At 60.9% G+C, this 57671-nt stretch carries 52 protein-coding genes, 1 tRNA gene and 1 pseudogene (1 of these 54 only partly in view); 43 read left to right on the top strand and 11 right to left on the bottom strand.

What is annotated here, in order from left to right; translation table 11 throughout:
* The first annotated feature begins 194 nt into the window (after positions 1 to 194).
* A complete protein-coding gene (locus J3U06_RS00215) occupies positions 195 to 1433 on the top strand; it encodes a DUF262 domain-containing protein (RefSeq protein ID WP_267443971.1) in 1239 nt (412 codons plus the stop codon).
* Between the two features lie 390 nt (positions 1434 to 1823).
* On the opposite strand, the gene J3U06_RS00220 is transcribed toward J3U06_RS00215, so the two are convergent.
* Positions 1824 to 2009: a hypothetical protein gene (locus J3U06_RS00220; RefSeq protein WP_267443972.1), complete on the bottom strand. Its 186-nt coding sequence runs from the start codon at positions 2007 to 2009 to the stop codon at positions 1824 to 1826.
* Between the two features lie 510 nt (positions 2010 to 2519).
* Between J3U06_RS00220 and J3U06_RS00225 the strand changes: the two genes are divergently transcribed.
* The gene (locus J3U06_RS00225) at positions 2520 to 2834 is read left to right on the top strand and encodes a MobC family plasmid mobilization relaxosome protein (RefSeq protein ID WP_267443973.1); all 315 of its coding nucleotides are present in this window, start codon (positions 2520 to 2522) and stop codon (positions 2832 to 2834) included.
* A gap of 74 nt (positions 2835 to 2908) precedes the next feature.
* Here the strand turns inward: J3U06_RS00225 and J3U06_RS00230 are convergent.
* Positions 2909 to 2984, bottom strand: a tRNA-Lys gene (locus J3U06_RS00230).
* A 248-nt stretch (positions 2985 to 3232) separates the two neighbouring features.
* On the opposite strand from J3U06_RS00230, the gene J3U06_RS00235 reads away from it, so the two are divergent.
* From J3U06_RS00235 to J3U06_RS00300, 15 genes and pseudogenes are all read left to right on the top strand, one after another.
* Positions 3233 to 5350 (top strand): glycoside hydrolase family 2 protein, encoded by a 2118-nt coding sequence (locus tag J3U06_RS00235; RefSeq protein WP_267443974.1) that lies wholly within the window; start codon positions 3233 to 3235, stop codon positions 5348 to 5350.
* Between the two features lie 16 nt (positions 5351 to 5366).
* Positions 5367 to 5708, top strand: coding sequence for a hypothetical protein (locus J3U06_RS00240; RefSeq protein ID WP_267443975.1), 342 nt, complete (start codon positions 5367 to 5369; stop codon positions 5706 to 5708).
* Between the two features lie 66 nt (positions 5709 to 5774).
* Positions 5775 to 6077 (top strand): hypothetical protein, encoded by a 303-nt coding sequence (locus J3U06_RS00245; protein WP_267443976.1) that lies wholly within the window; start codon positions 5775 to 5777, stop codon positions 6075 to 6077.
* Complete coding sequence (locus J3U06_RS00250; protein ID WP_267399203.1) at positions 6074 to 6223, top strand: helix-turn-helix domain-containing protein; 150 nt, start codon at positions 6074 to 6076, stop codon at positions 6221 to 6223. Before J3U06_RS00245 ends, J3U06_RS00250 begins: the two co-directional genes overlap by 4 nt.
* 341 nt (positions 6224 to 6564) lie before the next feature.
* Positions 6565 to 7335 (top strand): hypothetical protein, encoded by a 771-nt coding sequence (locus J3U06_RS00255; protein ID WP_267443977.1) that lies wholly within the window; start codon positions 6565 to 6567, stop codon positions 7333 to 7335.
* Positions 7336 to 7471: 136 nt separating this feature from the next.
* Positions 7472 to 10486: an alpha-mannosidase gene (locus J3U06_RS00260; protein ID WP_267443978.1), complete on the top strand. Its 3015-nt coding sequence runs from the start codon at positions 7472 to 7474 to the stop codon at positions 10484 to 10486.
* Positions 10487 to 10652: 166 nt separating this feature from the next.
* A complete protein-coding gene (locus J3U06_RS00265) occupies positions 10653 to 11033 on the top strand; it encodes a hypothetical protein (RefSeq protein WP_267443979.1) in 381 nt (126 codons plus the stop codon).
* 8 nt (positions 11034 to 11041) lie between these two features.
* Positions 11042 to 11200, top strand: coding sequence for a hypothetical protein (locus J3U06_RS00270; protein WP_267443980.1), 159 nt, complete (start codon positions 11042 to 11044; stop codon positions 11198 to 11200).
* An 869-nt stretch (positions 11201 to 12069) separates the two neighbouring features.
* Positions 12070 to 12276, top strand: coding sequence for a hypothetical protein (locus J3U06_RS00275; RefSeq protein WP_267443981.1), 207 nt, complete (start codon positions 12070 to 12072; stop codon positions 12274 to 12276).
* 1 nt (position 12277) lies between these two features.
* On the top strand, positions 12278 to 12379 hold the full coding sequence (locus J3U06_RS09350) for a hypothetical protein (RefSeq protein WP_416378921.1): 102 nt from the start codon (positions 12278 to 12280) through the stop codon (positions 12377 to 12379).
* A 949-nt stretch (positions 12380 to 13328) separates the two neighbouring features.
* Positions 13329 to 13907 (top strand): GNAT family N-acetyltransferase, encoded by a 579-nt coding sequence (locus J3U06_RS00280; RefSeq protein WP_267443982.1) that lies wholly within the window; start codon positions 13329 to 13331, stop codon positions 13905 to 13907.
* Positions 13908 to 14010: 103 nt separating this feature from the next.
* Positions 14011 to 14505: a hypothetical protein gene (locus J3U06_RS00285; protein ID WP_267443983.1), complete on the top strand. Its 495-nt coding sequence runs from the start codon at positions 14011 to 14013 to the stop codon at positions 14503 to 14505.
* A 439-nt stretch (positions 14506 to 14944) separates the two neighbouring features.
* Positions 14945 to 15880 (top strand): annotated as a pseudogene (gene ftsY / locus J3U06_RS00290) (signal recognition particle-docking protein FtsY); the annotation flags it as partial.
* A gap of 190 nt (positions 15881 to 16070) precedes the next feature.
* Positions 16071 to 17336, top strand: coding sequence for an ammonium transporter (locus tag J3U06_RS00295; RefSeq protein ID WP_267431016.1), 1266 nt, complete (start codon positions 16071 to 16073; stop codon positions 17334 to 17336).
* 17 nt (positions 17337 to 17353) lie between these two features.
* Entirely contained in the window at positions 17354 to 17692 is a 339-nt protein-coding gene (locus tag J3U06_RS00300) for a P-II family nitrogen regulator (RefSeq protein WP_024626993.1), read from the top strand.
* 92 nt (positions 17693 to 17784) lie between these two features.
* On the opposite strand, the gene J3U06_RS00305 is transcribed toward J3U06_RS00300, so the two are convergent.
* Entirely contained in the window at positions 17785 to 19176 is a 1392-nt protein-coding gene (locus J3U06_RS00305; protein ID WP_416378922.1) for an MATE family efflux transporter, read from the bottom strand.
* A gap of 416 nt (positions 19177 to 19592) precedes the next feature.
* Between J3U06_RS00305 and dnaB the strand changes: the two genes are divergently transcribed.
* The 5 genes from dnaB to J3U06_RS00330 all read left to right on the top strand — a co-directional run bounded on the left by dnaB (position 19593) and on the right by J3U06_RS00330 (position 25491).
* Positions 19593 to 20933, top strand: a complete 1341-nt coding sequence (gene dnaB / locus J3U06_RS00310; RefSeq protein WP_198177608.1) for a replicative DNA helicase — start codon at positions 19593 to 19595, stop codon at positions 20931 to 20933.
* A 2-nt stretch (positions 20934 to 20935) separates the two neighbouring features.
* Positions 20936 to 22327: a Mur ligase family protein gene (locus tag J3U06_RS00315; protein WP_267443986.1), complete on the top strand. Its 1392-nt coding sequence runs from the start codon at positions 20936 to 20938 to the stop codon at positions 22325 to 22327.
* Positions 22328 to 22353: 26 nt separating this feature from the next.
* Positions 22354 to 23154 carry a type 1 glutamine amidotransferase gene (locus J3U06_RS00320; protein ID WP_267399215.1) on the top strand — a complete coding sequence of 267 codons (801 nt, stop codon included), beginning with the start codon at positions 22354 to 22356 and terminating at the stop codon, positions 23152 to 23154.
* A 202-nt stretch (positions 23155 to 23356) separates the two neighbouring features.
* Complete coding sequence (locus tag J3U06_RS00325; RefSeq protein WP_267399216.1) at positions 23357 to 23689, top strand: phasin family protein; 333 nt, start codon at positions 23357 to 23359, stop codon at positions 23687 to 23689.
* A 92-nt stretch (positions 23690 to 23781) separates the two neighbouring features.
* Complete coding sequence (locus J3U06_RS00330; RefSeq protein ID WP_267443987.1) at positions 23782 to 25491, top strand: ABC1 kinase family protein; 1710 nt, start codon at positions 23782 to 23784, stop codon at positions 25489 to 25491.
* Positions 25492 to 25541: 50 nt separating this feature from the next.
* Here the strand turns inward: J3U06_RS00330 and J3U06_RS00335 are convergent, their stop codons facing one another.
* Positions 25542 to 26345 (bottom strand): aldo/keto reductase, encoded by an 804-nt coding sequence (locus tag J3U06_RS00335; protein WP_267444432.1) that lies wholly within the window; start codon positions 26343 to 26345, stop codon positions 25542 to 25544.
* 530 nt (positions 26346 to 26875) lie between these two features.
* Between J3U06_RS00335 and J3U06_RS00340 the strand changes: the two genes are divergently transcribed.
* Positions 26876 to 27661: a glycerophosphodiester phosphodiesterase family protein gene (locus J3U06_RS00340; RefSeq protein WP_267443988.1), complete on the top strand. Its 786-nt coding sequence runs from the start codon at positions 26876 to 26878 to the stop codon at positions 27659 to 27661.
* On the opposite strand, the gene J3U06_RS00345 is transcribed toward J3U06_RS00340, so the two are convergent.
* From J3U06_RS00345 to J3U06_RS00370, 6 genes are all read right to left on the bottom strand, one after another.
* Complete coding sequence (locus J3U06_RS00345) at positions 27630 to 29606, bottom strand: ABC transporter permease (RefSeq protein ID WP_267443989.1); 1977 nt, start codon at positions 29604 to 29606, stop codon at positions 27630 to 27632. The genes J3U06_RS00340 and J3U06_RS00345 overlap by 32 nt on opposite strands.
* Positions 29607 to 30007: 401 nt before the next feature.
* Positions 30008 to 31405 carry a hypothetical protein gene (locus tag J3U06_RS00350; protein ID WP_267443990.1) on the bottom strand — a complete coding sequence of 466 codons (1398 nt, stop codon included), beginning with the start codon at positions 31403 to 31405 and terminating at the stop codon, positions 30008 to 30010.
* Positions 31406 to 31563: 158 nt separating this feature from the next.
* Positions 31564 to 32202 carry a uracil phosphoribosyltransferase gene (upp, locus tag J3U06_RS00355; RefSeq protein WP_267443991.1) on the bottom strand — a complete coding sequence of 213 codons (639 nt, stop codon included), beginning with the start codon at positions 32200 to 32202 and terminating at the stop codon, positions 31564 to 31566.
* Between the two features lie 248 nt (positions 32203 to 32450).
* Positions 32451 to 33146 carry a thymidine phosphorylase gene (locus J3U06_RS00360; protein WP_267444433.1) on the bottom strand — a complete coding sequence of 232 codons (696 nt, stop codon included), beginning with the start codon at positions 33144 to 33146 and terminating at the stop codon, positions 32451 to 32453.
* 13 nt (positions 33147 to 33159) lie between these two features.
* Complete coding sequence (locus tag J3U06_RS00365) at positions 33160 to 34239, bottom strand: NUDIX hydrolase (RefSeq protein ID WP_267443992.1); 1080 nt, start codon at positions 34237 to 34239, stop codon at positions 33160 to 33162.
* A 61-nt stretch (positions 34240 to 34300) separates the two neighbouring features.
* The gene (locus J3U06_RS00370) at positions 34301 to 36547 is read right to left on the bottom strand and encodes an RNA degradosome polyphosphate kinase (RefSeq protein WP_267431025.1); all 2247 of its coding nucleotides are present in this window, start codon (positions 36545 to 36547) and stop codon (positions 34301 to 34303) included.
* A gap of 673 nt (positions 36548 to 37220) precedes the next feature.
* Here J3U06_RS00370 and J3U06_RS00375 point away from each other — a divergent pair.
* From J3U06_RS00375 to J3U06_RS00430, 12 genes are all read left to right on the top strand, one after another.
* Positions 37221 to 38180 (top strand): hypothetical protein, encoded by a 960-nt coding sequence (locus J3U06_RS00375; protein ID WP_267431026.1) that lies wholly within the window; start codon positions 37221 to 37223, stop codon positions 38178 to 38180.
* Positions 38177 to 39265 carry a CpaF family protein gene (locus tag J3U06_RS00380; protein WP_267399225.1) on the top strand — a complete coding sequence of 363 codons (1089 nt, stop codon included), beginning with the start codon at positions 38177 to 38179 and terminating at the stop codon, positions 39263 to 39265. Before J3U06_RS00375 ends, J3U06_RS00380 begins: the two co-directional genes overlap by 4 nt.
* Before the next feature lie 12 nt (positions 39266 to 39277).
* On the top strand, positions 39278 to 39940 hold the full coding sequence (locus J3U06_RS00385) for a hypothetical protein (RefSeq protein ID WP_267399226.1): 663 nt from the start codon (positions 39278 to 39280) through the stop codon (positions 39938 to 39940).
* Positions 39931 to 40473, top strand: coding sequence for a pilus assembly protein (locus tag J3U06_RS00390; protein ID WP_267399227.1), 543 nt, complete (start codon positions 39931 to 39933; stop codon positions 40471 to 40473). Before J3U06_RS00385 ends, J3U06_RS00390 begins: the two co-directional genes overlap by 10 nt.
* Before the next feature lie 186 nt (positions 40474 to 40659).
* Positions 40660 to 41040 carry a DUF4244 domain-containing protein gene (locus tag J3U06_RS00395; protein ID WP_267399228.1) on the top strand — a complete coding sequence of 127 codons (381 nt, stop codon included), beginning with the start codon at positions 40660 to 40662 and terminating at the stop codon, positions 41038 to 41040.
* Positions 41027 to 41404 carry a TadE family type IV pilus minor pilin gene (locus J3U06_RS00400; protein WP_267399229.1) on the top strand — a complete coding sequence of 126 codons (378 nt, stop codon included), beginning with the start codon at positions 41027 to 41029 and terminating at the stop codon, positions 41402 to 41404. The genes J3U06_RS00395 and J3U06_RS00400 overlap by 14 nt, the downstream gene beginning before the upstream one ends.
* A gap of 3 nt (positions 41405 to 41407) precedes the next feature.
* On the top strand, positions 41408 to 41803 hold the full coding sequence (locus J3U06_RS00405; RefSeq protein ID WP_267431028.1) for an Rv3654c family TadE-like protein: 396 nt from the start codon (positions 41408 to 41410) through the stop codon (positions 41801 to 41803).
* A 71-nt stretch (positions 41804 to 41874) separates the two neighbouring features.
* Positions 41875 to 44730 carry a DNA polymerase III subunit gamma/tau gene (gene dnaX / locus J3U06_RS00410; protein ID WP_267443993.1) on the top strand — a complete coding sequence of 952 codons (2856 nt, stop codon included), beginning with the start codon at positions 41875 to 41877 and terminating at the stop codon, positions 44728 to 44730.
* Positions 44730 to 45332, top strand: coding sequence for a recombination mediator RecR (gene recR / locus J3U06_RS00415; RefSeq protein WP_015022549.1), 603 nt, complete (start codon positions 44730 to 44732; stop codon positions 45330 to 45332). The genes dnaX and recR overlap by 1 nt, the downstream gene beginning before the upstream one ends.
* 157 nt (positions 45333 to 45489) lie before the next feature.
* Entirely contained in the window at positions 45490 to 46296 is an 807-nt protein-coding gene (locus J3U06_RS00420) for an aspartate kinase (protein ID WP_024626971.1), read from the top strand.
* Between the two features lie 23 nt (positions 46297 to 46319).
* Positions 46320 to 46883, top strand: a complete 564-nt coding sequence (locus J3U06_RS00425; RefSeq protein ID WP_015022547.1) for an ACT domain-containing protein — start codon at positions 46320 to 46322, stop codon at positions 46881 to 46883.
* A gap of 17 nt (positions 46884 to 46900) precedes the next feature.
* Positions 46901 to 47989 (top strand): aspartate-semialdehyde dehydrogenase, encoded by a 1089-nt coding sequence (locus J3U06_RS00430; protein WP_267443994.1) that lies wholly within the window; start codon positions 46901 to 46903, stop codon positions 47987 to 47989.
* A gap of 110 nt (positions 47990 to 48099) precedes the next feature.
* Here J3U06_RS00430 and J3U06_RS00435 read toward each other — a convergent pair whose 3' ends face one another.
* A complete protein-coding gene (locus J3U06_RS00435; protein ID WP_267431031.1) occupies positions 48100 to 49140 on the bottom strand; it encodes a sugar-binding transcriptional regulator in 1041 nt (346 codons plus the stop codon).
* Between the two features lie 246 nt (positions 49141 to 49386).
* Between J3U06_RS00435 and J3U06_RS00440 the strand changes: the two genes are divergently transcribed.
* The 8 genes from J3U06_RS00440 to leuA all read left to right on the top strand — a co-directional run.
* Positions 49387 to 50376, top strand: coding sequence for a phosphotriesterase family protein (locus tag J3U06_RS00440; protein WP_045935859.1), 990 nt, complete (start codon positions 49387 to 49389; stop codon positions 50374 to 50376).
* 5 nt (positions 50377 to 50381) lie between these two features.
* Positions 50382 to 51056: a 3-dehydro-L-gulonate-6-phosphate decarboxylase gene (locus tag J3U06_RS00445; protein ID WP_267431033.1), complete on the top strand. Its 675-nt coding sequence runs from the start codon at positions 50382 to 50384 to the stop codon at positions 51054 to 51056.
* Entirely contained in the window at positions 51053 to 51922 is an 870-nt protein-coding gene (locus J3U06_RS00450) for an L-ribulose-5-phosphate 3-epimerase (RefSeq protein ID WP_267399235.1), read from the top strand. The genes J3U06_RS00445 and J3U06_RS00450 overlap by 4 nt, the downstream gene beginning before the upstream one ends.
* Before the next feature lie 212 nt (positions 51923 to 52134).
* Complete coding sequence (locus tag J3U06_RS00455; protein ID WP_267399237.1) at positions 52135 to 53091, top strand: sugar kinase; 957 nt, start codon at positions 52135 to 52137, stop codon at positions 53089 to 53091.
* Between the two features lie 132 nt (positions 53092 to 53223).
* Positions 53224 to 54585, top strand: coding sequence for an MFS transporter (locus tag J3U06_RS00460; RefSeq protein WP_267399239.1), 1362 nt, complete (start codon positions 53224 to 53226; stop codon positions 54583 to 54585).
* A 94-nt stretch (positions 54586 to 54679) separates the two neighbouring features.
* Positions 54680 to 55372, top strand: coding sequence for an L-ribulose-5-phosphate 4-epimerase (locus tag J3U06_RS00465; protein WP_267443995.1), 693 nt, complete (start codon positions 54680 to 54682; stop codon positions 55370 to 55372).
* A gap of 84 nt (positions 55373 to 55456) precedes the next feature.
* Positions 55457 to 56077, top strand: a complete 621-nt coding sequence (locus J3U06_RS00470) for a DUF5701 family protein (RefSeq protein WP_267399242.1) — start codon at positions 55457 to 55459, stop codon at positions 56075 to 56077.
* A 224-nt stretch (positions 56078 to 56301) separates the two neighbouring features.
* Positions 56302 to 57671, top strand: partial view of a 2-isopropylmalate synthase gene (leuA, locus tag J3U06_RS00475; RefSeq protein WP_267443996.1) — the 5' portion only. It continues 541 nt past the right edge of the window; the window shows 1370 of its 1911 coding nt (coding positions 1-1370); its start codon is at positions 56302 to 56304; its stop codon lies off the right edge, out of view.

Raw genomic sequence — 57671 nt, forward strand, 5'->3', positions numbered from 1 at the left:
GCTCCGTGGCGGCGGGCAGATAGGTGAGGATGAGTGGGCGTGGGTATTCCGCTCCGCCCTAATGCCGGCGGCGCAGTGGTACGACTGCTCTGGCGCGAGAGCTACAGATAGTTTAACAGTTGATAGAAAACTCTAGGTCCTAATGAAAAAAATGTGATAAACTAACATTACTACTTAGGACCTAGGAGATTGAAATGATATATGACAGACTGAACATGCAACCGACCGTGAAGACCGTGGGTGGTGTTGTGGGTGACATGCAGAATGTGAAAACGGGGGGGCTTGACATCTCGCCTGAGTACCAGCGTGATTACATCTGGTCCAACGAGTTCAAGGATCAACTAATACTGAGCATCATCCTGAACTATCCGATCGGCAACATCGTGATCAACAACCTCGACCATCCCAACAAAAGGAACGCGCGCCAGGAACTGGTGGACGGTAAACAAAGGTTGACCACGATTATGCGTTTCAAGGAGGGCAGGGATGCGGACAACTGGCTCAACGAAGAGGATACGTGGTGCAAGCTCAGCAAGAAGAATTCGGAACAGGCCAAGGAGATCATCGGGAAGATTATCGGTGATAACGACCCAGAGGGAAAAGAACGTATGAACAAGGCCACCCGCCTGGGCTACAATGACCTCCCCGAGAGCATCAGCAGGAACTTCGACAACTACAACATCTCGGTGTACACGATGCAGGCTGCCGACCCAGAGCAAATCCGGGACTACTTCAAGGTCCTGCAGAATCAGGAGAAGCTCAAGGCCGGAGAGATTATCAACGCCCTTCCTCACAGTTACGTGAGTCCCTATTTCGATCAGGCCGACGGCGATGGCTTCCTTAGAGTCCTCGGCTGTAATTACCGCCGCGGCGAGTTCGAGAAGCTGTACTACTCCATGCTCGGCCTCTGGTTTGGCAAAATGCAGATCAACACCGCCGACAAGACTGTCATCAACTTTGTCGAGAACTTAAGTGATCTCACGGACGAGCAGAGAAGCATTGTCAGAGAACTGAACGCCGGCATCAACAGAATCGCCTCCCTGAACTATGTCGTTCCGCAGCGCAGGACGAACAGGCGAACTATCAAGCTCCTGCTCGGCATCGCCCTAGAACGACCGGAGTACTTTGTCGATGACAACACCCTGCTGACGCACGTATGTCAAGTGTGCGATCTTGCAAGCAAGCTCGCAGCTTTCAACTCAAGCGATTCGGACGGGGTGCGGTTTGCCAGGTACTTCAGTGACGAGTATACGAGCGACCGCGGGGACTTCGAAAGGCGTAGGGAGCCCATGTATCGGCAGATTTTCTCCGCAGCGTCGCGCGGCACGTCGAAGGGTGACTTCCAAAAAGCCATTCGTACCATGCTCGCAATGTTCACCATGCCGTTCGACGAAGCTTATGAACGCTACACTCAGAATCAGGATACGGTATGAAACATAGGTACTGACCACACCGAAATCCTTGCATGGGCGGCGTGGTCGCGTTGCGCGAGGGATAAGGGCGTCTGGGTTCAGGCGTCCTGGAGCTGCCTGTCGGCCCGGTGAAGGTCGTGGGCGACGAGGGCGCGCAGTACTCATTGCGGTTGGACAGGTGCCGGCAGACAATCGGGTTGTTTATTGTCTCGACGTGCTGCTCTGTGAAGTTGCGTGCACCGTCGTTGCCGGCCTGTGCACTGTTGCTCACAGCCTGCCGTCCGCGGCCTCTTCTAACTTAGTGGGTTCCACTGATCCTCAGCCAAGGCAGGCGGCAACGCACAATAATGGAGAACGCCAACTTCGCCGTCCGTTGCCTCCTGAAGGACCACGAACAAACCGTCTGAACAATCAGAAAAACCCTGTCCCAATCCGGAGCCGGGCAGACTGACACAGATCGCTCCACACGCGCCGCACCCCGCCCGGTACATCCCCGTACGGCGCGGCCATGATGATATTCTGAGCGATGTTGTTGATATGCATGATAACCGCAACCGACTTGCGGCCTTCGCCGGTCTCGGCCTTGTACTTGGCCAACGCTCACCAACTTGCTCGATTGATTCATTACATACCGCCACAGCCGACGCGAACTCGGTGATTGTCTCCTCCTCGCCCCTCAACCCATCGCTCTTCAGTGACGTGGACTCTTCGACCAGCTGCTTCACCCAACCGCTCTGGGCCTTGGATAGCTTCATGGTTCTCCTCCCAGGACATTACTGTTGCACCCCGTTTTTTGCGCATATGGGGCGAATCTATAGCTGGCAGGAAACGAGGGTAACGATGAATCTCACAGAAACGATGCGCAACCGGCGACCCGGTCACAACCGGCCCGGCTTGCGACCGACCAACATGGCAGAAAAGCCATCCACCCCCCCGGTTTGAGGTTAGCAAGCATAGCAAGTATCCGGATACTTGCTGCTCGCTGGCTCCGCCGGGCAGCGACGGGAGACCCGCACCCCATATGCGCCGAAGGCGGTCAGGCACGAGCGCAACGCGTCGTTAGACAGCCCGCCCCGTGCGCAAGGAGATCACCTTCTCCCACGACGAGTGGGAGCAGTCACGGGAGCTGTACACCTGGTCAAGGGAGGACGCGGCTACGCCACCTGCATGAGGTTCGCGCGCGACATGCTCATGCATGGCAGCGTCCACATAGTGCGCGTGGCCACCGACCAGGCCGCCTTCCGCCCGGACATCGCCCGCATCGGCAACAACATCAACCAGATAGCCCACACGGCCAACGCCACCGGCGCCATCACCCCAGAGCAGGTGGCCGAACTCATGCAGGGCATGGACCGCATCCGGGCCATCCTCCTTGACCTGCACCACGACTTCACCACATCCGTCACCGAAGGTTGGCACTGATGGCCGTCTGCAAGGCAGCAATGCCAGGCGCAACAACCCATCAAGTCCCAAATATCTTGTCGGGCCAGATGGACTGGTGCCCCCCGTGGGACTCGAACCCACAACCCACGACTTAAAAGGACGCTGCTCTAACCATTGAGCCAGAGGGGCAATATAGCACAGTATACCTCATACTCGGCCGACGGCACATCGCGGCGGCCTGTCCATCGGATAGCCCTATCGGGCCGGGCCCCCGCCGTCCCCGCCCTTCCGATTGCCGGATTCGCCGTAGCCTGAAGTCCGGTCCGCTTCTTTGCTAGGGTGATGCAGGAGTACACCGCGTTGAATGACCATCACGGGACTTCGGGGGAAGGTTGAAGCCTCTGCCGACGGAGCGCAAGACAAGGAAGACAAGCACCATGCTTACACATCACCCATCCACATTCACCCCTCTTGAGGGGAGTTGGACCATGGCAGCCCTCAATCCCCAGGTGGCGCCGGAGGATCTCCGCGACCGCCTGGCCAATGGGGTCGAGGCCCGAGTGCCGGGGGAGGCGACTATTGACCTTCTCCGCGCCGGCCTGATCGGTGACCCTTATGACGGGGACAACGAACAGGCCCAGCAGTGGATCGGCGATGTTGACTGGCGGTTCACCTGCCAGTTCGACTGGCATGACGACGGATCGCAGCGTCACGACCTGGTGGCCTACGGACTGGATACGGTTGCCGCACTGGAACTCAACGGCCGACCGGTCGGCAGCACCCAGAACGCCTACCGCACCTACCGGTGGGATGTGCGCAATCTCCTCAAAGATGGCGGGAACACCCTGGTCGTCTCCTTCACCTCCCCTGTCCGCGAGGGGGAGAGGAGACAGACGATTCTGGGTTACTACCCTTATGACAGCCATCCCTTCAACCAGCTCCGGAAGGCGGCCTCGTCGTTCGGATGGGACTGGGGTATCGACGTGGCCAACGCCGGAATCTGGCAGCCCATCGGCATTGATTCTTGGTCCGGTGTCAGAATTGCCCAAGTCCGCCCGTTGGTGGGCGTCGACGACCAAGGTGGGGGTCTGCTCACCGTGGATGTGGATCTGGAACGCGCTGGTGGCCGTGGAAGGTCCGGTACCGATGAGAAGGCACGGCCTGGCACCCAGTCCGGGGGGATACCCGTGCGGGTCCATCTAGGCGGCAACAGTGCCGACGCCCAGGCCTGCTCCTGCCTCAATGCCGGAGCGGACACGGTCCGCCTGGTTCTCAGGGTACCGGATGTGCAGCTTTGGTGGCCCCGGGGCTACGGTGATCACCCCCTCTACACGGTCGATGTCATGGCAGGCCAGGAGGGGGCAAACGCCGGATCGGATGAATCCCGTCCCCAGGCCGTGTGGACAGGCCGGGTGGGTTTCCGCACGGTCAGCGTGGACACGGCGGCCGACGAGGACGGCCGCCCCTTCCGCATATCCGTCAACGGGGTACCGGTGCATGCCCACGGTTACAACTGGATTCCCGACGATGCCTTCATTACCCGGATGAACAAGGATCGCTACCAACGACGGATGGAGGACTTGGTCGAGTCCAATTCCAACATGGTCAGGATCTGGGGAGGTGGATACTACGAGTCCGACGACCTCTATGACCTGGCGGACGAGGAGGGGGTGATGGTCTGGCAGGACTTCATGTTCGCTTGCGCCGCTTACCCGGAGGACCCGGGCAACTGGTCGGAGGTTGAGGCGGAGGCCCGGGAGCAGATCGGTCGGCTCTCCCCGCACCCCAGCCTGGTCGTATGGAATGGATCCAACGAGAATTACACGGCCTATGCCGACTGGGGCGGGTTCAAGAACGCTCTGGTCGATCCCGCCGCCGTCCCCAACATGTACGGTTACGGTGAACGCCCTTGGGGCGATGGATATTATTCTGATCTTTTTCCCCGCCTCTTCGCACAACTGGACCCGACCAGGATCTATCTGCCGAGTTCCCCGATGAGTTTCACCAAGTACACCTCGCCCAACAAGGACAACGACGGGACCGTGCACATCTGGGATGTGTGGAACAGCAAGGGCTACAAGGCCTACAGGGATTACAGGCCCCGCTTCGCCGACGAGTTCGGATACCAGGCGCCTCCTGCCTGGAGCACCCTGACCCGGGTGGTGCATGACAGCCCCTTGGACCCCTTTGGCACCCAGATGCTGGTCCACCAGAAGGCCATCGACGGCAACATCAAGCTCTCCCGAGGCATGCGTTCCCATCTGACTCCGGGCGACTTCTATGACATCAGTTACGGCGGCGTGGTAAACGGCCGTCGTTCGGATGGGCCGCACTCCTGGCTGATTCCCAGTGACCGCTGGGAGGATATTGAGGACTGGCACTGGGCTTGTCAGTTGCAACAGGCACAGGCCGTCCGATTCGGGGTGGAGTACATGCGCTCGCTGGAGCAGGTGAATGCTGGCACCGCAAGCCCCTCTGGTTCGCCTCCCGCGACTTCTTCGCTCCCTCTGCCTAGCCTCTATTCAGCCCAGGGTTTCAGAGGCCTACTGGGCTGAGCACAGTTGGGCTGGCATGCCTGTCACCCCTGACCAGCTGGTTCTGGTCATGGTCAACGACACCCGTCAGGCCTGGGAGGGCCAGTGGCGGGTGGAGCGCCACCGCTTGGATGGGACTGTCTTGGCCGATCAGATCGCCCAGGTCTCCATACCGGCAGGGAGACAGGCCCAGGTGGTTCTGGAGGCATCCGTGGCTGCCTTCGGTGCCCCGCCCAGGAGATCCTCGTGGCCGGTCCCGACCGGCCGGGTTTTGCCAGGGTCATCTACAATTCGGCTGAGGTTGTGGACCAAGCTCTCCGACCGAGGCGCAGGATGTGAATATCGGCGGGACGATCAGTATGGATTGGCTTCCCAATGACAAGATTAGCTTCACCCTGGATGGCAGCTGGCTGCCCTCCACGTGGATTAAGGGCTGGTCCAAGGAGTGGCCGGATTACGAGAAGACCCTGGGGGCTGTCTCTTCCCTAGCAAGACCGGTGCGGAACCGCAGTACGTCACCTCTTCCGGCGGGTGGACCCTGGCTGTTGGCGGCAAGTCCAAGAACCCGGAGCTGACCTTCGAGTTCGTCAAGCTTCTAGGCAATAGGGAGTTTTCGTTGGAGAAGGATATCAAAGAAGCCAAGATCGCAGTCAGGTCCGACGTGGCCAAGGATCCCAAGTATCTGGCCACCAATGCCTTCAGATCACCACCAAGGCCCTGGCTTACATGCATGTCCGCACCAGCGTGAGCGAGTATCCCAAGGTCTCGGCTGAAATCCAGAGGGCTACGGAGCAGGTGGTGACCGGTGCAATGTCGGTCGACGAGGCCGCCAAGGCTTACGAGCAAGGGGTGACAGGTACCGTCGGCCAGGACAAGGTTGCCATCAGGGAATAGGACCCGGTGATCGGTCGGGCACGGCTGATCCCTTGGCCTCATCCAAGAGCACCACCCTGCCCGTCTTCGCCTACAAGGTGACCCTTTAAATTCAGGGACATCGGCTATGGGTGCGCCATCGCCGTGGTCATGCGCTTCATCGGTGCTACTTTCGGCATGGTCTATGTCAACGCTCTCAAGGACGAGAAGGGGTAACCAATGAGTGATGTAATCAGAGAACCGGTTGCAGGCCGGCGACCGGCCCGGACGGCCGGGCACAGGAGGAGGCTCAACACCCCCACCTCGCCCACCTGGCAAGGCCTGGCCGCCTGTCTGTCCTACGTAGCCATGGGGTTGTCTTTGTGGCTTTCATCCTCCCCCTCCTCTGGCTCTACTTCGCCGCCTTCGACGGGGAAGCCACCCTCCAGACCAAGATTCCCCGGCATTGGAATCTGAAGAACTTTGCGGCCATCATGACCAAGGATCAGACCTTCCTTCCCCTGTGGAACAGCTTTCTGATCTCGGCAGTGGTCACAGTAATCATCCTGGCCTGTGCACTTACCCCCCCCCCGATACCGGCCCAAGTTCAACAAGCCCTTCCTCTACACTATCCTATTCGGCACCTGCCTGCCGATCACCTGTCTGACGGCCCCGGTTTACTCCCTCTGCGTCATGCTCCACCTCTTGGACTCAAAGACGGGAACCATACTCTTCCTGGGGGCTTCCTCTTTCCCCATGACCATTTGGGTGACCAAAAACTTCATGGACTCAGTCCCGGTCTGGAGGAAGCCGCCTGGGTGGACTGGGCCAGTATGGGATGGGTCTATGGCCAGCTGGCTGCCTTTTCCTTGATTTATTCCCTACCAGTGGTGATCATGTATGTCATCGCCAACCGTTTCCTGGGGGGGGGGATACTCCCGGGCCGGAAGTGTGAAGGGATGAAAAGGCAGTTGCGCGGCGGGGGCTGGCGCTGGGACTGTGCCTTTCGTGGCGGAATCCGTCGGGGCAGGGTGTCGCCCTCGGTCGGCCAGGTAATCTCGCAAGAGGGCATGACGGGCCGTTATCCTTCCGGCCGACCGCCTAAGTGTAAAAAGTGGACAAATTCACGACCGCCAGGGGAAGTTTTGCAGTGATGGCAGAAAAGTACGCGAATTGCGGCGTCGGCGGTGGCAACTGACAAAGAAGTAAACTAAACTAACTTTTTGCATAGGCCGCAAAAGACAATGTAGATGCGGGTCTTCCGTGACCCGCCAACAAGGAGGTTGAATATTGGGATTTACGCGTGAAGAAAAGGTCATGTGGAGGCTGGACAGGCTTCTGGACCAGCACCTGCAGAACGCCCTGTACCGCCACACTTGCCCCGTTTCAATCGAATCCTGGGATGTCGCCGGCGAACCAGTCGACTTCCAGACGGCCAAGCAGGCCGAATACCGGCCTATGTCGGTCGGGGACCCGTGGGGGACGGCCTGGGACACCTGGTGGCTCCACGTGACCGGCCAGGTGCCGGCTGAGTGGGCACACGAGGCGGGCACCCGCCCCGAGCTGGTCGTCGATTTGGGCAGGATCGGGCTGGGTCCCGGCTTCCAGGCGGAAGGCCTGGTTCGCCGCCCGGACGGGACCGTGATCAAGGCCGTGGAGCCCTTCAACCAGTGGGTGCCAGTGCCCGAACCGGGCCAGCCTTGCGAGTTCTACATCGAGGCTGCGTCTAACCCACAGATCTCCAACGGTGGGTCCTTCCATCCAACCGAGCTGGGCAACGAAGGGGTGGGCAGGGAGCAGGGCATCTACCGTCTGCAGCGGCTGGAGCTGGGGCTGCTTGACCTTCAGGTCTGGAACCTGATCCAAGAACTCAAGGTCCTTGAGGGTCTCCTGCACGAGGTGGACCCCACCCGCACCCGCTACGCCAACATCCTGGATGCCATCGAAGCTGCGCTCAACAGCATCGACCCCAACGATGTGGCAGGCGGTGCAGGCCGTGCGCGCCAGTGCCTGGCGGAAGTGCTCAGTGCACCCGCCACTAAAGGTCACACCGTCTATGCCGTAGGTCACGCGCACATAGATTCCGCCTGGCTTTGGCCCCTGAGAGAGACCCCCCGCAAGGTGGCCAGGACTTTCAGCAATGCGGTCGAGTTGGCCGACGAGTACCCAGACTTCATCTTTGCCGCCTCTTCGGCCCAGCAGTATCAGTGGCTTAAGGACAGCGAGCCCAATATCTACGAGGGGGTCAGGCGCAAGATTCGCTCCGGTCAGTTCGTCCCCGTCGGGGGTATGTGGGTTGAGAGCGATGCCAACCTGCCAGGTGGCGAGTCCCTGGTCCGTCAGTTCCTCCAAGGTGGCCGCTTCTTCCAGGAGGAGTTCGGCATCACCTCGCATGTCGCCTGGCTGCCGGACAGTTTCGGCTATTCGGGTGCTTTCCCGCAGATCGCCCGCCTGGCGGGCATGGACTACTTCCTGACCCAAAAGATCTCCTGGAATGACACGGACACCTTCCCCTTCCATTCCTTCATGTGGCAAGGGATCGATGGGACGGAGATATTCACCCATTTCCCGCCGGCAGACAAGTACAACTCCGATGCTTCCCCGGCCGACGTGGCCCGCTCCGAGAAGAACTATACCGAGAAGGGGAAGGGGGCTTCCAGTCTGCTCCTCTACGGCTGGGGTGACGGCGGTGGCGGGCCCACCCGTGAGATGGTGGTGGCGACCGAGCTCCAGGAGAACCTGGAGGGCGGCCCCCGGGTTCTGATGACCTCGCCGGAGACGTTCTTCCGCCAGGCCAAGGAGGAGATGAAAGATCCCCCTCGTTGGGTGGGTGAGCTCTACCTGGAGCTCCACCGCGGCACGGCCACCTCCCAGGCGGCGACCAAGAGCGGGAACAAGCGCAGCGAGTCCCTCCTGCGACAGGCCGAATGGTGGGCCAGCCAGGCGGCCATCCTCTGCGGGGTCCCTTATCCCTATGAGGAGCTGCAGGAGATCTGGCGCAAGGTCCTCCTCTATCAGTTCCACGACATCCTTCCTGGATCGGCCATCGCCTGGGTCTATGCCGAGGTGCAGCGCTCCGACAGGAAGATTTGGGCCCAGCTGGAGGGGATCATTGACAGGTCCCTCAAGGCGCTCGTCGGCAGCGGCCCGGTCCAGCTGGAGGCCAACGCAGGGCCCCTGAGCCAGGAGGGTGTCCGTGCCGGTGCTGTGTCCGCACCCGGCAGTACCGCCGGCGGCCAGGCACGCAGGGATGGCGACGATACGGTCCTCGAAAATGACCGAGTCTCCTTCCGCATCGATCACAAGGGTCATGTGGTCTCGGCCGTTGACAGGGCTTCCGGCCGTGAGGTGATTGACCCGGCAGTCCCGGCCAACGTCCTCCGCCTCTTCATCGACGCCCCCGCCCATTGGGATGCCTGGGATATCGACAAGACCTACCAGGACATGGAATTGCCTGGTGCCCAGGTCGAGACGACTACTTTGACCGACCAGGGGACCGTGATCGTCTCCGGGGCCATCGGCCAGTCAACCTTCAGCCAGGAGCTCAGCCTGGATGATGACACGGATGCCCTGGTGATCCGTACACACGTGGACTGGAAGGAAAGCGACAGGCTGCTCAAGCTCTCCTTCCCGACCAACCTCTACACCAAGGAGTCAGCCAACGAAATCCAGTTCGGTCATCTGACCAGGCCGATCACCGAGAATACCTCTTGGGAACAGGCCAGATTCGAGGCCGCAGCCCAGCGGTGGGTTCACATTCAGGAGGGCGACTTCGGCGTCAGCTTGGCCAACTGCACTAACTATGGCCATGACATCCACCAGTTTGCCCTGCCGGATGGCAGACCGGGCACGCGCATCCAGATCTCCCTCCTGCGCGCCCCTCACTTCCCCGATCCTCGGGCCGATCTTGGGGAGCACGACTTCACAGTGGCCCTGGGTGTGGGCACCGATATCAGGCGGGCCATACGGATGGGCTACAGGCTCAATGTCCCGGTCCGCCGGGTGATGGGCGCCCACCAGGTAGATCCCTTGGTCGAAGTGGACGGGCAGGATGTGCTGATCGAGAGCGTAAAGTTGGCCGAGGACCGGTCGGGCGACTTGGTCGTCCGTCTTTATGAATCCGCCGGTGCCCGTTCCCGTGCTCGGCTGGCCGCCTGCTTTGATTGGTCCGGCGTCGATGAAGTGGGCCTCATGGAGGTTCCTTGCGATGCTGTCCAGCCGGCCATACGGTCCAAGGGCGAGGACGGGATTGATCTTGAGCTCCATCCCTTCCAGATCGTGACCCTGCGGTTCCGCAGGTCCTGAATCAAGTGAAGGTGCCGTCCGGCAGATTGCCTGACGGCACCTTTCGCAACCCGCCTGTCAGATTGCCGGCCGGTCCCACCTGGACATCCCCAGGACCGGGCCGAGTGTCAGATCGGGGTCCAGTATGCCGTTGGCAGCCCCGAGGCGGCGATGCAACATCGCTCTCATGGCTTTGCAAGGTTCCACACCTTGGCAACTGACCTCATTGGCTTCTTCGCGCGTGCCCATTTTGGCGCTCGCAGCCAGCGGAGCCTCGTTGGTGAACCCCTATCTGTTGGTCCGTCCCCTGTACGATTGGGAGACGTCGCAGTTCCTGACCGGCAGGCAGCCTTTCATTGCTGGCCACCAGCTTGTCTTCTGGGAGGCAGGGATTTCGCGCGGGGTATTGCTGTCCTTGCTCGATACCCTGCTGACCGTCCGGATCATCAGCAGAATCAGTCCTGTGAAATACTTTCGGATCGCGATTATTCTCCCAAAAACCACAGGTTTGGCGCGACGTATCGCCGCCTTCTTTTATGCCTGTTTGTGGCATTGGCGATCATGCTGATGCGGATTATGCAGGTTCGGACCATATCTGATGAGCAACTGGTCCGTTTACACACTGCGGCACTCATCCTGCCCATCGCCATGGGCAGCACTTTCGGTTTCGTGCTCCTGCTGGCCGCGATCTGCTTGGCAGGTTCCTCCCTGCTGGGCACGGTCACCAGCGGCTAGACCAGGTCTATCGCTCTTCGCAAGTTCTCATGGCTGATTGCTTGTCGGCAAGCCAACGCCCGCATGCGCAGCCTCAGCACTACGGTCATGCCGCTGGTCATAGGGGTTCCCTGCTGATGATGACCGCTTCCTTTTACTAGACCAGTGCCGAATACAGTCGTTTGCTGCGTTTCAACCTGGATGTCAGCAGCTCTGATTTCTCCATGCTCATTACGCTCTTAGGCCTTGCGCTGGTCGCACGCTGGCTGGGGTATGCGCCGGATACCTGATTTCAGCCCATGGTCGAAGCCCGGATCTATCTCTCATTTCGATTGCTGGTGCGGACCCGAATCAACGCGAGCTCAAGCCCCCTCTCGAAGGGTTCATCATGGCAACTACCGCCGTTCTGGCATCCTTCATCTCCAGCCTCCTGCCGGGAATGGCCTACGCTGTCGGATTTCGCAAGGTCTTCGGCGCTGCCAGCATGGCATACCTTGGGCATCCTCGGAATGCGGTGGGGGGTGCGAGAAGGGCATGGCAACCAACCTATTCGAGCTGTTGAGCAATCAGTGTTTGACCAGATTTGTCATGCCTCTGCTGAGCCTGGTTTATTATACGCTTCTCTATGTCAGCGCCCCCACCTTCCCTCCGGTCTGGGCCGGGAACATGCCTTTATCTATTGGGAAGATGGTCATCAGCCTGATCGGACTCCCGTGTTCGTGTATGCTGTACTGAAGTAGGCAGCTTCCCCTGTTCATCACGACCATGGACGCCTTGAGATATACATCGGTCTGTCATTTGTCACCTCGGACGATAGCTTTGTGATTCCCCTGGTAGGCGCTCTTTATTTCTGCATCTGTTTATCATCAGCACCTAGGATTGCGGCAGGTGTGGGTGAGTCAGTCGCGGCCGTCAGTCTGGTCACCTTCAACGCGCATGCCGGGCACATGCTCTTTCTGGAATGGTCGGCCCGGATGGCTGTTATCATGGCTGTCAGGTCCTACCGGATTCAGCGCGAGATGCAGCAGCGCATCAACTCTGAGATAAAGGGATCGGGCTATAACAGGTGCCCAGGTGGCAGCGGAGTTGCACGATAGCGTGGGCCATGACTTCACCGCGATTATCGCGCTGACTCAGGGATTCGCTGACTCAGTTGAGGTCAAAGAGCAGCTATGGTTTCAGGCCGCACACGCTCAATGAGCTCGACACCGTGATCGCCCATGCCCGCGCGGTTGGTCTGGCTGTCGTGTTTACTAAAACATGGCATCAGCGGCATGAACCCAGACAGGACAGCCTCTGCTTCATTGTCAGCAGGGAGGCAATCACCAACACGCTCCGGCACGCCTCAGACCCGTACCATCGTTCTCTCTCGTGACTATGAGCAGGACGGCACCCTCCGCGCATCAGAATCCACGACGATGGGCATGGGGATGAGCATGGGCAAGTCTTGGGCGATCAGAAACCGATCATTCATAATCATCAAGGAGCGGGACTCAAACAGATAAGCAAGCAATGCCGACTGGTGGGAGGGAGTTTGAGTAGTGGACCGAGCGAGAACGGGGGATGGGCGGTAGAAGCCATCCTGCCTGGTACTGGCCAAGAAGGAAGGCAACATTCATGATTGACCTGATTCTGGTCGATGACCCTGTGCTCCTTCGCAAGGGCCTGGTCGATCAAGGTTGACCCTGATCTACAGGTCGTCAGACAAGCTTCCAATGGTCAGGAGGCGGTGATTCTGCTTCGATAGATGAAAGCAGCCGATTAGCCATTGCCTCAGGTGATCCTTATGGACGTTCGTATGCCCGTGATGGATGGCATCAGCGCCACGGCAGCCATTTCGGGCACCGTGAGGATGAAAGCCAGGAGAAATGATGGCTTGCGGCATGATGACATCACCAGTGCGATGAGGTCGATGCTTGGGTCCGGGCACTAGAACTCGAATACAAAGAGGACGCTTTTTCTAGCAAACGAATGCTCACTATACTGAGTTTCCGCTATTCGTTTACGTGGATACTATCTCAGTCGAACAGGTTCCCTCTGGAATTCCTCGGTTCGGTTGCTTGCCGCCCGTATATGATGAGATGCAGCCGCTGTCCAGACCACAGTCGGACAAAGAGCGGCCAAGCGATCGGCAAGAGGGAGGCGGACCATGGGAATCCTTCTGGTGAGGATGGACCAGCCTGGGGCGGTGGATGCCGACCAGGTCTGGCAGTATCTGAAGGCTTGTCGCGCGCAGCCAGAGGATGAAGCGGCTGGGCTCGGCCCCTTGGAGAACTGCCGCAGCTTGGATGAGGTTCGTCGGTCAGGCTTGCCCGAGGTGGCTCGGCAGGCGCGTGGCGATGATCTGCCCCTGGGATTTGTGCCCGCCTTCCAGTTCGCTGCATTTGAATCCAGCGGCGAACTGGTGGGGATGATCCAGCTGAGGTTGCAGCTCACAAAGGCGCTGTTGCGCATGGGCGGCAACATCGGCTATTCGGTCCGTCCGGATCGTCGTCGGCAAGGCTATGCCGGGATGATGCTGGACGATTGTCTGCGATGGGCTGCCGCCCTGGGCATGAGCCGGGTCCTGATCACTTGCGCCGGATCGAATCTGGCCAGTCGGCGGGTCATTCTTTCGCGTGGCGGGCAACTGGAGAATGCGCTTCCCAGCAGCTCTGGTCAGCCAGTAGAAAGGTATTGGTTCGATTTGCCTGACCAAACGAGCAGCCCGATGAACACGCCAGTGTGAAAGAGACCGATAGATTCCTCGTGTCTTAGCGCGTCTGCGGGGTTCTTCTGAGAGAATGGCAGATATGGTCTGGCTGATTGTCCTGGTATGGGTGCTGGTGGTGATGGCATTCATTGTATTCGTCATGCGTTTGGCGCTGGGCGAGTCCCAGGACCGTGCCTTCTCTCAGTCTCTGAATGAGCGTGTGCGCAGGGCCGCGCGCCGTCAGCAGGAGCGAGAGAATAAGCTGCCGCGGATTGCAGGAGGGCATCTGTCTTTTGCCCCTGGCTCGGGCGAGGATGTGCCAACTGCTGAAGACCTTGCACATCCCTATCCGGTTTATGTCAACTCCTCCTCTGTGGTGGAGGTTCGAGGTACGCTGGCCTCCGATTCCACGGACGAGATAAATCTGCCCCGGCCCCCAAGCGTCGATTCTGCATCGTCGGCTAGCCCGAGACAAAAGAAGAATGCCGTGCCGTCGGTCTCTGCTGCCTCTGAGCCTCCGGCCCCCAGGAACTCCGCATCACGTTCTTCCAGCCCTGAGCCCTCGCGTCCGCAGCGGCGGGAGCCTCAGCCCATCACCTTCGACGTCATGCCTTCAGTCAAGAGCGGTTCGTAGATGGAAACGAGTCATCCGAGCGAAAAGTGACCGCTGGTGATGACTGTCCGTGTCCCTTTTCGCCTTTAGGCTGGTACCTATGACAACACAGCAGCTCCTTATTCTTATTGTGGTGCTGATCGTTCTGGTGCTGGCGGTGGTCGGCATTCTGGTGGCGGTCCGTAAGCGCCGGTCCCAGGGGGATTCCGTGCGTCCCGGCAGGGCGCAAGAGCCTGGTAATGGCCACTCTTCTTTGCCCCCGAAATCGGCGACGGCTGCGGCAGAGAGCCGAGCTGGAGGCCAACTTGGTGCCTCCCCAGCAGCTTCATCAGGTGACCAGGCTGTCCAGTCCGTCTCCTCCGCATCGCCTTCTTCTGCGGGTTCAGTCGATTCAGAGGCGTCCGCCCAGTCTTCCTCAACCGACCAGGCAGCACAGTCAGCGCAGGAGGAGCCGGTTCACCCGGAGGCCTCTGCATCCCGCATGACCAGGCTCAAGGCCAGGCTGGCCAAGAGCCCCAACCCCTTCGGAAAGGCCCTCTTTGCCATTTTGACCAAGGACCATCTGAGCGAATCCGACTGGGAAGATGTTGAAGACACCCTGCTCATGGCGGATGTGGGCGCCGAGGCCAGCGAACAGCTGGTGAAACAGTTGCGCGACGATGCCCGGATTACCGGGCAGAAGGACCCCGCAGCAGTGCGTCGTGGCCTTCGTCAGCGCTTGATCGATCTGATCGACCCCAGCATGGACCGAACTCTGGTGGCTGCCCGGCCTCAGGCCAACAGGCCGTCGGTCGTCATCATGGTGGGCGTCAACGGGACAGGCAAGACCACCACGGCGGGCAAGCTGGCCAGGCTCTTCGTCGCCGATGGCAAATCGGTGGTCATGGGTGCCGCCGACACCTTCCGCGCCGCAGCCGCTGACCAGCTGGAGACCTGGGGTGGCAGGGTGGGCGTGCCCGTGGTCCGCAGCGACCGCGACGGTGCCGACCCGGCCTCGGTGGCTTTCGAAGCCGCGGAACGGGCCAAAAATGATCAGGCAGATGTACTCATTGTGGACACAGCCGGGCGTCTACAGAACAAGGCCAATCTGATGGATCAGCTGGGTAAAATCCGGCGGGTGATCGAGAAGAACCTGCCCGTGGACGAGGTTCTGCTGGTCCTGGATGCCACCACCGGGCAGAACGGGATGATCCAGGCCCAGGTCTTCGCCCAGGCCATCGGGGTCACGGGCATCGTCCTGACCAAGCTGGACGGCTCAGCCAAGGGCGGCATCGTCGTTTCTGTCCAGAGCGAGCTGGGTGTGCCTGTCAAGCTGGTTGGGCTGGGCGAGGGACCCGATGATCTGGCCGTTTTCGATCCCGAGTCCTTTGTCGACGGCATTCTGGGAGACGAGTAGTCCGGCCGTTCGGCTGGTCATAAAGTGGTCATCCAATAGTCACTCGCAGGTAATGCGACGGTGACCTGACCGTTATCCTCTTCCTGTTTGATGAATCGGGAAGTGGAAGAGAATCTGACGTAGGCTGTCCGGAGGGAAGCCCTCTTTATTGGGGACTGCCCGCCCGGATGGGGAAAAGAGAGGTGTAGGCATGGATTCTGGAAATGCTGCCTGGATGCTGGTAGCGGCATCCATGGTTTTCCTGATGACTCCAGCGGTGGCTTTCTTCTATGGGGGTATGGTCCGAGCCAAGGCTGTGCTCAACATGATGATGATGTCCACGCTGGCCATTGCCGTGACGGGCGTTATTTGGGCCTTCTGGGGCTGGTCGATTTCCTTTGCAGGTAAGGATATTGGTGGCATCTTCGGCGACCCAGTCACCGGCTTCCTGCTCAAGGATACGGTCACGGCCAAGGATGGGGTCTTCACCTCGCTTGATTCCGCAAACGCTGCCTACCCGCACACGGTGGACATCGCCTTCCAGGCCGCCTTCGCCATGATCTGCGTGGCCCTGATCTCGGGAGCCCTGGCAGAGCGAGTCAGAATCAGCACCTGGATGATCTTCGTTGCCCTTTGGGTCACCCTGGATTACGCGCCCATGGCCCACATGGTCTGGAATCACGGACTGTTGGCTGCCGATGGACCCATCTCCAACGCCATCGGGGCCCAGGCGCACGACTTTGCGGGCGGTACGGTCATCCACATCAATGCGGCAATAGCAGCCTTGGTCATTGTGCTCATCATCGGCAGGCGTATCGGCTTCCCCAAGGAGTCCATACGCCCCCACAACGTGCCTATGGTCATGCTGGGCGCCTTCCTGCTCTGGTTTGGATGGTTCGGTTTCAATGCCGGATCCGCCTTCGCCGCCAATGGCACGGCTGGATATGCCTGGGTCTCCACGACCATGGCCGCCAGCGCTGCCACCCTAGGCTGGCTCTTTACTGAACGGATCCGTACCGGGCATTACACCGCCATGGGTGCTGCATCCGGCATGGTTGCCGGCCTGGTGGCCATCACTCCAGCGGCCGACGTGGTTTCCCCGCTCTGGGCCATGGTCATCGGCCTCCTGGCTGGTTTCGTCTGCTGCCTGGCCTGCGGGCTCAAGTTCCGTTTCGCCTATGACGACTCCTTGGATGTGGTAGGCATCCACGGTGTGGGTGGTTTATTGGGCACGCTGCTGATAGGCTTCTTTGGTACCGGCACGGGCTTCCTGGCCGGCGGCAATTTCCGGCAGCTGCTGGTTCAGTTCCTGGTGGCGCTGATTGCGATCATCTACGCAGCTGTAGTAACCGGTGTGATCGCCTTTGCACTGGAGAAGACCATTGGTTGGCGAGTCAGCAAGGATCAGGAGGTCATCGGCGTCGATCAGAGCGATCAGGGTGAGAGCGCCTACGACTTCGGGTCCATTCTGAACTGATCAGAAAGGAAGGCAGCATGAAACTCATTACCGCCATCGTTCAGCCCGGGCGGCTGGATCAGATTAAGCAGGCCCTCAACGAGGTCGGCGTGCACGGCATGACCGTCTCGTCAGCCCAGGGCTATGGTCGGCAGGGCGGCCATAAGGAGGTCTACCGGGGCAGTACTGTCAAGGTGGACCTGGTTCCCAAGGTGCGCCTGGAGGTGCTGACCGAGGATCGCCGTGTTGACGAGCTGGTCGACACCATCGTCCAGGCTGCCGCCACCAACACCGTGGGCGACGGCAAGGTCTGGGTGCAGACCCTGGACTCGGTGGTCAGGGTCCGTACCGGGGAGACCGGCGTCGACGCCATCTGAGGCCGTCACCTACTGACCAGTTTCGGCAGGATCCCGTCGCTGTGACCGATTTCATGGTCCGGCAGTCGGGGTCCTGCTTTTTCTATGTCTTTTCAGGCTTGGCTGGCTTGGTCGATTGTTCCCATCCAGACATCGGTGCGCGTTCTCAGGCCATTGCAGATGGCTCTGACGCCGATGAAGAGGACATTGAGCACGGCCCAGAGCATGGCTATCCGCCAGGTGGGTGTCCAGTTCACGGCCAGAGCAGTCATGCCCAGCAGGCCGATCACGTAGATCACAGCCGTCAGGGAGCAGGTGGCCGCCAGGTAGCGATAGTCCCCAGCCCCGACCAGGATCCCGTCCAGTGCCCACATCCATCCGGCGACGGGCATGAAGACCCCCTGGACGATCATGCCCACGGTGATCAGCGATCTGATGGCCGGCGTTGGGCTGAATAGGGGAGCGGCGAAGAGGCCCAAGGCAATCATGACCAGTCCGACCAGCACTCCCATGGCCATGCCGGCCTTGGCTGACAGATCAGTCATGACCCTTGCCCGTGATCGCTGTCCGGCGCCCAGCTCGGTGGCTACCAGTGATTGACCGGCGATGCCCACGGCATCCAGCATGTTCAGTCCGAAGTTCCAGGCCGAATTGACCCCCTGGTAGGCGGCCAGCACCTGCTCGCCCAGGTGAGCCGCAGCCACCACGGTCATAAAGAGGCAGACCCGCAGGGCCAGGGTCCGCAGGAAGAGTGGGAAGCCGTCGCCCATGCTGGCCGCCATGCCTGAGAGCCGGGGCCGCAGTTGGGCGCCTTCACGACGGGCCCAAACCAGGGCGGGAATGGTCAGGAAGAGCCCCATGGCCCACTCGGCGATCAGGGTGGCCAGGCCCGAGCCCAGAATGTCCATGTGCAGGCCGAAGACCAGAAGGATCTCCAGGGCGGTGTTGAGTATGGCGCCCGACACGGCGGCCACCAGGGTGATCTTTACCTGCTGCAACCCGCGGAAGATGCCGTTGGCCGCGTAGACCAGGAGCATGGCCGGGAGGCCGAAGACCAGAGCGTTCAGATAGGTCTGCGCTGCCTGCAGGACCGGCCCGCGGGCTCCCATCAGGCTGCAGATGGGCCGACTCAAAGCCAGGAGAACGGCACAGACGACCAGGCCGATGACGAAGGCCAGCCACATGCCGTCCACACCGGCCTGCATCCCCTCCCTGCGGCGGCCGGCGCCCATGAGTCGGGCCACCTGGGAGGTGGTTCCGTAGGCCAGGAAGATGCACAGGCCCACGGTGGTCAGCACCACGGTGGATCCGACGGAGAGTCCGGCCAGGGCCGAGTCGCTGATGTGGCCCACGATGGCGGTGTCGATCATGACGAAGAGCGGGGAGGCGATCAGTTGGCCGAAGGTGGGTATGGCCAGTCCAGCGATGGTCCGGTAGGTCGCCCGCCGTTCTTCCGGCGTGATTGGTCCGGTCTTGGTTTCGGTGATGTTCCTCTGGCTACGCATGGACGTCATGCTAATGCTCTGGACTGAAGACACAACCCCTGGAAGTCAGTCCGTGGACGCCTTGCCGGTAGATGCCGTATCACCAAATAGACCCGAGTGCAAGCTGGATTGATGATGTGGAAGACTGTCCCCAAGTTTTACACAGAGTTATACCCATGAGGTGGATAAGTTGCGCACATGTCCTCTAGGACACGCCTTGAATGTGGATAACTTATTTTTCTATGCACATGCAGAGGCGACTCTGTGCTGCACCGGAGAGCTCGGTACTTCCTGGTGAATGCCTTGGGTGAAATCCTCCTCTGAGGGCTGTTAAGGACGGTCTTCTTCGTAGAATCGTGGCTATGGCTTCCGACGACTACACCGACTACACCCATCCCGAACAGCATCCCACCGATCATGCCCAGACCGGCCGTGACATGCTCTTCGACCGGGTGCCCCCGCATGACGACGATGCGGAGATGGCCGTCTTGGGCGGCATGCTCATGAGCAAGGATGCCATCGGCGAGGTCAGCCAGATGATTGACATATCCGACTTCTACCAGCCCAAGCACCAGACCATCTACGAGGCCATCGTCACCCTCTTTTCGGCCTCCCAGCCGGTGGATGCGGTCCTGGTGGCCAACGAGCTGCTCAAGTCCGGCGACTTGGAGAAGGTGGGGGGCACTGACTATCTGCACTCCTTGGTGGCCTCGGTCCCGACAGCCGCCAACGCCACCTACTATGCGGAAATTGTCCACCAGCGGGCCATTTTGCGCAATGTGATCGCGGCCGGCACCAAGATCGCCCAACTGGGCTACTCTGCTGAGGGCTCCCAGGCCGAGGACATCGTCAACCTGGCTCAGGCCGAAGTCTACGAGATGAGCGTGGGCAGGGTCCGACAGGATTACGAGGCCATCGGTCCGGTCGTCCATGACACCCTGGACCAGTTGGACAAACTGCAGAACGGCGACATGGAGCGGGGCGTGCCCACCGGCTTCAAGAGCATCGACGACGTGACCCAGGGCCTGCAGCCCGGGCAGATGATCGTGGTGGCCGGCCGCCCCGCCATGGGCAAGTCCACCCTGGGCATCGACTTCGCCCGCGCTGCGGCCCTCCACAACAACATGACCACGGTGGTCTTCTCCCTGGAGATGAGCAAGACCGAGCTGGCCCAGCGCATCATCTCGGCCGAGACCGACATCCCCCTGGTGGCCCTGCGTCGGGCGGACGACATCACCCCCGAACGCTGGAACACCCTGAACACCTTCTGGAGCAGACTCCAGGATGCCCCGCTCTTCCTGGATGATTCGCCCAACATGAGCCTGATGGAGATCCGCGCCAAGTGCCGTCGGCTCAAGCAGACCAACGACCTGAAACTGGTGGTCATCGACTACCTGCAGCTGATGACCTCGGGCAAGCGGGTCGAGTCCCGCCAGCAGGAGGTCTCCGACTTCTCGCGCGCCCTGAAGCTGCTGGCCAAGGAGCTGGAGGTGCCGGTGGTGGCGCTGAGCCAGCTCAACCGCGGCCCTGAGATGCGCAACGACAAAAAGCCCATGCTCTCCGACCTGCGCGAGTCGGGATCCATCGAGCAGGATGCCGATGTGGTCTTTCTGGTCCACCGGCCGGACTTCTACGACAAGGAGGACCGCCCGGGGGAGGCCGATATCATCCTGGCCAAGCACCGCAACGGCCCCACTGACACCTTCAAGCTGGCCTTCCTGGGCGAGAAGTCCAAGTTCAAGGACATGCCCCAGGACTACCAGCAGGGAGGGGTCTGATCATGCGTTCAACGGCTTCCAAGACGCAGCCTGCCGATCAGCCGGGTCGTTCTTCCCGACGCTGGCGTTCGCTCCTGGCCCTTCTGGTTGGCAAGGCTGTGCGCCTCGTTTCGCGTCTGTCCCATCACGGCGGTTCGGCGCTGCCTGGCAAGGTGGTCGAGCGGATTGACCCGGGCTTCCTGGCCAGGACCTTGTCGGAGCTGCCCCGTGGTGTGGTCCTGGTCTCGGGGACCAACGGCAAGACCACCACCACCAGGATGGTGGCCTCCATGCTGGAATCCCTGGGTCTCAAAGTCTTCACCAACCCGACCGGGTCCAACTTCACCCGCGGCGTGGTCTCGGCCTTGGTTTCTGCACTGGGGCTGTCCGGCCGGCTGCATGCTGATATTGCCGTTCTGGAGCTGGACGAAGCCTATGCGGTTCACTTTGTGCGACAGGTCAAGCCCCGCTACGCCCTCCTGCTCAATGTCATGCGTGATCAGCTGGACCGGTTTGGGGAAATCGATACTACTGCCCGGCTGCTGGGTCAGGTGGCTCAGGCCACCACGGGCACGGTGGTCCTCAACCGTGAGGATCCGCGCATCGCTAGGTTGGCCGCTCAGACACCGGCCCAGACCGGCGTGGCCTACTTCGGTCTGTCAGACGATCTGCTGACCTATTTCCCCACTGATGACGACATGCATGCCTCGGATCGGGAGTCTGACGGTGCCGGTGCGGACAATGTTTCCCGTTCGTTCCGTCCCGGCCATCGGTTGCCGGCCGAGGCGACCCTGGAGCGAGTCATGGAACACAGGGCCGCCTTCCGCCTGGATGGTCGGCTTCTGGAGACCGATTTGCGTCTGGAGGGCGTCTACAACTTCTACAATGCGGCCGCTGCTCTGGCGTTGGTGAGGGTCGTGCTGGAAGACATGGAGCCTGATGATGCAGCGCTCATGGATGCCCTGTCCAAGGTGACGCCCGCCTTCGGGCGTGGAGAGGTCATCACCTACCAGGGCGCGCCGGTCGAGCTGGTCCTGGTCAAAAATCCCATGGGCTTCCGTCTGGCCCTGTCCTCCTTCAACCCTGTCGGTCAGGACACCATGATCGGCATCCGTGACGAGTATGCGGACGGGCGTGACATGAGCTGGCTCTGGGATGTGGACTTCACCTCGCTCAGAGATACCGGCGTGGCCATGGTTTCCGGCACCCGGGCCTATGACATGGCCCTGCGCCTGGCCTATGACCAAGTGCCCACTGAGGCAATCGAGACCGACTTGGATCGGGCGCTGACAGCCTTCCTCAAGGCGCACCCAGGGCGTCCTAAGCGGATCTACTGCACTTACACGTCTATGCTCCGGCTTCGGTCCGCCCTCGGCAGGATCACGAGTGTGGACGATGCCGGGGTGGGCGCATGAGCGAGAGAATCAAAAGGAGCGCAGGAATGCCGCAGACACAGGATAAGGCCGAGGCTGCGGGAAACCGTCCGCCGCTGCGGATTCTTTCCCTCTACCACCGTGATATGAACATCTATGGGGATTCAGGGAACATACTCAGCGTGATCCGCAGGGCTGAGCTGTACGGGTTCCGTCCCTTGGTCCGATATTACGATCCCGGCGATGCGTGGCCGGAGGGAATCGATATGATTCTGGGCGGCGGAGGCCAGGACCATGGCCAGGAACGGATTATCGACGACCTGCATAAGCGGAGCAGGCTGCTGCGTGATCTGGCCGACCAGGATGTGCCCATGCTGATGATCTGCGGGCTCTATCAGCTTTTCGGCCACTATTTTGAGACCTCCGAGCATGAGCGTCTGGAGGGGGTCGGCATCCTTGACGCGCACACCGTTGCCCAGCCCGATCGGATGATCGGCAACCTGGTGGAGCAGGCACAGGACTTCGGCAGGGTGGTCGGCTACGAGAATCACTCGGGTCTGACCTATCTGGGGAAGGGGACCCAGCCCCTGGGCACGGTGGCCGAAGACGGCCGCGGCAACAATGGCAAGGACCACACCGAGGGAGCCCGATGGAAGAAGATCATCGGCACCTACATGCATGGGTCATTGCTGCCTAAGAACCCGGCCATCACGGACTTCCTTATCAAGGGAGCAGCAGAAAGACGGTATGGTAAGGGTACCCTCGCCCAGATGCAGGCGGCCATGGACCAGAAGAGCCGGAGCGAGCTGGAGCGTCTGGACTCTTTGGCAGATCAGGCCAGCCGCATCGCTGCGTCAAGGCCCCGATGAGAGGAAGCCTGTTCCGGCGAGCTCTTGATCGAGGGATGGCAGTCAGCGCCAGTGAAAGGGCCCGGACCGTCCGTCTTGTCATAGTGTCGAGCCGGATCGGTCAAGGATATTCGTCTAGACTGTAGAAAGAGACGGCCGTTCGTCTCTCAGCGGTCAACAGGGCCCGGTACATCGAGGGCTTATGAATACTTGGAGGCATATCATGTCGGATTTGCATATAGGTGATGGATTGCACAAGGTGCTTCTGGCTGGCATCGGAGCGCTGGCCACAGGGGTGGAGAAGAGCCAGGAGGTCGTCGACAGCCTGGTCAAGAAGGGCGAGCTGACGGTCGAGCAGGGGAGGATTCTCAATACCGAGCTCAAACGCAACAGGCAGAACCGTCCTGCTCCGGCTCCAGCCGCTGGCGCGCCCAGGCCAGCAACTCATGTTGCCCCCTTCCGTCCTGACCAGGAGCCGCAGGCGCCAATTCCGGATCGCCGGCCCGGGTCCATCCCCATCACCTCCAATGATCCCATCGCGGGCCAGCAGGGCTGAAGGCAGCCAATCGCTGTCGGCGTCGGTCATCTGCACCGGGAGGTCCCGTGCCGGTCGGCCATGTGGGCAAAGGATGCGGGTGAGCAGTGAGCATGGATGCCATGAATGGACATGATGCCCAGGTGCAGACCATTGGCCTCTTCGGGGTTGGAACGGGAGCGCACCAAGGGGCGGCAGGAAGGATCCGGCACAGGCGTGGCAGGGTCCGCCGATTGGCGGAGATGATTCGCATCGCCAACCGGTTCGACATCATCCACGGTCTGACCCCGGTCACCATGCGTCGCATGTTCGAGGCGCTTGGGCCCACTTTCGTCAAGGTGGGCCAGATTCTCTCCATGCGTTCTGAGATCCTGCCGGAGGCCTTCTGTCGTGAGCTTTCCAAGTTGCGCGCTGATGCGGATCCCATTCCCTATTCTGTGGTGACCAGCACCCTTGCCGCCGAGTATGGCCGTCCACTCGACCAGATCTTCTCCTCGATAGACTCTGTTCCTCTTGGCTCGGCCTCTCTTGCGCAGGTGCATCGGGCGCGCCTGGTGAGCGGGGAGGACGTGGCCGTCAAGGTCCAGCGCCCGGGAATTCAAGAGACCATGGCCCAGGACATCGACATTCTGCGTAGCATGGTCAGGTGGGCCTCGCGGTTCGTCCGCAGCAGCCAGGTGGTGGACCTGCGCGGGGTGGTCGAAGAGCTCTGGGAGACCTTCCAGTCCGAGGTCGACTTCCAGCAGGAGGCTGCGAATCTGGCGGAGTTCAAGGATTTCTGCAACTCCTATGCCTATATCGACTGTCCGAAGCCCTATCCCGGGCTCTGCACCAGGCATGTGGTGGTGATGGAGTACATCGACGGGATATCCCTTTCACGGCCCGCGCAACTGGTAGCCCAGGGCTATGACCTGAGGGAGATCGGCACCAAGCTTGTCGACAACTATGCCAGCCAGATCATGGACCGGGGCTTCTTTCACGCTGATCCGCACCCTGGCAACATCATCATCCGCGATGGCTGTATTGTGCTTATCGACTTGGGGATGGTCGGCCGCCTGGACAAGGTGACCAAAGCGGCCTTGAAGGACATGATTTTCGCAGTAGGGCGCGAGGATTCACCGGCCCTGGCCCAGGGCCTGCTCCGCTTCGCCGGCACCGGAGAGGCCAGGGCCGAGGACTACCCCTATCTGCTGGCCGATCTGGATGCTGTCGTCCAGCGGTTCGGCAAGCTGGACCTGGCCGATCTTGATATCGCCGAATACGTCAATGCCGTCATGAAGCTGGCCGCCCGGCATGGCATCAAGGTGCCAGGGTCGGTCACCATGGTGGCGCGGTGCCTGGTCACCCTTGAAGGACTCCTGGATGAGTTCCTGCCCGAGGCCAATATCGTGCAGATCATAGCCGACCATGTCGCCTGCAGCCAGGGCGCAGGGTCAAGGCTCAAGGAAGAGACCCGGAAGCTGGGCGCCCAGGGCGATCTGGCCCTGCACGGCCTTCTGGGTGCCTTGGCCGAGTCTCAGACTGCAGCCAGGATGCTGACCCGGGGCCAGCTTCGGGCCAACGTGCAGCTGGTGGGGTCCGAGGAGCCCCTGCAGCAGCTGTCCGACATGGTCAACAGACTGACCATGGCCCTCATTGTCGTCGGCCTCTATGTGGGCTCTTCAATCGTCTACTTCGCCCGCATCAAACCAGTGGTCTTCGGCATTCCGGTGGTCAGTATGCTGGGATACGTGGTGGCTTTCATCCTTTCGGTCTGGATAGTCCTGGACATCCTGATCAAGCATCGGGCCCTCAATCGTCGGCGACACAACGGTGAAGCCTAGACTGAGAGCCCGCCCATCCTGCACAGATACAGATACTGTCTGATGCTGAATCAGTTGGCGAAGTCCTCCACGGTCTCGGGGGATTCGTGGTTCATGAAGGCGGATTTGCCGGTATCCATGGCCTGCAGCCGGTCCATCTCCTGGTCGCTGAGCCGGAAGTCCCAGATGTCAAGGTTCTCGCGCATGCGCTCGCGGTGGGTGGTCTTAGGAATAACGATGACCCCGTCCTGAACCAGGAAGCGCAGGGCCACCTGGGCCGCGGTCCGGCCGTGTGCCTGCCCGATCTCGGTGAGGGTCGGGTTGGTGAACATACCCTGGCGTCCCTCGGCGAAGGGTCCCCAGGATTCGATCCGGGTGCCGTACTTGTCCATGTAGGCACGTTCCTGGGGGCGTTGGTGGAAGACATGGGTCTCCAGCTGGTTGACAGCCGGGACGATTCTGTTGAACTTGACCAGGTCCACATAGCGGTCGGCATAGAAGTTCGAGACGCCGATGGCCCGCAGGAGACCTTGGTCATAGAGGTCCTCAAGGGCATGCCAGGCTGCGTAGTAGTCGTTGAAGGGCTGGTGGAGGAGGACCAGGTCCAGGTGGTCCGTGCCCAGCTTCTTCATGGACTCCTCGACCGAGACCTTGGTCTTGTCGTATCCGTAGTTGGTGATCCAGACCTTGGTGGTCAGAAAGACCTGGTCGCGGTCGAGGCCGCTCTGGGCCAGGGCATCTCCAACGGCCTGCTCGTTTCCATAGGCCTGGGCCGTGTCGATGGCCCGATACCCTGCCTCCAAGGCATCCATGACGGAACGCCGGCACTCGTCGTGGTCGGCGATCTGGTAGACACCGAAGCCCTCCATGGGCATGAGGACACCGTTGTTGAGCGTGACGGTCGGGATTGATATGGATTGAGTCTCGTGCAAGGTCAGGCCTCTTCTCTGATACCGGTGGGGCGGAGCGGATGATGGAACCGCTTTGCCCTTTTAGTCCACCATATGCCTGTGAAGCCACTCGAAGTCAAATTGACGACCCCGGTTTTACATTCCGGTGATGCTAGCGTGGATGGTGACATACCTGACGGCGGGAGGCGATGATGAGGTCCAAGGGACATTCGATTGGCAAGGTCGCCCTGGGTTTGAGTCTCGGGGCGCTGGGGGCATGGTGCTGGGCCCTGGCACCGGGGCTTTCGGTGGTCGCGGGCAGGAGACGGCCGACGAGCCTCTCCTGCCGTCCATATGCCCATAGGGGATTGCACGATGCCGGGTCTGGTATGGATTCGGACGAGCCCGGCCCAGCGCGGACGGCGTATCTGAACCGGGTCCATGAGTGTCTGCAGGTCGAATCAGCAAGATCGGCTGGCAGGCATGCATCGTCGGGGAGGCCGGAGGAGGTCGCCATGGCAGTGGCTCCGGAGAACTCCTTGTCTGCCTTCGAGGCCGCATGTGAAACCGGCTATGGCATCGAGTTGGACGTCCACCTCAGCCGCGACGGCCAGGTGGTGGTCATCCATGACGGGGACCTAAAACGGGTGGCGGGTGTCAATTGTGCCGTGGCGGACCTGACCTATGCGCAATTGCGGCAGATTCCCCTCTACCCTAGGGAAAACGCGACGGATGGCCCCGATGACAGGGGCCCGATGCATGCCGATCATGTCGGAGGTCGAGGCGGGCAGACAGTAGATGGGGAGGTAGGGAATCCTGAAGCCCCGCACGTACCCCTTCTGTCCGAAGTGCTTGCGCTGGTGGATGGCCGGGCGCCCCTGATCGTCGAGATCAAGATGGATGGCGGATTGGACAGGGAGCTTATGAGCAAGACTGATGCCCTCCTTTCCGCTTATCGCGGGGACTATGTCATCGAATCCTTCAATGTCCTGGCGCTTGCCTGGTATCGGGCCCACCGGCCCGAGGTGGTCCGAGGGCAGTTGGTGGCTCCATACCACGGTCGGGTGGACTCCTTCGATTCGGCCCTGCGGTGGATTGCCGGCTCCCTCCTCTTCAATTGGCTGGGCCGGCCGGACTTCGTGGCCTGCGAGTGGCATGGCGGCCACTCTGTGCCCATGCGCCTCTACCGATTCCTTGGCGGGGTCCCAATCGCCTGGACTATCCGTTCCGAACAGGCCCAGGAGACCGCCGACCCGGATTTCGACGGCATCATCTTCGAGTCCTATCTGCCCAGGAACTGAACCAGCCGTAGAGACCGGAGACCAGGGCGGCCAGGACCATCGCGCACAGAGCCATGATGAGGAAGTAATCGTATGGCAGAGGCACCATGTCCATGTCGACCTGCTTCGACAAGGCCCTGAAGATGATTGCCAGCACACCCACCATGGCCAGGGCCGAAAGAAGGGTGGCCGAAAGGGTGTCAATCACCGATTCCCAGGCGGAGGCGCGGACCAATGTTCCGCGTAAAACACCAGCGGCATGCATCCTGCGATTTTCCTGACGGCGCTCGCTGACGGCGATGGCGCAGGATTGGACCAGGAAGATGGATGTGAGGATGACGGCTCCACCCACCATCTTGGGCAGGGCCCGTTGCACCTCCTGGGACCTGCCTATGTCATACCTGATGTGCTCTTTCCTGGTGCGCGCCTTGATGTCCTTATGATCCCATGAACCGTTGAGCCGACTGGCCAGGTCGTCCGTCTGGACTCCCGGGGCGGCCTTGACCAGGGTGGTCAGCCCCCTGGGGTCGGGTGCCAGATCAATCAGGCCGGTATCCGTACTCAGGTATTGCTCCGTCTGCCCTGTGGGGGTCATGTCAACTACGGCGGTGATGGTTACTGTGTGGCGTCGGTTGTTCTTGTCGACCAGGTCCAGCTTGTGCCCCAAGGGGTCCTGCTTGTTGTGGTACAAGGACCAATTCGGGGTGACGGCAATCCTGCCCGGACCCAGGTCGTCAGCGGATCCCTTGACGAAGTTGGGGCTGAGTTTGTCGGTGGCATTGCCAGCCTTGTTGATGTGCATGGTCGTGATGGCGGGAAGGTTGTCCGTTGTCTCCTCATCATCGGCCGCGCTGGTTCTGTCTTCTTCCACCCTCCAGACATCCTTGCTGTAGGTGACGGCGGATTCGATGTCCGATGAAGACTGAAGTCGCCGGTCCAGGTCCCCTGTCCGTTCGCTTCCTGCACTGATCACGACATCGGCCGCGACCGGCTTGTATCGGTCGATGGCTGAGTTGGCCCAGCTCGTTCTGGCCATGCTCAGCATGCCGGTCATGATGACCAGCATCAGGATGACGGGCAGGGCTATTGCAGTGGAGCTGCGGCTTTCCTTGTACGCTCTTTGCCTGGCCAGGAGACCGGAACCGTGGGAGATGAGCTGAAAGGGAATGCCTATCAGATTGTTGCAGGCAGACACCAGGACGGGGGCCAGAGCGCCGACGGCGACAAGCATGCAGCCGGTGGCAGCCAGAATCTGACTCTCCACATCCATGCTGTGGAAGTTGTGGAAGACCAGGACCAGGCCGCCGACCAGGCCTGCCAGGGCGGTCACCAGGCGCAAGGGACCGATTGGCTTGGCTCCCGCCCGGTGCTCCGAGGCCTGCATGGCCTCGATGGGAGATATGGATGTGATCCTCCTGGCGGCGAACCAGGCCCCTATCAGGCAGGCCAGAAGGATGCCGCCGAAGGAGATGAGGGCCCCCTCGGGATGGGGCCGGGCAGTCATGCTCAGCTGTTCGAGACCCGAGTTGATGAGGGACTTGGCGAAGAAGGGAACCAGGGAGCAGCCTGCCGCGCTGCCGATCAGGTCGGCCAGGCCCAAAGGAATGATGAACTCCAGCAGACAGATCAGTCGCACCAGCCTGGGAGAGGCTCCGGAAAGACGCATCATGGCATACTCGCGCCGGCGACGTTCAATCAGGAATCCTACGGAGGTGATGACCAGGAAGATCGAGATGAACCCACAGACACAAGCGGCCATGATGGACAGCTGTTTGGCAGCTTCCTGTGCGCTCTGTGCCATTGTGCGGTCGAAGACGCTCAGGGTCTGCATGTCCGGCATCCCGTCGCCCATCCGCGCGGCCAAGGCGACCTGGACCCAGGCGCTGGTCAGCGCAGATGAGGCAATGACCGCCAGGACCATGACCGTGTAAGAGGCTCGATGCTCATGGAGGAGGGATGAGACCAAAGAAAGCAGATCAGGCCTCCTGACGGTTCCGGTTCTGGTTCCGGCATTTGGGTATGGTGCCCTGCTCGTCCTCGTCGTCTGCATAGTCGGAGTCCCTCCATCCGATTCCCATGAGTCCGTCTCATCGGGGGTATCCCGATTGTTCGGATACCACCATTCGAGCACAGGAAGGACTGCCCCTCAGGGTGTTTTCGGGGTCGAATCAGTGATGAATCAGGGTGCCTGATTACATCGGGAAATACGGCATGGAGATGCCGGGCATGTTCGGATGGGAGAAAATCCGCCAGCTGAGACCGTTCGCGGGTTGGCTCTTGGAAGACTGGGACTCTGGGTCGCTCGGACGGTACATGGTAACAAATCGGAGGGGAACTGGGATGATATTCGCGCTATCCAGAGGCCGGCTATTGGGGATCCTGATTGTGCTCATCTGGGTGGAAGAGGTGGGTTATTCTTTTTTTCAGATTGGCGTTATGCAGAATTTCCGATGACTGGCGGGAGGCCGAATCGGCTATCCTGCCACCGAGCTCCTTGGCCTGGTTCAGGGCCTGGTCACCAAGGTCGCGGGCATTGTCCACACCTCCCTTGGTCCGGTCAAGGGCCCGGCCACTCAGATCCCAAGCGGTGCCTACGCCTTTCAGGGTCTTTCCGAGAACCTGCCCGCCGATGTCGCGTGCGGTATCGATGCCCTCCCTGCTTGTTTCCATGATCTGGGACGTGGTATCACGGGCTGCATCCAGCCAGGGTCGGGAGGTGAGGGGGTCGCTGCTCCGGTCCAGTCCGATGCCCTGGCCGAATTCCGCCATGTCCTGCTTGATCAGGTTGCAGTAATCAACTATTCGTGGCGACTGTTGGGGATGGAGCAGAACCTCTTTGTTGGCTTTTTCCGCTGTCTGATCAAGTTGCTTGAGTAGATGGTCGGCATTCTCTGAAATGACACGGACACGGTGTTCACGCGCGGTCTTCACCGCCTGGCGGTGTTGGTCGAGTTCATCGGGTTCCACCTGGGCAACCCGGTCCAGTTCCAGGATCGTGCTGGCATCCTGCAGTTGGAGTGATCTGGCCAGGACGGCCAGCCACTCATTGATCTGATCCCGGTAATTCCCCATGTCGGTGCCCAGGTCATGGACCCCTGATCCATCACCTATCTTCTCGGTGATGACATTGATTTGGCGGATTGCGTAAGCCTGAGTCTGGGCGATGGCCAACGACGTGGCCTGCACCTTGTCCCAGGTGGTCTGTGAAACGTGCCCGATCTGGTTGCGCGCGGCCAGGGCATCTTCGATGACCAGGTTGACCCCGACCATGTTGGTCAGGACCGTGTCCCGCTGGGCGCGCAGGATGTCATCCACATGCTTGTCGATTCTCCGCAGGTACTCTACCATGGCCTGCATGGTCTGTTGAAGCTCATACTGGGTTATAAGGGCACCGATGTTGGTCAGCATGACCGGAGAAAGGGCGGATTCCCAACCGTCCAGGAACCGCTGCCCACCCTGGGCCTCCTCGCCATCCTTCACCAGGACCGTGCCTGCGGACAGGCCCGTGCGCTGGTCCCGGTGCAGGTCATATTGGCTGAGGGCTTTGGGGGCCTTCCCGTCTTGCCTGACCCATTTGCCGGATAAAGCCCTATCGCCAAGGACCTGAGCGACCATTCCCGATAGGTACCCTCGGTCGGTATGGGGATTGATGGGCTCGGCCAACGATTGCAGATGGTGCGACTGCAGGAACCCGTCGATGGCTTCGAGGTCCCCCAGTATTGCCATGCTGTCGCCGTCGTCGATGACCTGTATTGATTCAACCATGATCGGCCTCTCCCCGGGCAATCGTGACTATTCGACCCCCAGGGGAAGCCTATCATCGCAAGTCGGGAAAAAGGGGAGATTGAACGGCGTTCTGTCTACTTATAAAAAACGGTGGGGATCGTCAATGCATGACGATCCCCACCGAAGAAAGAACAGAATCAGTCAATGACGCCGTAAAGACGATCGCCGGCATCGCCTAGGCCGGGTACAATGTAGGCGTGCTCGTTCAGCTTCTGATCGACTGCGCAGACCACCACCTTGAGGTTGATTGAGGGGTCCATCTCCTCCTTGAGGCGGTTCAGGCCCTCGGGAGCGGCCAGAATGTTGATGGAGGTCACGTCCTTGGCGCCGCGCTCGGCCAAGTATTTGGTGGCGGCGATCAGGGTTCCACCGGTGGCCAGCATGGGATCCAGCAGGAAGCACTGACGGCCGGAGAGGTCCTCCGGCAGGCGGTTGGCGTAGGTGATGATGTCCAGGGTGTTCTCGTCGCGCTTGAGACCAAGGAATCCGACCTCGGCCGTGGGCAGCAGCCGGGTCATGCCGTCAAGCATGCCCAGTCCGGCGCGCAGGATGGGAACCACCATGGGGCGCGGGGAGCAGAGTTTCTTGCCCACCATGGGAGCGACCGGGGTCTCGATGGGACGATCCTCGATGTCCAGATTGCGGGTGGCCTCGTAAGCCTCAAGCATGACCAGTTCGCTGATCAGCTCGCGGAAGGTGTTGGAAGGAGTGTTCTTGTCCCGCAGTACGGTCAGCTTATGCTCGATCAACGGGTGTTCCAGTACGTGAAGTTCCATACCTCTCAGCGTAGCTCAGCGGGTCGGCTTCCGGTAGCGACCGGCAAGCCATGCTGTTTTCGATTCGGGAATGGAAATGAAAACGCCGAACCATGTAAGCGCCTGTCGGCGCAAACGCCGCTCGCAGCGGCAACAAACGGAGCCCGGGGCTTAGCCATGGTCCGACGCAGTCCCCATTGTAGGGCATGCCGGGGTCTGATCTGCGCTCGCGACGCGCTTACGCTTCCGGCTTGAAAGGGTGGGGGGTTCTACTCCAGCCGTCCTCGCCGCCAGAGCGAGGCGCCCTGCATGAAGTCACGGGCCGTCTGATTAAGGGAGTTGACGGTGCGCTGTGCTGCGTCCACCTCCTTGGCCTCCTGACCGTCCAGCTGCCGGCTCTGGGCATCCCGGATGGTGGTCTTGATGCCGCGGGCGATCACGTCGCAGAAGGCTCCGGCCCGTTCCAGGGCTATGGCGAAGTCGCCGGTAAAGGCTCCGGAGAGGATGGAGTCGGCGGTTCGGATGATGTCGTCGGCCTCTGGGGCTTGGTCGACGCCGGCTATGGCTGATGCAGCGGTGTCGGTGGGTTCGCCCAGCCGCCACAGCCGACTGATTCCATCGGCGTCCTTACGCATCCAGCTGCGAAGCATGTAGAGCCGCCAAAGAATGCCGGGCAGGGAGTCGGGGTCGCTGTCGCTCCAGAGCTCAGCCACGACATCCACGCCCTCGCGGTCCACAAGGGTCAGAACCCGTTCTACGATGACGGGGTCGGCGCTGTGGTGGACCCGGTCCAGCAGGGAAGCGGCCGAAACGTGGCTCATCTCGCTGATCTGCTGCGGGTCCATGCCTCCGGAGAGCTGGTCGGCGATGGCCGGATCCAGCTGGCCCGGGCGTGAGGGTCGGGATGCTCCGGTGCCGGACGCCACGAATCCCGTACGGGAAGAGCGGATTGAGGATGAGCCGATTCTGGAGTTGCTGTCAGTAGACAATGGGAGTCACCTTCTGTATGTCGATGATGGTCGGATGATTGGGGTCGCCGGTCAGACTGAGAACGACGGCGTTGCCGGTGGGCATGAAGGGGGAGTCGTCAGGCAGCCGTTTGGACAGTGATCCGCTGGAGCACAGCCCGCGTAGCTTTTCGAAGATGCCGCCCAGGACCGGGCGATGCATGCAGATCATTGTGGTTCGGTTTCCTGTCAGCAGGTCGGCCATCTGCCTGTCCAACCAGCTGTGGGCCTGTTGGGGGCGGCGGTGGTAGGAGGACTCCGTCAGGCAGGCCACCATCTCCATGGGCAGGCCTACCTCGTCGGCGTAGGGTCGCAACGTCTGCACACAGCGGATCCAGGGGGAGGACAGGAGGTGGTCGGGCGCGAAGCAGGCCAGCTCCCGAGCCAGGGCGTAGGAGGTGCCGGCGCCCCTGGGGGTCAGAGGACGATTCGCGTCCTTGCCTGTCCACTCCTTGCGTGCCACTGCCTTGCCGTGGCGGACGATGATCAACTGACGAGCCCGGATGCCGCCCTGCTCCACCCTGTCCACGAAGGCATCCAGTATGGTTCTGTCGCTGGGGTGGGTCAATAGTTTGCGGGCTTCGGAGGCTCCGACCCATCGTATCTGGTCGACTTCCCTGGAATCAGGCCGGTGGATGGGTCCCAGCAGTGCGCTCTGACCGGCGGCGTGTTCCGAGTCGGTCAGCGTGGCCATCCAGTAACAGATATGTTTGAGCCTGCCGCCCTTGCCGCCCCGGCGTCGGCCCTCGTTGTTCAGGGGATATTCGGCATCTCCCAGGTATGGCCCCAGCCGGACAAGACAGCCTGTCTCCTCGCCGACCTCGCGCACGGCCGCACGCATGTGGGTCTCACGATTCTCCAGCTTGCCCTTGGGCCAGCTCCAGTCGTCGTACTTGGGACGATGGACCAGACAGAGCTCCAGCTCATCGAGGTCGGAGCGTGGGCTGGCTCCCGAGGCCGCCCGGCCGTCGTCGCTGAATTTCATCCATCCCTGGAAGCTTGTGCGCCACCGGTAGAGGATGGCTCCGGCTGCCTCGACCGTCCTGCTCATGGCCGGGTGCCATCCCAATCGTCTGCCTTGGCGGCGGCCATGCTGGCCTGGAGGCGTATCATCATCGCCTGGCCCTGGGGGTTCGTGTGTGACGGTCGATCAGGTACTCCTGCGAGTCGACCAAAGGCTTGCCCTGGTCATCGCGGCTGTGGCGCACGTAGGTGCCGTCGGGCTGCATGTGCCAGGAGCTGGTGGTGTCGGCCATCTGCAGATCCACATAGTCGATCAATCCCTGCACCTGCTCGGGCGCAGTGATGCGGACCAGCGCCTCCACGCGGCGGTCCAGGTTACGGTGCATCAGATCGGCAGAACCTATCCAGACCTCAGGTCCGGCTAGGGGACCCTCGCCGATCTGAGGGCCTTGGGAGTTAGCGAAGGCGAAGATGCGGCTGTGCTCCAGGAATCGTCCCAGGATGGAGTGGACTCGGATATTCTCGCTCAGTCCGGGCACACCTGGTTTCAGGGAGCAGATGCCGCGCTCCACGATGTCGATGCGGACCCCCGCCTGGCTGGCCCGATAGAGGGCGTCGATGATCTTTTCGTCCACCAGGGAGTTGACCTTGATCCGTATCCACGCAGGCTTGCCGTTCAGGGCGGTTTCTTCCTCACGGGCGATCCGCTGCAGCAGCCCGGAGCGGACCGTGCGCGGGGCTACCAGCAGGCGGTGGAAGGAGGACTTGGGCGCATAACCCGACAGCTGATTGAAGAGCCGAGTCAGATCCTGTCCCACCACCGGGTCGCAGGTGAGCAGACCCAGGTCGGTGTATTGGCGGGCGGTCTTGGGGTTGTAGTTGCCGGTGCCTACGTGGCAATAGCGACGCAGGCCGTCCTGCTCCTGACGGACTACCAGGGAGAGCTTGCAGTGGGTCTTCAGCCCCACGATCCCGTAGACCACATGGACGCCGGCCCGTTCCAGCTGACGAGCCCAGGCGATGTTGGCCTCCTCGTCGAACCGGGCCTTGATCTCGACCAGGGCCAGGACCTGCTTGCCGGCGTGTGCGGCATCCACCAGGGCATTGATGATGGGCGAGTTGCCCGAGGTCCGGTAAAGGGTCTGCTTGATGGCCAGCACTCGCGGATCGGCCGCCGCCTGTTCCAGAAAGGCCTGAACCGAAGTAGAGAAGGAGTCATAGGGGTGGTGAAGGAGGATGTCATGCTCGCGGATGGCGGCGAAGATGTCCTGGGCTTGGCTGGATTCCACCTCGGCTATCTGTCGGTTGGTGGTGGGAATGAAGGGGCGAAACTTGAGGTCGGCCCGGTCGATGGACTGCAGCTCGAACAGGACCGTGCAGTCCAAGGGGGCAGGCAGCCGATAGACCTCCTCCTGGTTGACCCGGAGCTTGCTGGCCAGCAGCTGGGAGAGGAAGGGAGAGGCGGAGTCGGAAATCTCCAGGCGGATGGGCGGTCCGAATCGCCGCTGCAGCAACTCCTTCTCCATGGCATTGAGCAGGTTCTCTGCGTCGTCCTCTTCTACGTCAATGTCTTCGTTGCGGGTGACGCGGAAGGAGCGGGCCTCTTTGATGATCATGCCCGGGAAGAGGTATTCCAAGTGGGCGATGATCAGGTTCTCCATGGTGATGAACCCGTAGCGCTCCTCCCGGCCCTCTTCGTCGGTCAGATCGTCCACAGGAACCAGACGGGAGAGGTTGTCGGGAATCTTGACGCGGGCGAAGTGGGTCTTGCCTGAGGTCGGGTTCTCCACCAGGACCGCCAGATTCAGGGAGTTGCCTGAGATGTAGGGGAAGGGGTGGGCCGGGTCGACGGCCAGCGGGGTCAGGACCGGAAAGACCTGGTTGCGGAAGAACTTGGTGAGCCGTTCCTGCTCTTGGCTGCTCAGCTGTGGCCAGCTCAGCAGGATGATGCTTTCGGCGGCCAGATCCGGCAGGATGTGGTCGATGACATAGTGGGCATGCTCGTCCTGGAGCTTATGCGCTTGTTCGGAGATGGCCCTCAGTTGCTGACGGGGACTCATCCCGCTGGCGGCCGTCACAGCGATGCCAGTGTCCACGCGACGCTTCAGACCTGCCACGCGGACCATGAAGAACTCATCGAGGTTGCTGGCAAAGATGGCGGCGAAGTTGGCGCGTTCCAACAGGGGCACGCTCTCGTCTTCGGCCAGTTCCAGCACGCGTTTGTTGAACTTGAGCCAGCTCAGTTCCCGGTCAAAAAAGCGATCCTCAGGCAAGGGCGAGACCGTGTGATCCGAGTGCTTGGATACGTGCCGTGCCTGGCCGTCGGTCTCGGCAATATGCTCCGCGATCTGGCTGCGTAGCAAAGCCTTGGAGGGTGCGTCAAATTTCTGAACCATACCATAGCACTTTATTCGCAGGTGCCGTCCTCTGCAATCGTTGATAACGCTTGTGGATAAATAGGAACGGCCCCCCGCAGGAGGCCGTTCCCACAAGGTCGGTCCAGATGGAATCTCTGCACAACATCATCGTTGCAACGGTCAAGTCTTATACACACGTTCAACGTATCGGTCCTAGTGGCCATACACTTTGTGGGCTTCCGTATTCTCGAACCGTCCTTGTATATGCCATTATGCCAGTTTTCAGGCAGCTGGCAAGCATGCCTGGCAGTTGGGGCGAAGAAAGTGGTCTGCTTGGTCTTTTGTGCGATTGCGTGCATTACGGCAGGCTGAATACGCCAAGTTTGGAGGAATCTGTTGCTTCCGTGTGATCATCTGAGGCCTTTCATGGATATGGGCTCAAAAATACTGCAGTTTCAGGCGTGTCGTAATCTCGATGAATTCGTGCACAGTGAGGACGAAGCGATGTGGAGGCATAGGGTCATTCGACCACATAAGCCCGAGGGGCTGGTGCCGACGCCAGGAGGCGGATGTACTGGTTGCCATGACAGCAATGAGCATAGGCAGACCGCCGATGATGGTAAAGGGCGGCATGAAAGGGCGAGAGCCTGACTGGGCCCCGCATTCTTTAAATTCAGTTGGGTTGCCTACTGAACACCGACCAGGGAGAGTGATGGGCGCGGTCCGACAGTTTGATTTTCCAGGATCCTCAGGATCGGATCGCCTGCAAGACGAAGATGCCGTTCGGTTCAAGCAACCCATCCTGTCCGATCGGCGGATTGCGGGCAAAGATGCTGAATATGAGTCCGCCGTGACCGGTTTGGTCTTTCTCTCGGCCTCGGGAGGAATCGGGCTGACAACCATGACGGCTCTGATGGCCAAACAGCTTCGGGACATGGCCTTGTCATGCGCTCTGGTGGATCTGGACCTGGATGGCGGAGGGATGGATGTTCTGGTCGGCATCGAGGGGGCGCCTGGCATGCGGCTTGGGCGAATCCACGCGCCCCTAGGTCGTGTGGATCCTCAGGCACTCCGTGAAGAACTGCCGATCTGGGATGGCATCCCGCTGCTCAGCAATGATCCTTGGAGTGCTCCGCCACAGGGCTGGTGGGACCTGGATGCGGCAGTCAGTGCAATGGCTGGATTTGCTGATCTCTTGCTGATTGATGCCGGTCGGGGCCAGGGTCTGGGTAATCTGCGCTCGCTGAAAGGGTTGCCTTCGCTGTTGATGGTGGACATGACCGTGCTGGGCCTTGCACGGGCGAAGGCGCTTCTCCACGTTCTGAACGGCCGAAGAAGTGCTGGTGATCGCGTCCAAGACAGTCCATTGATTTCATGTAGACCCCCCATGGCTCTGATTGGCATGATGCCTACACAGCACCGGATCAGTCATGGCGTCGACCCGGAACAGGCGGAGGATTTTCTGGGCCGATCGGTGGACGTGGTTCTTAAGCCGCAACAGAAACTGTCGACATCCGTTCTGGATGGACGTGGCCTGGAACGGGTGCCGCGTGCCTACGCGCGGGCCCTTCATCCTTTGGCCGAGCGGATCGCAGGGATGATCGTCGTCGGGGAAAGAACAGGAGAACGGATCTCTTCACGCGAATCGGTTCGGTCTGGAGCTGTCGAATGATCATAGGAAGTGGGGAAAGCAATGAAGATCCATTCCCTGACGACGATTCCGATCAGCCGCCCACTTTCGGGTATTTGGACGGGCTGACGAACGATCCTGCGGTGACCGACATCACAGTGACCGGTCAGGGCAATGTCTGGATCGACCGAGGCGCGGGCATGGAGGAGGTTCTGCTTCGACCTGGATTTGCAGGCCCTCGAGCTGTGAGGGACTTTGCCGTGCAGCTATGCGCTCAGCTGGGACGTCGCCTGGACGATGCCCGGCCTATGGCTGATGCTTCCAGCAGGGAGGGGATCAGAGTCCACGCCGTGCTGGCCCCACTCGTTCCCGAGGGTGCCGCCATTTCCATCAGATTGCCCAACAGACACCCGCCAGGTCTGGAAGAGCTGGCGGCTGCTGGGCTGTGTCCCGCCAGCTGGCTCTTCATCCTTCGGGCGCTGGTGGTCAATCGGGCCAGCATTCTGGTAACCGGAGGCACGGGTGCCGGCAAGACCACATTCCTACGAGCCCTGCTTGGCATGTGCCCGCAGGAGCAACGGCTGGTCGTCGTGGAGGAGGTCCGTGAGCTTGGACGTATCGCCGGCCACAGGAATATGGTTTCCCTGGCTGTCAGAGAGTCCAACGTTGAAGGGGCGGGGGGTGTGGGGCTGGTCGATTTGGTCAAGGCCACACTGCGCATGCGGCCCGATCGGATCATCCTGGGCGAGTGTCGGGGTGAGGAGATAGCTGATCTGCTGCGTGCTTTCAATTCCGGTCATCGGGGTGGCATGGCAACGCTGCATGCTGACAACGTGGAACGCGTCCCTGCCAGGCTGGCGACTCTGGGGTTGTTGGCGGGGTTGCAGCCGAGGGCCCTGGCTGCTCTGGCGCAGGGGGCGTTCGATGCTGTTATCCATCTGGAACGTTCCGGCGGCCACAGACATATCGCTCAAATTGGTCGACTGACAACTGCAGCCGATGGCCGGCTTCTTGGGGAGGCCGTCTGTTCCTGGACGGGTCGAGGGGTCGCTACATATGGAACGGCTTGGTCGAAGTTCGCCAGGCGGTGGGGCATTGTGACCAGCGCCCAGGCGAGCGTTCCGTAGTTGAGGTGGATTATGAATGATGAGACTGCGGCCTGGCTGGCTGCAATGATGACGGCTATTGCCTGTATGGTCTTGCTTGCGCCTAGCGGCAGCGCAGCCGCACGACTGAAGGCCATGTCAGTCAGGCCCTCGAGGCAGTCGGATCGGCCCGGCCTGGCGGTGCTGGTCACTTCCCTGCTGGCCTATGTCGACAATGGAGGCGGTCTGGTAGAGGCTTTCGAGGAGGCATCCGGGCGGCGGTTCGCCACCCAGGAGGTCACGTGGGAACGTGTCATGGTCATGTTGGAGAACCGATGCTTGCCTCAGGAACGGGGGCCGACTTTGACAATTATGGCTCAGGCTCTGATGGCCTGCTATGGGCTCAGCGCCATCCTGGGCTGTCGGGCTTCTGATGGGCTGCGGACCGTGGCAGCTATGCAGAGGCGGCGGGCGGCTCTGGATGAGGCCCGAGAAAAAGCCTTTGCTGTGCCCAGGGCCACGATCCGCCTCTTGTCGACCTTGCCGGTGTTGACCATCATCATGGGGGAGTTCATGGGTGCGCGACCGTTGTCCTTCCTATGTCGCCCAGGCTTGGGAACTATATGCCTGATACTTGGGATGGCCTTCTATGTTCTCGGTCTGGTTTGGATAGATCTGCTGATGAACGATTTGGGCAGGGAGGATCTATGGATCTGAAACCACTGATTGCCGCTCTGTCGACCATACTGGCCTTGCTGTTGGTGGAATCCGACGGCCCGGGTGATCGATTAGCCGATGAGCAGGTCTCCACGCCATCCTTGAGCCTGGTATTGGCCTTGTTGGGAGTCGCTGTTCGCCAGGGGGCCTCCCTGCCCAGGGCCCTGGGTGTGGTTGGCGGGCTGCTGCCAGGCCCTTATGGGCTTCGGATGGTTCGCGTGGCTCACCTGCTCGGACGTGGCAACGGATGGGATCTGTCCTGGTCGGGAGCGATCGGGGATCCTGATTATGGGCAGTCCATGCGAGTCCTGGCTGACTGTCTGGAGCCGTCCTGGCGTTTGGGATCATCACCTCTGACGCGGATCGAGACGACTTTGCGCCAGTTGGATCACCATGCACGCAGCGTGCTGGCCCGGGCCACGGCGACGATAACCGTCAGGCTGCTGGTGCCAACCGGGCTGTGCATTCTGCCGGCCTTCGTGCTGATCGGAGTCATCCCCTGCATTGCGGCCTTCGTGGGCGGGATGTCCTGAGGGCATGGAGTCCATGCTGACACAGTTGTCCACAGGTTGCCGATGCAGGTCCACTCGTCCACATGCATCTGACAAGGAGACAGAAAGGGTCTGGGGCGGGCAGAGTGAAAGGTATCGGATGCCGATTCTATGAGGAACGGCCATTCGCCGGGGCGGGGAAGACAAGGAAAGGCAAAGGTGAGAACGATGACATATTCACAGGAGGTTGCGACGGCCTTCCATCTGCAGACCAGACAGGCAGGAGGGCAATTGGTGCCAACTGAGACATGGACTGCTGCCAGTGCCGGATCCCGGTGGCTGCAAAGAATGAGGCAGCGTTCCAACCGATTCATGACGGCTCTGTACATTCGCATCAGCCAAGCTATGGACTCTGCAGTGGGTGCTCTGCGTGCGCGGATGGGTGTGGTGCTGGCCAGGCCTGAATCGGGGGCCATCACTGCTGAATACGCCGTGATCATGGTGGCAGCTGCCACGTTGGCTGGCGTATTGCTGGCCATCGTCAAATCCTCTTCCACGCGTACTTTGCTGATGGGTTTGGTGAAGAAGGCGCTCAGTGCCGCTGGCTGAAAGACGGTTCGAGTGGAGACGACGGTGGCGATCCGATGACGGTACGGTAACGGCCGAGTTCGCCATCGTTCTTCCCGCCGTCATGGTTCTGGCTCTCTTACTGCTGACGCTGACCCAGACGATCAGAACCGGCATGGTTTGTCAGGATGCGGCTAACGCGGCTGCCAGAGACCTGATCGTCACCCGGAGCAAGGGTGATCCCCAAGGGCTGGTGCATCGGATGGCCGGTCCGCATGCTCAAGTGAAGTTGAGCCCATCGGCCGGGCAGACGACAGTCAGGGTGTCATGCCCAGTGGTTTCCGGCCCCATGGGCGTGCTGCCTGCGCAGGTCCACGGCGATGCCGTGGCCATATTGGAGGAATGAGTCATGTTCGGACATGTCAGGAGGACGCGCGTGGAGCGTACCGGTTCGTGGCTAGGAGGTTCGGATCCTGGCTCTGGTACGGTTTTGGGCATCATGCTGATGGCTCTGGTTGGCCTGGGTCTGGTTCTGGCCGCCCTGCTGGGCAATCTCATGATCTGCCGGACACATGCACGCACCGGTGCCGATGTCTCGGCTCTGGCTGCAGCTTCCGCCCTGGACGAAGGGCAGGCGCAGCCCTGTACTCTGGCCTCCCGGGTTGCCCGTCTCAACCGCGGGGTCCTGACAGACTGCCAGGTGGATGGGAGCGACGTGAAAGTCTCGGTGGGGGTAGACACCGGAGTCTCGATGATGCCGCGTCTGGTCCAGTCTGCCCGGGCAGGGCCTGAGCCCTGTGAATGAGAAAAGGAAGCATGGTCGGAAGCCTTAGGAAGGAAAGTGAACGTGTCTAAAGAAATGGATAGCCTTAAACCATGGCACTAGCACTCTATCGGCGGTATCGGCCTGACACTTTTGACGGCATCATCGGTCAGAAGCAGGTCACCGTGCCCCTTACCCGAGCTCTGGATGAGAACCGGCTGACCCATGCCTACCTCTTCTCCGGTCCCAGGGGATGTGGAAAGACCAGCAGTGCCAGGATTTTCGCCCGCTGTGTCAACTGCGCCAAGGGACCGACCAGCCATCCCTGCGGCGAATGCGACAGCTGCAGGGATCTGGCCACGGGAGGCCCCGGTTCCATCGACGTGGTGGAGATTGACGCCGCCAGCCATAATGGCGTTGACGATGCAAGGGAGCTCAGGGAGCGGGCAGGCTTTGCCCCTGTGCGTGACTGCTACAAGATCTTCATTTTGGACGAGGCTCATATGGTCACCCAGCAAGGATTCAATGCCTTGTTGAAGATCGTCGAGGAGCCGCCGGAACACGTCATGTTCATCTTCGCCACCACAGAGCCGGAGAAGGTGATCGGCACCATCCGCTCCCGCACCCATCATTACCCCTTCCGTCTCGTGCCCCAGGAAGTCATGGGGCCTTATCTAGAGGGCATCTGCAAAAAGGAGGACATCAAGGCCGAGCCCGGTGTCCTCAAGCTGGCCATGCGGGCTGGAGGCGGATCGGTGCGTGACACCCTTTCTGTGTTGGATCAGCTCATGGTAGGCGCTGACGAGCACACCATCACCTATGATGCGGCTGTAGCTCTGCTGGGGTTCACTCCTGCCGCACTGATCGGCGAAGCTGTGGATACGCTGATCAACCACGATGGTGCTGGTCTCTACGGGGTCATTCAAAAGGTGGTCGTCGGCGGGTTCGAGCCCCAGCGCTTCGTTGAGGATCTGCTGGCCCATGTCCGCGACCTGCTGGTTCTCAAGCTGGCGGGGGAACGGGCTGAAAGCGTGCTTAGCGAAGATGCCGACGACGACCAGGTGGCCGATCTGCGTCGGCAGGCGGATGCTTTGGATCTGCAGGTCCTGACCAGAATGGCCGACATCATCAACGATGCGCTGGCGGGAATGAACGGGGCCACTTCGCCCAGAATGCGCTTGGAGCTGCTGGCCGCCAGGCTGCTGGCAATTGGCTGCGAACCTATGGAGCAAGCAACGGTTGCAGGGGGAACTTCCACCAGTGGCGTGGCCCCGGCGCCCGCCCGTAGCGGGTTCATTGGCGCTGACAGGTCTCAGCAGAACGGTCGACCGCCCAAAGCATCACAATCTGGTCGTGCTGACGGTGCTGTTCGCCCTGAACAGTCTGGCGGGGCGGGTTCGTCGTCTGCTGCGGCATCCGCCACCTCGGCTGGGTCGCGGAACATGGCAGGTTCCCATTCTGATTCCCCGGCTGAGGGAAAGCAGGAAGGCGAAGGGCAGCCTGATCATTCCGGTTCCGCCCAACCCGTGCGGAAAGAAGTTCCTTCCTCGCCGGCTCAACAGCCTGTGGCGCAGCATGATACTTCGCGGGGACAGGAAACAGAGGTTCCGACCGGCACAGAGCTGGACAAGCGCTGGGATGCACTGGTGGCTGCCCTGCCGGATGAGGTACGTCAGTATGTGGTGCGGGACCGTGTGCCTACCGTGGCCATGAAAGCAGACCCATCCGGACGCAAGAGACTGTCTATGACCTTCGACCGTCCACTCAGCCAGCATGCTTTTGCCATGGCTGTGGCTGCACAGTCGGTTGATGGGGAGACCAAGGTGCCGCGTATCGTCATGGTCCGCGCTCGCCAGGAGTTCGGACAGTCCACCATGATTGCTCCATCGGGGACGGCTGCCAACGGCGAGACTGTGGAGTCCGTCAACAGGATGTCTCCCCAGCGTCGCGCAGAGGTCAAAAAGGAGGTGGCTCTAGCGCGAGCTGGATTGGCCACTATGAACCTTGGAGCGGCGGTTATGCCTCATGCAGCCACGGAACAGGGGCATGCCCCTAGGAAGATGACGGCATCTGCTGGTCATGAGGGTGGGGCTGGAGCATCGGCATCGGAGGGGAGGTCCACCTCTGGAGAAGCTGCAGGAGACGGGAATTCCGACGACGCTCACCACCCAGTCGGCGGTCCGGTCCAGTCGTCTCCGGAAGCGTTGCCGTCGGCAGGCTTTGGCTCCACTGCTTCGACGGTATTGCCAGACGATGATCCCTGGGCCCACCCCATGCCAGCGACTCATGCGCCGCAAAAGGTCTGGCAGCCCGGTGAGGGCAGCGACGGATCCAATGGTCAGAAAGACCATGAATCCAAAAAAGTAGCTCTGCCGGACATGAGCGACGACACGGATCCTTGGGCCGTGCCCGATTCCGGGACCAGCGCCGCAGCCTCTGCAGTGTCCTCCGACAGTCAAAGCCATGAAGTTTCTCCGTCGGTTGATTCATCCGGTCAGGGGAGCGCCTCGAGTGCAACTTCGGATCCGACATCGGGGACTGGAGCGGTTTCCGATGAAGGGGTCATGGCGACTGGCATATCAGCCTCGTCGGATGCGCAGAGCGACGTTCACAGTTCCGAGTCTGTCGGCGGTTCGGATGGCCCCCAGGCAATGGCAAAGGCTGCTGGAGCTGAGAGCAGGAGAGTGCCGGCAGGCTTCGCTGGTCCGTCCTCCAGTGGTTCCGATCAGGATGGGGCCTCGCCTGCTGCAGTCTCCTCCCAGGCTGCAAGGCCGTCAGTGGATCCTGAGGACGATGTCTATTCCATGGACGATGCCAGGCTCGGGGCGGACAATGCCATGAACCAGGATGAACTGACCAAATTGTTTGACGTGACCAAGGTGGAGGACTTTGCTGCTGACGACCCCCAGAATCCGATCAACGTCCAAAAGCGCCGGCAGGAACAGGCGCAGCGACAGGGAGGTGAATGATGGCTGCTACCTATGATGGAGCTATTCAAGAGCTGATCGATGCCTTTGCTCAACTGCCGGGCATTGGCCCCAAGGGTGCTCAGCGCATCGCCTTCTACATTTTGGGAGCCGATCGGCGTAGCGCTCAGGATTTGGCCGATGCTATCGTCGCCGCCAAGGAGAAGGTTCGGTTTTGCGAGATCTGCGGCAACGTCTGCGAGACCAGCCCGTGCCCTATCTGCCAGGATCCGCGTCGTGACCGCAGCATCATCTGCGTCGTCGAGGAGCCCAAGGATGTCATGAGCATCGAACGTACCGGAGAATATCGGGGCCTTTACCATGTTTTGGGCGGGGCCATCGACCCTATGTCCAACGTCGGACCTGGCGATCTGCGCATTCCCGAGCTCTTGAAGCGGCTGGGGACGGATCAGGTCAAGGAGGTCATGCTGGCCTTGGACCCCAACATCGAAGGCGAGGCCACCACCACCTACCTGGGAAGGCTGCTGGGCCCTCTGGATCTGCGGGTCACCCGGTTGGCCAGCGGTCTGCCCGTCGGTAGCGATCTGGAATATGCCGATGAGATCACCCTTGGCCGGGCAATATCCGGCCGTCGCGATCTGTAAGGCCTGCGGTCACTGATTCACGGGTTCCCTGGCTGCCGTCAATGTTTCGCATATTGGTGGAGGGGGTCTGATAGAACGGTGTCGTTCGTATAATCCATGTAATCAACATGTTGCAGATGATGGTCTAGTGGCTTAACCGTCGCGGGATGGAACAGCAGTGGCACTTATCGTTCAGAAGTATGGCGGGTCCTCGGTGGCGGACTCGGACTCCATCAAGCGTGTGGCCAAGCGCATCATTGACACCAAGCGCGCTGGCAATGACATCGCTGTGGTGGTTTCCGCTATGGGGGACACCACTGACGATCTGATTGATCAGGCCATGGATGTGGATTCCAATCCTCCTGCCCGAGAGATGGACATGCTTATGACGGCGGGGGAGCGCATCTCCATGAGCCTGCTGGCCATGAGCATCCATGCACAAGGCGAGCGCGCCCACTCCTTCACCGGTTCGCAGGCGGGATTCATGACCGATGCCCGCTACGGCGCAGCCCACATCCGCCATGTCCGACCTCAGCGTGTCATGAAGGCCCTGGACCGAGGCGAGGTGGGAATTGTGGCGGGCTTCCAGGGGGTCAATCCCGATGGCGACGCCACCACCCTGGGTCGTGGCGGCTCGGATACCTCGGCTGTGGCCCTAGCCGTGGCACTCAAGGCGGATGTCTGCGAGATCTATACCGATGTGGATGGCGTCTTTACCGCCGACCCGCGCATTGTGCCCACCGCCCGTAGAATCGCCCGCATTTCATATGAGGAGATGCTGGAGATGGCGGCCGGCGGATCCAAGGTGCTGGCCCTGCGCTGCGTGGAGTATGCCCAGCGCTTCCGCATGCCCATCCATGTGCGCAGTTCCTTTTCCCATCGCCCAGGCACGCTGATCATGCCCGACGATGTCGATGCTGACAAGATTCCCAATTTGGAGACCGGCCAGCTGCCGGATCGCCCCGCCGCACGCGCTGACAAGTGACGGGATATGACGGAAGGAAGGACATGACCAACGGCGAATCCATGGGTGACCTGTTTCCGGACCTGAACGGCCCTGAGTCACCCATCATCTCAGGGGTTGCCCACGACCGCAGTGAGACTCAGGTCAGTCTGCGTGCCGTGCCCGACCGACCTGGCGTGGCCGCACAGCTCTTCACCATCCTTGCCGAGGGCGGCATCAACATCGATATGATCGTCCAGGCTGGGGCGGCTACCGGCACCGTGGACATCTCCTTTACGTTGCCGTCCGCTCAGGCTGATCAGGTGGTTCCCATGCTGGATGACTCACGCGAGCAATTGGGGTTCCGATCAGTGGACATCAATCCCGAGGTGGGCAAGGTGACCCTGGTGGGCGTAGGGATGAAAACCCATTCGGGCATCACTGCCACCTTCTTCCGGGCCTTAAGCGACCGACATATCAACGTGCTCATGATATCGACCTCCGAGATCCGCATCTCCGCCTTGGTGCCCATCCAGGACCTGGACGAGGCGGTACGGGCCATCCATACGGCCTTCCACTTGGATGCTGATCAGGTCGAGGCGGTCGTTTATGGCGGCACGGGTCGCTGAGCGGAGAGGAGAGAGCAATGACGAATAAGGCTGATTTGGCGGGCAACGGACGTCGCGGCATCAATGTAGCCGTTCTGGGTGCCACCGGCCAGGTAGGCATGGTCATGCGCCGCATGCTGGACGAACGGAACTTCCCCGTGGCCGACCTGCGATTCATGGCCTCGTCCCGGTCGGCCGGAGAGCAGCTGCGCTGGCGTGACAGGACCATCACGGTCGAGGATGTGGAGCAGGCCGACCTGAGCGGGATCGATCTGGCCATCTTCTCCGCCGGTGGCTCGACCTCAGGAACCTGGGCTCCGCGTTTCGCCGAGGCCGGGGCCTACGTGGTCGACAACTCCTCCCATTGGCGGATGGATCCCGAGGTCCCCCTGGTGGTGTCTGAGGTCAACCCCGAGGACCTGGATCTTATCCCCCGGCGGATCGTAGCCAATCCCAACTGCACCACCATGGCCTGCATGCCGGTGCTGAGTCCCTTGGCCAGGACATACGGTCTGCGCCGCCTGATCGTCTCCTCCTACCAGGCCGTGTCAGGGGCTGGGCGTGCCGGCGTCCTCCAGCTGCGCGACGAGGCCAAAACCGCCGTGGAGCAGGGTGCTGACCGACTGGTCTTCGACGGATCGGCTATCGAGTTCCCCCCGCCCACCAAGGTGGTGCGCACCATTGCCTTCAACGCCGTACCTTTTATAGGCGACTTGGCCGATGACGGCAGCGGCGAGACCGACGAGGAGCAGAAGCTGCGCAATGAGAGCCGCAAGATCCTGCACCTGCCTGATCTGGCCGCCTCCTGCACCTGCGTGAGGGTAGGGGTCTTCACAGCCCACGGCATGAGCATCAATGCCGAGTTCGAGCACGATGTGACCCCTGATCAGGCCCGTGACCTGCTGTCCAAGGCCCCCGGAGTAAGTCTGGCGGAAATACCCACTCCTCTGGATGCCGCCGGCAAGGACCCCAGCTTCGTGGGACGCATCCGCCAGGACCAGGCCGTGGAAGGCAAGCGGGGATTGTCCATGTTCGTGGCCAATGACAACCTGCGCAAGGGAGCCGCCCTCAACGCCGTGCAGATCGCCGAGCTGATCGTCCGCAAGCATTTCGCTGACAGGATCTGATTGTGCATCTGGGCTGATTGCTTGGCAGACCTAAAGTATCCCGCATATCTCTTGGGTATGGGAAGACCGGCTCTACCAGGCCTTGTCAGCCTGATGGCTTTCATATAGGGTCAGTCCTGTTTGGCCTTTGCTCGGCTCGAAGCTTGTGAGGCTTGTCTGCCCGATCCCCTCTGCTGTTGATCCAGATCGAGTATTCCCTCGGCCGTGTCGCGGTCGGTGGCCAGTGCCGAGATAAGCCCGGCCCGCAGACAGGCGAGGATGCTGGCAACTTTTTGCGGTCCCCAGGCTACGCCTATGACCAGAGGGATCCGCTTGAGACGTTCGAATTCAATCGATATAGTGCGTTCGCACAGGCTGGTTTGGATGTGGCGACCCTGTGCATCGATGTGGTGTCCGCAGATGTGCCCCACAGCCTTGAGCTCGGTCACCTCCTTGACGAAAGCCGCATTCTCGTAGTCCTTGAAAATGTGTCCTGACCTTCCCTCCTTGACGGACCCGACTCCTACCACCGCAACATCGGCATGTCCGCCCAGGGACAGGGTGTCGGCGATCTGGCGTTCTTTGCGCATGGCTTCAGCCACAGGAGTTGAAGACAGGATCATGGGCACTGGCAGCGTCGAGTAGCTGCCGCCCAATCGTTGGGCCAGCATGCGGCATATCTCCGGTGAATCCGTCATGGGATTGGTCGGCGACAGGGAGCCGATCATCTGCACGACCTTGGACTTTGCCCAGTTTTGCAGGGGAACTTCACGAACCGTGTAGGCGACCGCGTTGCCATTGGAGACGGTTATCAAAGAGTCGGGTCTGGTCTGCTCAACCAGGAGAGCCGCCGCGCTTCGGGGTACGACATCATACCCGGTGCATCCTTGGGGTGGCTCCGAGACCCGAGCGCAACGGAGGTTGAATTGTCGGATCAACCTGGACTCCAGGTCTTCAAGCCGTTCCAGTGGATTCTCAATGGAGATCTTCACCAGTCCTCGCTCTTGGGCTTCCTTCAGCATCCGGGAGACGGAGGGACGGGAATAGCCTGTCTCTGTGGCGATCTGGGACTGCAGCATGTGGTCCTGGTAGTACATGCGGGCTGCGCGAAGAAGCAGCTGGACCCGCTTGCGGGCATCCGAACTGGTCATCATCTGTAAATCGCTGAACATATGTACATTTTATCAGAATCAATGAAAAACTGCTTATCTGCTCCTGAAGGTCGAAAAATACTTGTTTCCAAGGGTAAGAATGCGATCTATATGCGTTTGAACTCGTAGTTCAAGTACATATGTTCATCAATATCCTTGTTGTTTATTGACTGCTCACATAGTCTGTCTCCTGTCAAAGGCACCGAATGGAAAAGCCTAAAGACCGGTGCCGCGAAGTCGCAGAGCACAAACAACAAAGGAGTTCACATGGCATTCGCACGAACCATTCTGGGTGATGTCGATCCGAGCACGCTTGGCGTAGTCAACAGCCACGACCATCTGATCCGGGTGGGAGCCGGTGAGGTCTACCTGGACAAGGACCACCAACTGGATTCAGTCGAGAAGGCAGAGACCGAGGCCGGCTATTTCGCCAAGGCCTCGCTGAACTGGAGCAAGCAGGGCGGCACCGTGGTGGATATGTGCCCCATCAACTGCGGCCGTGACATCGAGAAGCTGGCCGAGGTGGCCCGCTCGGTGGAGAACCTGCAGATCATAGGGGCCACCGGCTTCCACCGTGAGCATGTCTACCTGGAGACCCAGTCCCACTGGATCAACCGCTACAGCGTGGATCAGATCGCCGACCTGGTCATCGCCGATATCCGTGAGGGCATCGACCGCAACGACTACACCGGCCCCCTGGTGGATCGCAGCCCCTATAAGGCAGGTGTTATCAAGATCGGCACTGCTTACGGCGAGATCACGCCCTTCGAGCACAAGTGCATGGAGGCTGCCGCCAAGGCGGCCATCGAAACCGGCGCTCCCATCAACACGCACACCACCTATGGAACCTGTGGTCTGGAACAGGCCCAGACCCTGATTGGACTGGGGGTCCCCGCCGACCAGATCGCCATCGGCCACATCCAGCGCAATGCCGATGTCTACTACCTGGAGGAGATCCTGGATCTGGGCGTTTACCTGGAAATCGACGGCACCAACAGGATCAAGTATCAGCCCGATTCCAACAGGATGATGGAGCTCAAGGCTTTCAAGAAAGACGGCTACGAGGACCGTATCCTCCTGGGCACGGACTCGGGCAAGCGCTCCTACCAGAAGGTCTACGGCTCTGTGAGTGGCGTGGACTACAACCCGGCAGTGGACGGCCCCCGCATGATCGCTGAAGGCTTTGATCCCGACTACGTGGACAAGCTGCTCATCCGCAACGCCCACAACTTCTTCTCCTTCCGTAAGGAGGCCTGAGCGCGATGGCAGCAGACAAGACCCTGGAACGCCCCCAGCTGCAGATCGCGCTGGACACCTTTGATATGCCCTCGGCCCTGAGGCCTCTGAATGCGGCCGTGAGCCAGGTGGATGTCATCGAGTGCGGAACCGTCCTGATCATCGCCGAAGGGCTGAGAGCCGTGCGCGAGATCCGTGCCCTCTATCCCAATAAGACCATCCTGGCGGATGTCAGGATCGCCGAGGCCGGTGCGGTCATCTCCCGCGCCTGCTTCGAGGCGGGTGCCAGCTGGGTCTCGGTGGTCGCCGGGGCCAGCATGACCACGGTCGAACAGGTGGTGAAGGTGGCCCAGGAGTCCGGCGGCGAGGTCCAGATTGAGCTGGGCGAAACCTACGATCCCGAACAGGCGCGCGAATGGCGGCGACTTGGAGCCACCCAGGTCATCGTCCACCGTTCTCGTGATGCTGAAGCGGCCGGAAAGCTGACCTGGGGGGAGGACGACAAGGACCGCATCCGTCAGCTGCATCAGATGGGCTTCAAGGTCACTGTGACCGGCGGGGTCACGGCCAAGGACCTGCCCTTCTTCCAAGGAGTTCCCGTTGGAGTGGTGATTTCGGGTCGCGGCATTGTCAAGGCTGACGACCCCCTGGCCGCTGCGACCGAGCTGCGGGAGACCATTGGCAGGGTGTGGCCGCAATGAGTGGCAGTGTCACCCTGGGCATCTATGAGAAGGCCCTGAAGTCCCCCGCCGAGCCGGATGATTGGGATGCGTTCATGTCCCAGGTGGTGGCCGATGGGTTCACCTTTATGGATCTGTCCATTGACGAAAGCGACAAGCGGATGGCTCGCTTGGACTGGACGGCTGCCCAGGCTTCCGCCTTCCGTCAGGCCGCTGACCGCCAGGGCGTCCGGGTCGGAGGGATCTGCCTGAGCTGCCACCGCAAGGTGGGCCCCGGCTCCGCCGATCCGGCTGTCCGCCGTCAGGCCTATGAGATCTTCCTCAAGGCGATCGATCTGGCTCATGAGGCGGGCATTCCCCTGATCCAGGTAGCTGGTTACTACGCCTACTACGAGGACCCTGATCCTGACCAGCGCGCCAGGTATGTGGAGGTTCTGGCCAGGGCGGCTGAGTATGCGGCCCAGGCCGGCGTCATGCTGGGTATAGAGAATGTGGACGGCAATGACATCACCTCCATCACCAAGGGTCTGTCCATCTGCGATCAGGTCGGGTCCTCCTGGCTGAGCATGTACCCGGATATCGGCAACCTTTATGAGCAGGAGCTGGATGCCGTGGCTGAGCTCAGGGCTGGAGCCGGCAGAATGCTGGCCATCCACGTCAAGGATGTGCTCCCAGGGCAACCCCGTCGCATCACCATGGGCGAGGGCTGTGCCGACTTTCCTGTGGCTTTCGCCGAGCTGGCCCGGCAGTCCTGGTCGGGGCGGATCATGCTGGAGATGTGGAACGATGATTCGGACCAGGCCGATCAGATCGTCATGAATGCAAGGGAGAAAGTGGAAACCTGGTTGCGAGGGGCCGACATAGATGTGCTCGATCCCAAAGGCTGAGGTAAAGGTCGCAGCCGTCACGGTTGCGACCCGGGGGTGGTTGTGCCGGTCCTCCACCCCCTTGGCATCGGCAGGGAGGCAATGATGCCAGCGGTCGCCCTTGATGGGTCGACCCGATCGGTGCGAGTTTGAATGTGACAGGTCGTAATACGGACTGAAGCGGACGTCGTGGTCCATCCTAGAAAAGCGACCGTGTAGACAAGGAGCAAGTGATGGCAGAACATGCATATGACCTTTCGACCATAGGAGAGGGGCAGATCAGGCTCACGGTCAGGAGGGGGGAGCGGCTGATGAACGCCCGGTCGGTCCTGATGAATCCCGCCTGTTCCGAGGCCAATGTGGCTGGAGTCCTAGCCCAGCTTCAGCGCAGGACCCTGTGGACCTCCTCACTGCCAGAGGGGGACTTGGGCGAATACGTCCTGAGCGAGTACAGGTCCGTGGGCGTTGACCTGAGCACCATGGTCCGCAAGCCGGCCAGCCGGATCGCCCTCTACTTCATGGAGCCGGGCGAGCCCCCTATGCCGGCCAACGTCATCTATGACCGCGAGTACACCCCCTTCAGATCGACGGGGATCGATGATTACGACTGGGACCGGATGCTGGACACCCGCCTGCTTTTCCTGACCGGGATCACGGCGGCCCTGACCGATACCACAGCCCAGGTGGTGACCTATGCGGCCGAACAGGCGGACAAGCGCGGCATCGACATCGCCCTTGACGTGAACTTCCGCAGCAAGCTCTGGACCGGTGACCAGGCCAGAAAGGTCCTGGAGCCCATTGCCCACAAGGCCCGCATTCTCTTCTGCTCCATCAAGGACGCCAAAAGCGTCTTCGGCATCGAGGGGACCGGCGAGGAGGTTTGCGAACAGCTCTACCAGCGCTTCGGCAACGAGTACATCGTTTCCACCAATCACCTGGATGGTCCTTACCTGAGGACCTCCAAAGGAATCAAGAAATACGTCACCACCACGGTTCCGGTGGTGGACCGTCCCGGCGCCGGGGACTCCTTCGTGGCTGCCACTCTCCATGGCTTCCTCTCCGATGATGTGGAGTGCGGTGTCAGATGGGGGCAGCGGGCCGCCGAGTACGCCCTGACGCATATGGGCGATCTGACCCGTATCCGCGCCCAGGAACTTGATATTCCGCTGGGCGGGGATATCAATCGCTGACCGTTCCTTCACGATCCAGGCCCGTCGCAGCCTTCTCCAAGGTCGGAGAAGGCGGCCTGGATCCTCAGGTCAGACCATACCGGGGTCGGGCCGCCATCATCATGATCATCCGAGAAAGAAAAGCAACCCATTATGAGCGATACACATGTCACACAGGCCGGGGAGCTGCTGACCGCTTACGAGCAGATAGACTCTCGTCCCCTGACCGGACATCAGAAAAGCATCATCGGCCTGGCCATAGCCGGCAACATATCCGAATTCTTCGATATGTTCCTGATCGGTTTCGTGGTCTCCCTCCTGACTTCGGCCTGGCACCTGACCGGGGTCTCCGCAGGAATCATCCTGGCCTGCTCCGGGCTGGGCACAGTCATCGGATCCATCCTCTGGGGGCGTTTGGCCGATCGCTTCGGCCGCAAGCATGCCTTCCAGTGGTGTGTCCTCTGCTTCGTGGTCTTTACGGCCCTGTCGGTCTTCCTGCCTGACGGTGCCTGGATCCTGCTGGCCATCCTGCGCATAGGCGTGGGCATCGGCGTAGGCGGCCTTAACATTATCTCCATTCCCTACGTCCAGGAGTTCGTCCCGACCAGGCAACGCGGCATGCTCTCCGGCTTGGCCTCGGTCTTCATTCCTATGGGTCTGCTCCTGGGATCCGTCTCGCAGAGCCTGATCGGCGACAATTGGCGCGTGCTGGTGGCCCTGGGCGTTATCCCCGTCCTCCTTCTCTTCTGGCTGGCGACGGTGCCTGAGTCCCCCCGTTTCTACCAGAGTGTGGGACGTGACGACGATGCCCGCAAGGCCTTGGCCTGGGCTCTGGAGCTTCCTGTGGACCAGGTCGGTGCCCTGCCCGAGGTTGAGCAGGAACAGAAGGCCAGCTATCGTCTGCTCTTGTCCAAGCATTTGAAGCCGCTGGTCATCATTTCTGTCGGATCCTTCTGCTTTATTCTGGGTTCCTTCGCCATCCAATCCTGGGGTCAGACGCTGATGAAGGATGCCTTCGGTTTTTCAACGCAAATGGTGGCCTACCTGTTCATGGGCGTCTCCGTGGCCGACTGCATAGGCAGATTCGGCTCTGCCTGGCTGGCTGACATCATCGGCCGGCGTTGGACCATGTTCTCCTTCGGCATCATCGGGGCCCTGGGTTGCTTCTATGCAGCTTTCTTCCACAATTCCGGCTGGCAGTTCTACATCGCCGTCCTGGTCATCATGACCTTCGCAGACGGCGTCTTCGGCATCCTCAACGCTTTCGGTGGCGAGCAGTTCCCCAACGATGTTCGCTCTACCGGACTGGGATTGGGATACGGCATCGGTGCCACAGCCAAGATAGTAGGCCCTATATTCATGGGGCTCCTGGTGGGCGGCGACTATGTCTCCCAGCACATCAACATCGGCGTTGTCACCACGGCATTCACCTTCTTCGGTGTCTGCCTGGTCATCGGCGCTGTTATATACCTCTTTGCCCAGGAGACCAAGGGCAAGGATCTGGAAAGCCTGTGAGGACGGGCAGCAGGGTCTGCGCACACAGGTAAGCAAACCGGGCCGGCTTTTCACAGGGAGGGTCGGCCCCATATTGGGAATGGTGGTGGTTCTTATGACGTCCTTGGCTGATTTTCCTGATGAGGTACGTGTTGAAGTGGGGCTGGTCCGTGAGCATGTTGCCGCCCTGCATGACCAGCTGATCAAGTGGGGGCTGGTGGTGTGGACGGCCGGGAACGTCTCGCAGCGTCTGCATTCGGCCGACTTGCTGGTGATCAAGCCGTCCGGGGTGCGCTATGAACAGTTGACGCCGGAATCAATGGTGGTTACGGATCTGGAAGGGCATGTGGTGGACGGATCTGCCACCCCCTCCTCGGATGTGTTTTCACATGCCTACATCTACCGGCATATGCCTGAAGTGTTTGGCGTGGTGCATACGCATTCGACCTTTGCGACGGCCTTTGCTGCAGTGGGCCGGTCAATTCCATGCGTATTGACGATGATGGGTGACGAGTTCGGTGGTCCGGTGCCGGTGGGGCCCTTCGCCCTGATCGGTTCAGACCAGATAGGTCGTGGGGTGGTCGAGACCCTGGCGGAACATCCGGGCAGCCCTGCGGTGCTCATGCGCAATCACGGCCCCTTCACTGTCGGTGCTGATGCTGAGGCTGCGGTTAAGGCGGCGGCGATGACGGAGGAAGTGGCGCGTACGGTGTGGGCTGCCGAGCAGATCGGTACGCCAGTGCCCCTGTCCGACGAGGATGTGGCGAGTCTGAACGACCGTTACCAGCACGTGTACGGCCAGCACTGAGGCTGAATACGATACCTCGCCCCGACAGGTGAGCGTCAACAGTGCAGGTGCTCGCCGTGGCAGATTCGAATTAGACTGGAGACCATGACCAGATCTTCCCAAGAAGTGCAGCGGCAACTGGATCGGATCGTGGCCCTGGGCTATCCGGATGTGGCGGACATCAGCGCAGCCGCTTTCAGAGCCTTGGCCCAGCCCCTGATCTCTGCGCTGGAGTCCACTGAGCTGGGCGAGCAGATTCTGCTCATTCCTACCAGGGAGCTGGTCTCGCCCGAGTCGCTGATCGCCCGGACCAGCATCAATCGCATGGCGGGCTTCACCACCATGCCTCCGCGCGACATCGCCAGCTTCCTGCCCCAGAACGGGTTCGAGCCGCCCGAGGGACCCTTCTACATTGTCCTGGAGCCGCACACCGGCACCTGCTATACCAACCGAGAACCGGACGTAGCACGTAAGCTGATAGACTCCGACGACCGGCTCCCTCTGACCTTGGAGGAGGGGCTGGCCATCGCCACCCAGCATCCCGATTGGCTGGCGGTCAAGAATGGCTTCAACCTGCTGGGTTCCTACAGCGCCGACGGGCGCGTGCCCAGCATCTGGATGAGTCAGAACGCACCCCGTCTGGGCTCGGTCTGGCCCAACTCGCGCCACACCTGGCTGGGCAACGCCTACTGCGAGGGCCGCCGCGGCGTCTCCCTCTTCCAGTGAGCGCTCTGTCAGTGCTTGCATCGTGTGGTGTTTGCAACTTGGGCGACCATGCGAATCATGCCGGACTCTGTGCGCTCGCCATCCTCTGAGTCGGAATGCGGACCCGCACCGCATATCCCGGCTCTCCTCCGGTAGGATAATGGCACCCCCGGTACGCTTTCGGTCTGCCCAAATACCTATGCCGGGTGATATGTGGTTTTCGACGAACGAAAGAAGGAGGAGAGATGGATCAGGATCGTGCATCCGTGTTTGATCTTGCGGCCCAGGCCGCGGCGTCCAATGGAGGGAACAACGACCTGCTGCTGCCTCCCCCCAGGTTCGTGGGTTCGCCGCAAAAGCCCAGCGCCATGCCCTACAACAAGTATGTGGCCTACAACAAGCAGGTCCCCTTTGACTATCCGCAGCGTACCTGGCCGGGCAAGACCCTGAAGCGGGCGCCCCGCTGGTGCTCGGTGGATCTCCGTGACGGCAACCAGGCACTGGTCGACCCCATGGATTCCGAGCGCAAGCTGAGATTCTGGAATCTGCTGATTTCCATGGGCTTCAAGGAGATCGAGGTGGGCTTCCCCTCGGCCTCCGAGACCGATTACGACTTCATCCGCTTGTTGATAGAACGCGAGCTGATTCCCGACGACGTGACCATCGTGGTCCTTACCCAGGCCCGCGAGCACCTGATTCGCCGTACATATGAGGCCCTGCGTGGGGCCAAGCGGGCTGTGGTCCACTTCTACAACTCGGTTTCGGTCCTGCAGCGGGAAGTCGTCTTCCACAAGGACAAGGCCGGTATTAAGAAACTGGCCACCGATGCCGCCGAACTCTGCCGCTCCCTGGAGGCCGATGCCGGGGGCGCTGATCTTTCCTATGAGTACTCGCCCGAGTCCTTCTCCGGTGCCGAGCCCGAGTATTCTCTGGAGGTCTGCAACGCGGTCATCGACGTGATCCGGCCCACGCCGGAGCATCCCATGATCATCAATCTGCCCAACACCGTGGAGATGACCACCCCCAACGTCTTCGCCGATGAGGTGGAGTACATATCCACCAACCTCAAAAACCGGGATGCGGTGGTGCTTTCCCTGCACCCCCACAACGACGAGGGCATGGCTGTTGCCGCCACCGAGCTCAGCCTGCTGGCCGGGGCCGACCGGGTGGAGGGATGTCTGCTGGGCAATGGCGAGCGTACCGGCAATGTTGACATTTGCACGGTGGGGCTGAACCTGCTGGTCCAGGGGATCGATCCCCAGCTGGACTTCTCCGATATGCCCGGCATCCGTCGGACGGTGGAGTACTGCAATCAGATCGCCGTCTCCGAGCGGCACCCCTATGCGGGCAACTTCGTCTTCACGGCCTTCTCCGGCTCTCATCAGGATGCCATCAAGAAGGGACTGGATGCCCGGCAGCAGGCGGCTTTGCGTGCCAATGCCAACCCCGATGACTTCCTCTGGCTGGTGCCCTACCTGCCCATCGACCCCAAGGATGTGGGCGGCAACTATGAGGCCATCATCCGGGTCAACTCCCAGTCGGGCAAGGGCGGCATGGCCTACCTGCTCAAGGCCAACCATCATCTGGATCTGCCCAAGCGCCTTCAGGTGGAGTT

Origin of the sequence: Bifidobacterium sp. B4142 (assembly GCF_026537325.1) — a bacterium.
Classification (GTDB): Bacteria; Actinomycetota; Actinomycetes; order Actinomycetales; family Bifidobacteriaceae; genus Bombiscardovia.

Bases quoted from the DNA above. Each gene is read 5' to 3' on its own strand.
- J3U06_RS00440 (WP_045935859.1), top strand. From the start codon at position 49,387: ATGGCATTCGCACGAACCATTCTGGGTGATGTCGATCCGAGCACGCTT.
- J3U06_RS00395 (WP_267399228.1), top strand. From the start codon at position 40,660: ATGACATATTCACAGGAGGTTGCGACGGCCTTCCATCTGCAGACCAGA.
- J3U06_RS00325 (WP_267399216.1), top strand. From the start codon at position 23,357: ATGTCGGATTTGCATATAGGTGATGGATTGCACAAGGTGCTTCTGGCT.
- J3U06_RS00450 (WP_267399235.1), top strand. From the start codon at position 51,053: ATGAGTGGCAGTGTCACCCTGGGCATCTATGAGAAGGCCCTGAAGTCC.
- J3U06_RS00315 (WP_267443986.1), top strand. From the start codon at position 20,936: ATGCGTTCAACGGCTTCCAAGACGCAGCCTGCCGATCAGCCGGGTCGT.
- J3U06_RS00320 (WP_267399215.1), top strand. From the start codon at position 22,354: ATGCCGCAGACACAGGATAAGGCCGAGGCTGCGGGAAACCGTCCGCCG.
- J3U06_RS00350 (WP_267443990.1), bottom strand. From the start codon at position 31,405: ATGGTTGAATCAATACAGGTCATCGACGACGGCGACAGCATGGCAATA.
- J3U06_RS00280 (WP_267443982.1), top strand. From the start codon at position 13,329: ATGGGAATCCTTCTGGTGAGGATGGACCAGCCTGGGGCGGTGGATGCC.
- dnaB (WP_198177608.1), top strand. From the start codon at position 19,593: ATGCTCTTCGACCGGGTGCCCCCGCATGACGACGATGCGGAGATGGCC.
- J3U06_RS00460 (WP_267399239.1), top strand. From the start codon at position 53,224: ATGAGCGATACACATGTCACACAGGCCGGGGAGCTGCTGACCGCTTAC.
- J3U06_RS00235 (WP_267443974.1), top strand. From the start codon at position 3,233: ATGCTTACACATCACCCATCCACATTCACCCCTCTTGAGGGGAGTTGG.
- J3U06_RS00405 (WP_267431028.1), top strand. From the start codon at position 41,408: ATGTTCGGACATGTCAGGAGGACGCGCGTGGAGCGTACCGGTTCGTGG.
- J3U06_RS00265 (WP_267443979.1), top strand. From the start codon at position 10,653: ATGGCTTTGCAAGGTTCCACACCTTGGCAACTGACCTCATTGGCTTCT.
- J3U06_RS00455 (WP_267399237.1), top strand. From the start codon at position 52,135: ATGGCAGAACATGCATATGACCTTTCGACCATAGGAGAGGGGCAGATC.
- J3U06_RS00215 (WP_267443971.1), top strand. From the start codon at position 195: ATGATATATGACAGACTGAACATGCAACCGACCGTGAAGACCGTGGGT.
- J3U06_RS00365 (WP_267443992.1), bottom strand. From the start codon at position 34,239: ATGAGCAGGACGGTCGAGGCAGCCGGAGCCATCCTCTACCGGTGGCGC.
- J3U06_RS00335 (WP_267444432.1), bottom strand. From the start codon at position 26,345: ATGCCCATGGAGGGCTTCGGTGTCTACCAGATCGCCGACCACGACGAG.
- J3U06_RS00375 (WP_267431026.1), top strand. From the start codon at position 37,221: ATGGGCGCGGTCCGACAGTTTGATTTTCCAGGATCCTCAGGATCGGAT.
- J3U06_RS00470 (WP_267399242.1), top strand. From the start codon at position 55,457: ATGACCAGATCTTCCCAAGAAGTGCAGCGGCAACTGGATCGGATCGTG.
- J3U06_RS00305 (WP_416378922.1), bottom strand. From the start codon at position 19,176: ATGCGTAGCCAGAGGAACATCACCGAAACCAAGACCGGACCAATCACG.
- J3U06_RS00240 (WP_267443975.1), top strand. From the start codon at position 5,367: ATGCCTGTCACCCCTGACCAGCTGGTTCTGGTCATGGTCAACGACACC.
- recR (WP_015022549.1), top strand. From the start codon at position 44,730: ATGGCTGCTACCTATGATGGAGCTATTCAAGAGCTGATCGATGCCTTT.
- upp (WP_267443991.1), bottom strand. From the start codon at position 32,202: ATGGAACTTCACGTACTGGAACACCCGTTGATCGAGCATAAGCTGACC.
- J3U06_RS00390 (WP_267399227.1), top strand. From the start codon at position 39,931: ATGGATCTGAAACCACTGATTGCCGCTCTGTCGACCATACTGGCCTTG.
- J3U06_RS00425 (WP_015022547.1), top strand. From the start codon at position 46,320: ATGACCAACGGCGAATCCATGGGTGACCTGTTTCCGGACCTGAACGGC.
- J3U06_RS00340 (WP_267443988.1), top strand. From the start codon at position 26,876: ATGGCAGTGGCTCCGGAGAACTCCTTGTCTGCCTTCGAGGCCGCATGT.
- J3U06_RS00300 (WP_024626993.1), top strand. From the start codon at position 17,354: ATGAAACTCATTACCGCCATCGTTCAGCCCGGGCGGCTGGATCAGATT.
- J3U06_RS00430 (WP_267443994.1), top strand. From the start codon at position 46,901: ATGACGAATAAGGCTGATTTGGCGGGCAACGGACGTCGCGGCATCAAT.
- J3U06_RS00385 (WP_267399226.1), top strand. From the start codon at position 39,278: ATGAATGATGAGACTGCGGCCTGGCTGGCTGCAATGATGACGGCTATT.
- J3U06_RS00330 (WP_267443987.1), top strand. From the start codon at position 23,782: ATGGATGCCATGAATGGACATGATGCCCAGGTGCAGACCATTGGCCTC.
- dnaX (WP_267443993.1), top strand. From the start codon at position 41,875: ATGGCACTAGCACTCTATCGGCGGTATCGGCCTGACACTTTTGACGGC.
- J3U06_RS00435 (WP_267431031.1), bottom strand. From the start codon at position 49,140: ATGTTCAGCGATTTACAGATGATGACCAGTTCGGATGCCCGCAAGCGG.
- J3U06_RS00380 (WP_267399225.1), top strand. From the start codon at position 38,177: ATGATCATAGGAAGTGGGGAAAGCAATGAAGATCCATTCCCTGACGAC.
- J3U06_RS00445 (WP_267431033.1), top strand. From the start codon at position 50,382: ATGGCAGCAGACAAGACCCTGGAACGCCCCCAGCTGCAGATCGCGCTG.
- J3U06_RS00295 (WP_267431016.1), top strand. From the start codon at position 16,071: ATGGATTCTGGAAATGCTGCCTGGATGCTGGTAGCGGCATCCATGGTT.
- J3U06_RS00465 (WP_267443995.1), top strand. From the start codon at position 54,680: ATGACGTCCTTGGCTGATTTTCCTGATGAGGTACGTGTTGAAGTGGGG.
- J3U06_RS00370 (WP_267431025.1), bottom strand. From the start codon at position 36,547: ATGGTTCAGAAATTTGACGCACCCTCCAAGGCTTTGCTACGCAGCCAG.
- J3U06_RS00285 (WP_267443983.1), top strand. From the start codon at position 14,011: ATGGCATTCATTGTATTCGTCATGCGTTTGGCGCTGGGCGAGTCCCAG.
- J3U06_RS00270 (WP_267443980.1), top strand. From the start codon at position 11,042: ATGCAGGTTCGGACCATATCTGATGAGCAACTGGTCCGTTTACACACT.